Genomic DNA, 48406 nt, shown 5'->3' on the forward strand with positions numbered 1-48406 from the left:
CACACCCGTTCCCATACCGAACACGGAAGTTAAGCTCTCTAGCGCCGATGGTAGTTGGGACCTTGTCCCTGTGAGAGTAGGACGTCGCCAAGCAAGCGAAAACACGAGTCATTTGACTCGTGTTTTTTTGTATTGTTAAAAAGAATGGAAAAGAAGTAATGGTAATACAAACACGTTGCCCAAGAGTTAATCATATTATATAAGAGATGGGTGTATATTTTTCTGTGAATTGTTAAGGATTAGAAGTATAAAATAAGTTCACTTAAATAGGGAGGGAAGGTTATGAAATTACAAAGTGAAGTTTGTATTGTTTGTGAGACAAAAAGAAAAGAAGGCATATATGTTTATAATAATTTAATATGTTATGAATGTGAAAAGGATATGGTGAATACAGAGACAGATGATCCGAAATATATACATTATTTAAAGCAACTTCGAAAATTAGAAGTATCATATTTTTAAATAGGCATATGCCTATTATTTTTTTTGTTCTGTATAATAGATAGAGAATGAATAATAAGGAAGAGATGTAGATGAATCAAAATCATATGCCTTTATATGAGGCGTTAATAGAGTTTAAAGAAAGAGGGCCGTTATCCTTTCATGTTCCAGGTCATAAGAATGGTTTAAACTTCCCTCAGGAGGCAATAAGAGAGTTTAAAGATATTCTATCTATTGATGTAACTGAGTTAGCAGGACTAGATGATTTGCATAGTCCGTTTGAATGTATAGATCAGGCACAACAATTATTGGCTGAAGTGTATGATACAAAGAGAAGTTATTTTTTAATTAATGGTTCAACAGTTGGGAACTTAGCAATGATTTTGTCTTGTTGCGGGGAACATGATATTGTTCTTGTACAAAGAAATTGTCATAAATCAATTATTAATGGTTTAAAGCTAGCGGGAGCAAATCCCATTTTTTTAGATCCATGGATTGATGAAACTTATAGCGTACCAGTGGGAGTTCGTAATGAAATTATTAAGAAAGCAATTGGAAAATATCCAAATGCGAAAGCACTCATTTTAACGCATCCTAATTATTATGGTATGGGGATGGATTTAGAGGCAAGCATCGCTTTCGCACATGCACATAAAATCCCTGTTTTGGTAGATGAGGCACATGGGGCGCATCTTTGTTTGGGAGAACCATTCCCGAAATCAGCGTTAACATATGGTGCAGATATTGTAGTTCATTCTGCACATAAAACATTACCCGCAATGACAATGGGTTCCTATTTACATATAAATAGTCACTTAGTAGACGAAGAGAAGGTTACTACTTATTTAAGTATGCTACAATCTAGTAGTCCATCGTATCCAATTATGGCTTCCTTGGATATAGCACGCTTTACAATGGCGCGTATAAAAGAAGAAGGTCATGGTGAAATTGTTGAGTTTTTACGGAGATTTAAGGAACGGTTACGTTCTATTCCCCAAATCGCCATTTTAGAATATCCGTTGCAAGACGAGTTAAAGGTTACCGTGCAAACTCGTTGTCAGTTATCAGGCTACGAATTACAGTCCGTATTTGAAAAGGTCGGTATATATACAGAGATGGCTGATCCGTACAATGTTCTATTTATTTTACCCCTGCAAGCAAATGAGGGGTATATGAAGGTTATAGAGATGATTCGAGTAGCATTGCAACATCATGACGTGAAAGACAAGAGGGAATCTATTCGTTATACTTATAAAGATGAATTCTCTCCTTTGCCGTATACGTATAAACAACTAGAAGGATATGGAACAAAGATCGTATCTATAGAAGAAGCTGTTGGAATGATAGCGGCGGAAATGGTAATTCCGTATCCACCTGGAATTCCATTGGTTATATATGGAGAGAGAATTACTTCAGAGCATAAAGAGCAAATTATGTATTTAGAGAGAGCAGGAGCTCGTTTTCAAGGTAATACGAAATATATGAAAGTGTATGATATAGAAAGTAGGTTTTAGGATGAAGGGATTATTTGTAACAATTGAGGGCCCAGAAGGTTCAGGTAAAACAACGTTAATTAAAAGCTTATTGCCATATTTTGAACAAAAAGCACAAAAGGTAATGGCGACAAGGGAACCAGGTGGTATTGCAATTTCTGAGGACATTAGGACGATTTTACATAAACAAGAATATACGATGATGGAAGCACGTACAGAAGCGCTTCTTTATGCTGCTGCGCGCAGACAACATTTAGTAGAAAAAGTTATGCCAGCACTTAATGAGAACTATCTCGTGTTATGTGATCGTTTTATAGATAGTTCTTTAGCATATCAAGGCTATGCAAGAGGATTGGGTATGGATAAGGTATTTGAAATAAATCGTTTCGCAACAGAGGACTGTATGCCTAGTTTAACAATTTATCTAGACATTGAGCCTGAGGTTGGTTTGGCTCGGATTGAAAAAGATGCAGGACGCGAAGTAAATCGATTAGATATGGAAGATATCTCTTTCCATAAACGTGTGCGCGAAGGGTATTTAAAAGTTGTAGAACGTTTCTCGGATCGTATTGTATTGGTAAATGCTGATCAGCCGATGGAAAAACTTATAGAAGAAGTTGTTCAGATTATAGAAGATAAATTGTTATAATAGAAGGGAAGAATGAAATAAGTGAGGTATGCATTATGATGAAGACGTGGGAGCAGCTTTCTGCTATACAACCCATCGGTGTAAAAATGTTGATGAATAGCATTGCAAAAGAGCGTATATCCCACGCTTACTTGTTAGAGGGAGGGAAAGGTACGGGAAAGTTTGCGACAGCAATTCAAATGGCAAAGAGTTTCCTCTGTTCTCAGCGGAATGGAGTAGAGCCCTGTCATGCATGCACAAATTGTAAGCGAATTGATTCAGGTAACCACCCTAACTTACATATTGTAAAACCAGACGGATTATCTATTAAGAAGCAGCAAATTCATGATTTACAAGAAGAGTTTTCAAAAACAGGATTAGAGGCAAATAAAAAATTATATATTATTGAGCACGCAGATCGTATGACAGCAAATGCGGCAAATACACTTTTGAAATTTTTAGAAGAACCAAGTAGTGATACAACCGCTATTTTACTTACTGAACAAAGTCATCAAATTTTAAATACGATTTTATCTCGCTGCCAAGTTGTTACGTTTAGACCGTTACCTACGGAATCTTTAATTAGAAGATTACAGGATGAAGGTATTACAGCATCTTTATCGACACTTGCTGCCCAACTCACAAATAGTTTTGATGAAGCTTTAGCTTTATGTAGTGATGAATGGTTTGCACAAGCACGAGCTTTAGTGATAAAATTATGTGAAGCGCTCGAAAAAGATAAAACCTCTATTTTTTTTGTACAAGAAAAATGGGGAAAACACTTTGGAGAGAAAGAACAATTACAGCAAGGGTTAGATATGTTACTCCTTATTTATAAGGATTTATTATATGTTCAACTTGGAGAAGAAGATCGTCTTGTTTTTCATGAGCAGAAAGAGATGTTTGAATCGTTTTCCTATGCTCAGAAGCGCATTGTATCAGCTCTCTTTAATATATTAGAGGCAAAAAATAGAATCAACGCTAATGTAAATGCGCAGCTTGTGTTCGAACAGTTAGTGTTGCGGTTGCAGGAGGGATGACCGTTTTGTATGATGTAGTAGGTGTTCGCTTTAAGAAGGCCGGAAAGGTATATTACTTTGATCCAAATCAGTTCGATATCTCTGAAAATGAGTTTGTCATTGTAGAAACGGTAAGAGGTATTGAATACGGAAAAGTAGTTATTACCAAAAAGCAAGTTGATGAAAACGACGTTGTATTACCGCTAAAAAAGGTTATTCGTATTGCAAATGAAAATGATCGTACCATTGTTGAAGAGAACAAACATGCTGCAAAAGAAGCATATCAAGTCTGTCAACAAAAGGTAGTAGAGCATAATCTCGATATGAAACTTGTAGATGTAGAGTATACATTCGATCGTAATAAGATTATTTTCTATTTTACTGCGGATGGTCGGATCGATTTCCGCGAATTAGTGAAGGACTTAGCGGCAATTTTTAGAACAAGAATTGAACTAAGACAAATTGGTGTTCGTGATGAAGCGAAGATGCTAGGTGGTATTGGTCCATGTGGTCGTATGCTTTGTTGTTCTACTTTTTTAGGAGATTTTGAACCTGTATCCATTAAAATGGCAAAGGATCAAAATTTATCATTAAATCCTGCAAAAATCTCTGGTTTATGTGGTCGCTTAATGTGTTGCTTAAAATATGAGAATGATGAATATGAGGCAGCAAAGGAACAACTTCCTGATTTAGATCAACGTATACAAACCCCGCATGGTACTGGCCGTGTTATCGGATTAAATATTTTAGAAAGATTAATTCAAGTGGAACTAGTAGACAAGGAACGGATAGTAGAATATACGTTAGATGAGTTAGTGAATAAAGGGGTCGTTTCGAGTCAAACCACAGATTAATGAGGTGGGTGCTTGTGGAGAAAAAAGATATTTTTGAATCGGTTTCTAGTATGGAAGAGCAAATTGGACATTTATACAAACAGTTGGGAGAGTTAAAACAGCATCTTGCAGAGTTGTTGGAAGAAAACCAGCATATAAAAATGGAAAATAACAATTTGCGACACCGTTTTGAAGAAGTGCAGAATAAGGAAAAACAAAAAACTCAAAAACGTAAAGAAGTGAAGCCGAAAACAGATATTGGTGAAGGCTATGACAATTTAGCGAGACTGTATCAAGAAGGTTTTCATATTTGCAATCTACATTATGGAAGTGTACGTAAAGAGGGAGATTGTTTGTTCTGTCTGTCATTCTTAAATAAAAAGTGAAATTACCTTTCCGATTATAATTGGAAAGGTAATTTTTTATACATGAAATAGGGTAGGTTAAGGGTAAGAAAAGGAGCAGTATATGAATTTATATGAAGATGAACGTTTAGATTACTTATTAGCGCAAGACATGAAGATTATACAAAGCCCATCAGTATTTAATTTTTCTTTAGATGCTGTTTTACTGGCAGATTTTGCATGGGTACCAATTCAAAAGGGGAATTTACTTGATTTGTGTACAGGTAACGCAGTTGTCCCCCTTCTATTAAGTACAAGAACAAAAGGAAAGATTACTGGTGTGGAAATTCAAGAACGCTTATATGATATGGGAGTAAGAAGTGTTCAATACAATGGGTTGGAAGAAAGAATTCACCTCATACATGGAGACTTGAAAGATATGCCAGAGAAACTCGGGCGTCATCAATATGATGTTGTTACATGTAATCCGCCATATTTTCAAACACCTCAAACTTCAGAGAAAAATATGAATGAACATTTAGCGATAGCTCGTCATGAAATTATGTGTACATTAGAAGATGTTGTATCTGCAAGTAGTCAGTTAGTAAAACAAGGCGGGAAAGTAGCGTTTGTACATCGTCCAGGACGATTACTCGACATTATCACATTAATGCGTAAATATAAAATTGAACCAAAGCGTGTGCGATTTGTTTATCCTAAGATTGGAAAAGAAGCAAATACATTGTTAATTGAAGGAATTAAGGATGGAAATGCAGATTTGAAAATTTTACCACCACTCGTTGTATATGAGAACAATAACGAATATACAAAGGAGATACGTTCAATTTTATATGGAGAAGAATAAGCATTTTTTTTATGTAGTAGAGTGCTCTGATGGAAGTTATTATGCTGGATATACAAACCATATCGAAAAACGAATTCAGACTCATAATAGCGGCAAAGGAGCTAGGTATACACGTGCGAGGCTTCCTGTCGTTTTAAAATATGTAGAGACCCACGAAGATAAGCGTACAGCTATGCAAGCGGAGTATTATTTTAAGCAATTAACGAGAAAACAAAAAGAGGCATATATGCAAAAAGGAGAACGCTATGTGGCAACAAAAAAGCTTTCAACAAAATGAAAAGGGAGTTTTATATTTAGTACCAACTCCTATTGGAAATTTAGAAGATATGACATTTCGTGCAATCCGAATTTTAAAAGAAGTTGATTTAATTGCTGCTGAAGATACGAGACAAACGAAAAAACTTTGTAATTATTTTGAAATTGAAACACCTGTCACGAGTTATCATGAGCATAATAAAGAAGTAAGTGGAAAGAGAATATTAGAGAAGTTAGAGGATGGAAAGAATGTAGCACTTGTTAGTGACGCTGGTATGCCGTGTATTTCCGATCCAGGTTACGATATTGTTGTTGAGGCAGTAGCTGAGCAATATCATGTAATTCCGCTTCCTGGAGCAAATGCAGCCCTTACAGCATTAATTGCATCCGGTCTTGAAACAAAGCAGTTTTATTTCTATGGTTTCTTGCAGAGAAACAAAAAGGAACGGAAGATGGAGTTAGAAAAGCTTCGTTATGTACAAACTACAATGATGTTTTATGAAGCGCCTCATCGTTTAGATGATACTTTAATTTCGATGCAGGAAGTGTTGGGAAATAGAGAGATTGTATTATGTCGAGAGTTAACGAAAAAATTTGAGGAATTTATTCGAGGGACAATCGAAGAAGCAATTGAGTGGACGAAGCAAAATGAAGTACGTGGTGAGTTTTGTATTTTAGTAGCTGGTTCAACAGAAGAACCTGCTCCAGAAGAACAATGGTGGGAATCTCTTTCAGTATATGATCATATTGAACACTATATAAATGAAAAAGGTATGAATTCAAAAGAAGCGATTAAAACAGTCGCTAAAGATCGAGATTTGTCGAAAAGAGATGTATATCAAATCTATCATGTCGATAAAAAATAAGCTTCTCATAATTGAGAAGCTTATTTTGCTGTTTCGATATAATCTTGAAGTTCGTTTAAGATTTGCTCAGCGCCTTCTTTGCTTAAGATGATTTTACCTTCAGCTAAAGAAAGGTTACCGTCAGATACTTCACCAGTTACTTGGCAAGTCATGTTTGGTTTATATTTCTTTAAGATGATTTTTTCGTCATCAACATAGATTTCAAGAGCGTCCTTTTCTGCAATACCTAAAGTACGGCGTAATTCGATTGGAATTACTACACGACCTAATTCATCAACTTTACGAACAATACCAGTAGATTTCATAATTTTTTTCCTCCTAAATAAATAGTTTATAAGTTTCGAGTCTATTTTTAGATTCGTCATTTTTCGACAAAATACCCTATGGACATATGATACCAATCATTTACATTTCCGTCAATTCTTAAATTCTATATTTTTTAAAAAGATTTATAGATTTCTTATTTCTTATATATAATAGATTGAGAGGAAATTCCACAATTATTTACATTTTTTTCTGAAAAATTAACAAATTTAAGTGGAGATTGTATATTTTTTGAAATATGAGCAATAGATGATAAAGATATCGAGCATTAAGACCCAAAATTCAAAATTAGGTTGCCGTAAAGAAGATAAGTTAGATTCGGGCTGCTCGTAAAAGCCTGATTGATGTGGGCTAATAATCAGTGGGGATGAAGAAAAAACCCACTGATTAAAGTTTCACTTTATATATGAGTTTTTGATATACTGTTTATAAATACATATGAGGTTATTCGGGAGGTCCAAAACAATGACAGAGGAAAATAAGTCCTTTTATATTACTACCCCAATTTATTATCCAAGTGGAAAATTACACATTGGACATGCTTATACGACAGTAGCAGGAGATGCGATGGCACGATATAAGCGTATGCAAGGATATAATGTGCATTATTTAACAGGAACTGATGAGCATGGACAGAAGATCCAAAAGAAAGCAGAAGAGTTAAATATTACGCCACAGGCATATGTTGATAATATTGTTGCAGGAATTAAAGAGCTTTGGGAGAAGATGGATATCTCTTATGATGATTTTATTCGTACAACTGAAGATCGTCATAAAGATGTTGTCGAAAAAATCTTTAAGCAATTAGTAGATCAAGGTGATATTTATCTTGATGAATATGAAGGTTGGTATTCTGTACAAGATGAGACGTTCTATACAGAGCACCAATTAGTAGATCCAATTATGGAAGGCGACAAAGTAGTTGGAGGAAAAAGCCCAGATAGTGGTCATGATGTAGAACTTGTTCGTGAAGAATCTTATTTCTTTAGAATGGGTAAATATGTCGACAGACTATTAAAGTTCTATGAAGATAATCCACATTTCATTCAGCCGGAGTCTCGTAAAAATGAAATGATTAATAATTTTATTAAACCAGGATTAGAAGATTTAGCAGTTTCTCGTACTTCATTTGACTGGGGAGTTCGTGTTCCTGGTAACCCAAAACACGTTATTTACGTATGGGTTGACGCATTATCTAACTATATTACGGCATTAGGTTATGGTACAGCAAATGAAGAGAAATATAAAAAATTCTGGCCTGCAGATGTGCATTTAGTCGGGAAAGAAATTGTTCGTTTCCATACAATTTATTGGCCGATAATTTTAATGGCATTAGATTTACCTCTTCCGAAGAAAGTCTTTGCTCATGGCTGGATTTTAATGAAGGATGGAAAGATGAGTAAGTCAAAAGGAAACGTAGTAGATCCAGTTACATTAATCGATCGTTACGGATTAGATGCATTACGTTATTACTTACTTCGTGAAGTTCCATTTGGATCTGATGGCGTATTCACACCAGAAGGATTTGTGGAGCGTATTAATTTCGACTTAGCAAATGACTTAGGTAATTTATTAAATCGTACAGTAGCTATGATTGATAAGTACTTTAAAGGAGAAATCCCTGCATTTAAAGCAAATGTAACGGAATTTGATGAAACGTTAGTAATGTTTGCACAAGATACTTTGAAAAAAGTAGAAGAAGCAATGGAGAATATGGAGTTCTCTGTAGCGTTAGGATCTATTTGGCAATTGGTTAGTCGTACGAATAAATATATTGATGAAACGCAACCATGGGTATTAGCGAAAGATGAGAATGATCGTGAAAAGTTAGCTTCTGTAATGGCTCATTTAGCAGAAGTACTTCGTCAAACAGGTATTATGCTTATGCCGTTCTTAACAGTAGCACCAAGCAAGATGTTTGCTCAGCTTGGCCTTACTGAAGAAGCTTATAAATCTTGGGAAAGTCTATCTACAATTGGCTGCATTCCAGCTGGAACAAAAGTAGAAAAAGGAAACCCAATTTTCCCTCGTTTAGAAATAGAAGTGGAAGTAGAGTACATTAAAGAACAAATGAAAAGCTCTGCTCCTAAAGTAGAAGAGAAAAAAGAAGAAGAACCGAAGGCAGAAGAAATTACAATTGATGATTTCTTTAAAGTAGAATTACGCGTAGCTGAAGTACTATCTGCTGAACCGGTGAAAAAAGCAGACAAGTTGTTAAAAATTCAACTAGACTTAGGCACAGAAAAGCGTCAAGTTGTTTCTGGAATTGCAAAATTCTATTCGCCGGAAGACTTAAAAGGTAAAAAGGTTATTTGTGTAACAAACTTAAAACCTGTAAAATTACGCGGTGAATTATCGCAAGGCATGATTTTAGCGGGTGAAGAGAATGGCGTATTGTCATTAGCATCAATTGACCAAAATCTACCAAATGGTACAAAAATCAAGTAATTAAGACAAGAAAAGAGATGTTTCACGTGTAACATGTGTGAAGCGTCTTTTTTCTTTTTACACTCTCTATTTTTGCATTAAGATTGTAGTATTGTTATCGTTAAGTTATTAAAGAACTTATTTTTGTAGAATAAACTTGATTTCAATATAAAAGGAGTTATGTATTATGTTGTTTGATACACATTCACATTTGAATGCAGAGCAATTTGAAGAAGATTTGCAAGAAGTTATTGTCCGAATGAAAGAAGCGGGAGTTACTTATACAGTTGTTGTTGGTTTTGATGAAGTAACGATAAAAAAGGCGATGGAATTAGCTGAATCCTATGATTTTATTTACGCTGCGGTTGGATGGCATCCAGTTGATGCAATTGACATGACAGAAGAACATTTAGCTTGGTTAGAAGAACTTGCTTCTCATCCTAAAGTCGTTGCACTTGGAGAAATGGGCTTAGATTATCACTGGGATAAGTCTCCAAAAGAAATACAGAAAGAAGTATTTCGTAAACAAATTGCATTAGCTAAAAAAGTGAAATTGCCGATTATTATACATAACCGCGATGCAACTCAAGATATTGTTGATATTCTAGAAGAAGAGAATGCAGCTGAAGTAGGAGGCATTATGCATTGCTTTAGCGGCAGCGTAGAAGTAGCAAAGCGATGTGTTGATATGAACTTTTTAATTTCATTAGGCGGACCAGTTACATTTAAAAATGCTAAGAAGCCGAAAGAGGTTGCTACGGAGATTTCATTAGAGAAATTGTTAATAGAGACGGATTGTCCGTATTTAACGCCGCATCCATTTCGAGGGAAACGAAATGAACCGAGTTATGTAAAACTCGTAGCAGAAGAAATTGCGAATTTAAAAGGAATTTCTTATGAGGAAGTAGCAGAAGTGACAACCAAAAATGCAAAAGTTTTATTTGGTATTGAATAAAAAAGAATGGGGAAACCTGTTCTTTTTTGTTTTGAGAAAACACTAGTAGAAGTGATGAAGAAAATAAATGTGAATGATGAAGTGTTACAATAAGGAGAGAGAACAAAGATTTTTCTATTCTATTTTTTAAAATATAAGAATGGGGAAAATAATAATGGAAAAGTCGTCATTTTTTTGTTTTACTAAGTAGAGACGAAACGAGTGTGGAGGCAAGCATGAAAATAAAAGAGATTATCGTTGTAGAAGGTAAAGATGATACAGTTGCGATTAAGCGTGCTGTTGATGCGGATACAATTGAAACGAACGGTTCAGCAATCGGTGATCATGTTATTGAGCAAGTTAAATTAGCGCAGCAAAAAAGGGGCGTTATTATTTTCACAGATCCGGATTATCCTGGAGAGCGTATTCGAAAAATTATTTCTGACAAGGTTCCCGGCTGTAAGCATGCCTTTTTACCGAAGGAAGAAGCGCTTGCTAAAAGGAAAAAGGGTGTTGGGATCGAACATGCTTCTAATGAGTCGATTCGCCGTGCTCTAGAGAATATACATGAAGAAATGGAAGCTTACACAAGTGAAATTAGCTGGAGTGATTTAGTCGATGCAGGCTTAGTGGGCGGAGAAATGGCAAAGAGCCGCAGAGAAAGAATGGGTAAGCTATTAAAGATTGGTTATACAAATGCAAAACAGTTACATAAACGATTACAGATGTTTCAAGTTTCAAAGGAATCATTTGGAGAAGCTTATAAGCAAGTAATACAGGAGGAAAAAAAATGAAGGATATCGCAACGCCAAATCGTACTAAAGACATTGTTGAAAAGTATGGATTTTCATTCAAAAAAAGTTTAGGGCAAAACTTTTTAATTGATACAAATGTATTAAATCGTATTGTCGATCATGCAGAAATTGATTCAGAAAGTGGTGCAATTGAAATTGGACCAGGTATTGGTGCATTAACAGAGCAATTAGCGAAGCGTGCTAAAAAAGTAGTGGCTTTTGAGATTGATCAAAGACTATTACCAATTTTAGATGAGACGTTAGCGCCATATGGTAACGTTACAGTTATTAATAAAGACGTACTAAAAGCGGATGTACATGAAGTATTTAATGAGCAATTTGAAGAAGGGCAAGATGTAATGGTAGTAGCTAACTTACCATACTATATAACAACGCCAATTTTATTTAAATTGCTTGAAGAAAAGTTACCAGTTCGTGGGTTTGTTGTTATGATGCAAAAAGAAGTTGGAGATCGTTTAGCTGCTAAACCTGGAACGAAAGAGTATGGTTCTTTATCGATTGCCATTCAGTATTATACAGAAGTTGAAACAGTTATGACTGTACCGCGTACAGTGTTTGTACCACAGCCAAATGTTGATTCTGCAATTATTCGCCTTCTAAAGCGCCCTAAACCGGTTGTAGAGGTGAAGGATGAAACGTTCTTCTTTGAAGTAGTACGAGCAAGTTTCGCACAGCGCCGTAAAACTTTAATGAATAATTTATCAAATAATTTAAATGGTTTCCCGAAAGATAAGGAGTTATTGGATCAAATTTTAACAGAAGTAGGAATTGATCCAAAGCGAAGAGGCGAAACGCTATCTATTGAAGAGTTTGCAACATTAAGTAATGCATTAGTTATTCATAAATTATCATAAGAATATGCAAGGGACAGTTCAACTTGAACTGTCCCTTTTGTCACCTTTCGCCCTCTAAATTCATATTTTAAAAACAGGTAAGATTGCCTAATGAGTTTGGAGGTAGGAGAATGGCTTTACATGTTGGAGAATTAGTGGAACGATATTCTCATAAGAGGGATATTCTTTTTCGTATTATAGAAATAAAAGGCGAGATAGCTATATTGTTTGGAGAGGAAATTAGACTGGTGGCGGATGCGCCACTTGAAGATTTAATTAGTATAGATCAACGAGAACATAAAAAAAGGGTGAAGCGTGAGAAAGAAACAATGGAGCGCACGTATCGTTTGTTTCAACAAGATTATGTATTAATGAAACAAAGGCATGAACATACTTCAACTGGTGGATACACAAGTGAGGTGAATTATTTTCAAATGCCGGGACGTGTATTGCATATAGATGGAGACCCTTTATATTTGCGCAAGTGTTTAGACTTATATAATAAAATTGGCGTTCCTGTACAAGGTATTCATTGTAAAGAAACGGAGATGCATGAAAAAGTAGTAGATTTAATAGATCACTTTCGCCCAGACATTCTCGTTATTACAGGGCATGATGCATATACAAAATCAAAAGGAGTGAAGGGAGATTTAGCAGCATATAGGCATTCAAGGCATTTTGTACAGGCTGTTCGAGAAGTGCGAAAAAAATATCCATCATTGGATCAACTTGTTATTTTTGCTGGGGCATGTCAATCTCACTTTGAGGCACTAATTCGTGCAGGGGCCAATTTCGCTAGTTCACCATCTAGAATTAATATTCATGCACTAGATCCTGTATATGTAGTTGGTAAAATTAGTTTTACTTCATTTATGGAGAGAGTCAATGTATGGGATGTCGTACGTAATACAATTACTGGTGAAAAGGGACTAGGCGGCATTGAAACGAGAGGGATTTTACGAACGGGATTACCTTTTCAACATTACGAAGAGTAAGCAGGATACATATGTATCTTGCTTTTTTGTATGGAAGGATTTAAATGAATTTGGATAAAAAGAGGCAAGAACGTACAGACTACGTAATGATACTTTTACAATATAGTATTTCTTCTATCTATTCAAACGCAGGATGATATTAGCTGTGAATCGCGGTTAATAATTAGGATAGATATATCGTGTTTTAAGTGTTCAATCTAAATTACAGCGAGGTGTAGCGAAGTATATGTCAAAACGTTTAGATGAAATTAAAAGCGAATTAGATCACCATCTTGGACAGCGACTTATGTTAAAAGCAAATAGTGGAAGAAGAAAAACTGTAGAGCAATCAGGTGTACTAGCAGAAACATACCGTTCTGTTTTTGTTGTACAATTGGATCAACAAGAAGATGCGTTGCAACGTGTATCTTATAGTTACGCAGATGTTTTAACAGAGACAGTAGAGTTAACATTTTATGGAGACCCTCATAGTGAGGTCATTTTATAATTCGCATATCATTACATATATTCCCATAAATGAAAAGCTATATTATTTTGCATACTAACTATACCGTAGCAAAATAAGGAGGGACTCTGCATTGAGTAGACGAAGAGGTGTCATGTCAAACCAATTTAAAGAAGAGCTAGCAAAAGAGCTTGGCTTTTATGATGTTGTTCAGAAAGAAGGATGGGGCGGAATTCGTGCGAAAGATGCTGGTAACATGGTGAAACGTGCTATAGAAATTGCAGAACAGCAATTAATGAAACGAAACCAGTAGTTGTAAGATACTTTCTATGCTACGGTGGCCGAGGAGACATTCCTCGGCTTTTTGTACTCTAAAAGGTGCCATCATTTTACATAAGTAGTTTCATTCTGAATGCTTTTCGTTATAATTAGGGAAGTGTCATCGTCTTACTATAAATTTATGGTAAAATAAACGATAAAAGATTGAGTACATAGAGTGGGTGAATAGATTGAAGCTACTAGTGAAAGCACCAGCAAAGATTAATCTGTCGTTAGATGTACTGGGAAAAAGACAAGACGGATATCATGAAGTGAAAATGATTATGACAACCATTGATTTAGCAGATCGTCTAGAACTAACGGAATTAGCAGAAGACCGTATTGAAATTTTATCCCATAATCGGTATGTCCCAGACGACCAACGGAATTTAGCTTATCAGGCAGCGAGATTATTAAAAGAGAAGTTTAATGTAAAAAAAGGTGTATCTATTACTATTGAAAAAACGATTCCAGTAGCAGCTGGATTAGCAGGTGGAAGTAGTGATGCAGCAGCGACATTACGTGGTCTTAATAAATTATGGAATTTAGGGCTTACAATTGATGAGTTAGCAGAGCTTGGCGCAGAAATTGGATCAGATGTGTCGTTCTGTGTATACGGCGGCACAGCAATTGCTACTGGAAGAGGAGAGAAAATTGAGCATATAAAGACTCCGCCTTCTTGTTGGGTTATTTTAGCGAAACCACATATAGGTGTATCTACTGCTGATGTGTATGGAAATTTAAAGTTAAATCGAGTTACACATCCAAATGTAGATAAAATGGTTGATGTCATAAATTCTGGGGATTATAAAGGGATTTGTGATACTGTTGGTAATGTTTTAGAAGATGTAACATTTGGAATGCATCCTGAAGTTGCCCGTATTAAATCACAGATGAAGCGATTCGGAGCGGATGCTGTATTGATGAGTGGAAGTGGTCCAACTGTATTTGGACTTGTACACCATGATTCGCGAATGCATCGCATTTATAACGGATTAAAAGGATTTTGTGAACAAGTCTATGCGGTACGTTTATTAGGAGAGCGAGAAACGCTTGAATAAAGACGTATAATACGTTATGATTTGTTTAGAATATTCGTGATTTGAGGTGAGAGTATGAAAATTAGAAGAAGTACAAGATTAGTCGATATGACTTATTACTTGCTACAAAACCCTCGTCGGCTAGTATCTCTCACTTTTTTTGCTGAAAGGTATCAATCGGCTAAGTCTTCCATTAGTGAAGATTTAGTTATTATTAAGCAAACGTTTGAACAACAAGGGGTCGGCACATTGCAAACGATACCAGGAGCAGCAGGAGGAGTGAAATATATACCGTATATAAGTGAAGAAGAGGCAGATCTAATTATTGATGAGCTTTGTGGCTTATTTGAAAACCCAGATCGTATTTTGCCTGGCGGTTACTTATACATGACAGATTTATTGAGTAATCCTCGCCATATTAATGGCGCGGGTCGTTTGTTTGCTTCTGTTTTTGCTAGACAACCAATTGATGCAGTTATGACTGTAGCAACGAAGGGGATTCCACTTGCTTATGCAGTGGCAAATTACTTAGATGTACCAGTTGTAATTGCAAGGAAAGATAATAAGGTAACAGAAGGTCCGACTGTTAGTATTAACTATGTGTCGGGTTCCTCTAAACGAATTCAAACAATGACATTAGCAAAACGCAGCCTTCCAGAAGGATCGAATGTTTTAATTATTGATGACTTCATGAAAGCTGGCGGAACGATTCAAGGTATGATGAGTATGTTAGAAGAGTTCAAGGCTAATGTTGTTGGTATTGGTGTATTAGTAGAATCCACAGATATTGAAGAACGACTAATTAATAATTTTGTATCATTAATTCGTCTATCGGAAGTTGATGTGAAAGAAAAAACGATTCAAGTGGAAAAGGGGAATTATTCTCTTGCACCATTTGATGAAGGGCTTGTAGAGGCTGAATAAAGGATAGAGCAGATAGCTCTATCTTTTTTTATTTTATTTATAGATTATAAAATAGATGGACAAACTGCCTTTCGTACACTATTTTTAAAGAGTAAAATAAATAATAAAAGGGTGAAAAGTATGAAAGTTGTTCAAACAAGCAAGGCACCACAAGCAATTGGACCTTATTCGCAGGGGATTATTGTAAATAATATGTTCTATAGCTCAGGACAAATTCCATTAACGGCAAATGGGGAGCTTGTAACAGGAGATGTAACAGTACAAACAGAACAAGTATTTCAAAATTTACAAGCGGTATTAGAGGAAGCAGGTGCTTCATTTGATACAGTCGTAAAAACAACAGTATTTTTAAAGGACATGGATGATTTTAGTGCTGTGAATGAAGTATATAGCTCTTATTTCTCTACTCATAAACCAGCTCGATCTTGTGTACAAGTAGCAAAATTACCGAAAGATGTTTCCGTTGAAATTGAAGTAATCGCCCTAGTTAAGTAACCTTTTGTAAGCGATAACCTCTACTAATCTCTATATTCAACTACATTAAAAATTTTTATCTTAAAAATTTTTAAAAAATTAAAGGGAAAATAGAAAATTTGTGGAATTTATACAAATATATCGCTTATTTAGAAAAGGGTGGTGAACACAAGATGGAAGTGACTGACGTAAGATTACGCCGCGTAAACACAGAAGGCCGCATGAGAGCAATTGCCTCTATTACTTTGGACCATGAATTTGTTGTTCATGATATTCGTGTAATTGATGGTAATAATGGATTGTTTGTAGCAATGCCAAGTAAACGTACTCCAGATGGAGAGTTCCGTGACATTGCACATCCGATTAATTCTGGTACACGCTCTAAAATTCAAGATGCGGTTTTAACAGAGTATCATCGTTTAGGCGAGTTAGAAGAGGTTGAGTTTGAAGAAGCAGGTGCTTCGTAAAATTCGAATGAAAAGGGCTTTGATAAAAAGTCTTATAATTTTGTAGCAAACTCCTGTAAGCATTTACAGGAGTTTGTTTTTTTTTTTGCTTTATATTCGGAAATTTCATAATCCATTAACATAAAAAGAAGAAACTACTAATTTTTTCAAAATCATTTTAAATAGTATAGCTTATTTCTTAAAAAAGATACTAAAGAGTAAAACATCTTATAAGAATTATGGTAAAATTTAATAGTTAAAATGTGTTTCTTGAAATATATGATGATTTAGGATAATATCTTTAATGGATAAATAGGTTGCGATGGAGGGTCTATATGTCAAACAGATTTGCAGTGATTCTAGCTGCAGGTAAAGGCACACGTATGAAGTCTAAGCTATACAAAGTGCTGCATCCTGTATGTGGAAAACCTATGGTACAACACGTAGTCGATCAAGTATCTCAATTAGGATTGCAGAAACTTGTAACGGTTGTTGGACATGGTGCTGAAATGGTACAAGAACAGCTAGGGAACGTAAGTGAGTTTGCATTACAAGCAGAACAACTTGGTACAGCACATGCTGTAGATCAAGCTGCAAGTGTACTTGCAAATGAAGAAGGAACAACTTTAGTTATTTGTGGTGATACGCCGCTAATAACTGCTGAAACGATGGAAGCATTACTTCAGCAACATAAAGAAGCAGGAGCAATGGCTACGGTGCTAACAGCGTACATAGAAGAACCTGCTGGATATGGCCGTATTGTTCGTAATGAGAATGGTCATGTTGAAAAGATTGTTGAGCATAAAGATGCAAATGAGAAAGAATTAGCTATTAAAGAAATCAATACAGGTACGTATTGTTTTGATAATAAGGCTTTATTTGCTTCACTTTCTAAAGTTTCAAATGATAACGTGCAAGGTGAATATTACCTTCCAGATGTTATTGAGATTTTAAAAAATGAAGGTCATATCGTATCAGCTTATCAAACAGAGCAGTTCGATGAAACGTTAGGTGTTAACGACAGAGTCGCTCTATCGCAAGCGGAAATTATTATGAAAAACCGTATCAACCGAAAGAACATGGTAAATGGTGTTACAATTATTGATCCAAGTAACACTTATATTTCTGCTGATGCAATTATCGGTAGTGATACAGTTCTTCATCCAGGAACAATTATTGAGGGGAACACTGTAATTGGTTCTGATTGTGAAATTGGACCGCATACAGTAATTCGTGATAGTGAAATTGGAGATCGTACGACAATTCGTCAATCTACTGTACATGATAGTAAACTTGGTACAGAAGTATCGGTTGGTCCATTTGCACATATTCGCCCAGATTCAGTTATTGGAGATGAAGTACGCGTTGGAAACTTCGTGGAAATCAAAAAGACTGTCTTTGGTAATAGAAGTAAAGCTTCACACTTGAGTTATATCGGGGATGCACAAGTTGGAGAAGACGTGAATCTTGGTTGTGGTTCAATTACGGTGAACTATGACGGTAAGAATAAATTCAAAACTGTGATTGGTAATGGGGTATTTATTGGATGTAATTCAAACCTTGTTGCTCCAGTAACAGTTGAAGATGGTGCTTATGTGGCAGCAGGCTCTACAATTACAGAGAATGTTCCATCAAAAGCATTATCGGTAGCACGTGCACGTCAAGTTAACAAAGAAGACTATGTTGATCAATTGCTGAATAAGAAAAAATCATAATGTGGAGGGTTAATCTAGATGTCGACTCAATATCTAAATTCTAATTTGAAAGTATTCTCTTTAAACTCTAATAAGGAACTTGCTGAGCAGATTGCAAAGCATATTGGAGTAGGGCTAGGAAAATGTTCTGTTGATCGTTTTAGTGATGGAGAAGTTCAAATTAACATTGAAGAAAGTATCCGTGGTTGCGATGTATTCATTATTCAATCTACAAGCTTCCCAGTAAACGAACATATCATGGAATTACTTATTATGATCGATGCATTAAAACGTGCATCTGCGAAAACAATTAATATTGTTATTCCTTACTATGGTTATGCGCGTCAAGACCGTAAAGCGCGTTCTCGTGAACCAATTACATCGAAACTTGTAGCAAACTTGCTTGAAACAGCAGGTGCAACTCGTGTAATCACTCTAGATTTACATGCTCCACAAATTCAAGGGTTCTTTGATATCCCAATCGACCACTTAATGGGTGTACCGATTCTGTCTGATTACTTTGAAACAAAAGGTCTTAAAGATATCGTAATCGTGTCTCCTGATCATGGTGGTGTAACTCGTGCAAGAAAAATGGCGGATCGTCTAAAAGCGCCAATCGCTATTATTGATAAGCGTCGTCCTCGCCCGAACGTATCAGAGGTAATGAACATTATCGGTAATATTGAAGGCAAAACAGCAATTTTAATTGATGACATCATTGATACAGCTGGTACAATTACATTAGCAGCAAACGCTCTTGTTGAGAACGGCGCTTCTGAAGTATATGCTTGCTGTACACACCCAGTATTATCTGGCCCAGCAATTGAGCGTATTCAAAATTCAAATATTAAAGAGTTAGTTGTAACGAACTCTATCGTATTACCGGAAGAGAAGAAAATCGACAAAGTACATGAACTTTCAGTTGCTCCATTAATCGGAGAAGCAATCATTCGTGTATACGAAGAAGAATCTGTGAGTGTATTATTCAATTAATTGGATAGAATGAGACGTAACCAAAATTGGTTACGTCTTTTCGTATCGAAAAAAGAAAGTAGTGGTACAAGAATGAAATTGATAGTAGGACTTGGGAACCCAGGTAGAGAATATGAATTAACAAGGCATAATATTGGATTTATGGCCATTGATGAACTTGCGAAGCGTTGGAACATTTCTTTGAATGAACAAAAATTTAAAGGTGTATTTGGTGCAGGGTTTGTTAATGGAGAAAAGGTAATCTTATTAAAGCCGCTAACATACATGAATTTATCTGGGGAAAGTATTCGTCCACTCATGGATTATTATAAAATTGATGTTGAGGACTTCGTTGTTATGTACGACGATTTAGATATTCCTGTAGGTAAATTACGTCTTCGCATGAAAGGTAGTGCTGGTGGACATAATGGTGTAAAGTCAACGATTTCGCACCTAGGAACACAAGAATTTCAACGTATCCGTATGGGAATTGATCGCCCCAAAAATGGAATGAAGGTAGTCGATTATGTATTGGGACGCTTTACATCTGAAGAGACTCCGGATGTTAACTATTCTATTGAAAAAGCAGCGGATGCATGTGAAGAGTGGCTAAATAAGCCTTTTCTCCAAATCATGAATACTTTCAATAGTTAAAAATGAGATTGGGAATATTTATCTTTTGTTTTACCCATACTAGTAGTAATTGAATTTTTAGGAGGCTAGTATGGAAGGGTATTATTATTGCAGACATTGCGGAGGTAATGTAGGCTCCATTAACGCAGAAAAAGTATATAGCGACGTTTTATTTCAACTAACAGAGCAAGAAGTAGTAGAGATGATTCATTTTCATGAAAATGGAAATATATATATAAAAACGATTTGTGAATCGTGTCAAGAAACGCTCGCATCTTATCCTGAGTATTATGAATATGAAAAATTTCTGCAATAAAATGTTGTCGCTTTGGCGTGTCCAAAGCATTTTTCTGTTTTCCTTTTCCAAAATATTTGCATAAAATAGAATGACTTGCTCTTTATGTTGAGAGGAGTTTTAAAAATGATAGGTTTATTAGAGCAATTTTATAAAAATGAAGAGATACAATCGGTTATTAATGGATTAGAAGATGGGTTAAAGGAACAACTTATATCAGGGATGGCAACATCTTCTCGTTCATTATTAATGGCGGCTTTATATAAAAAAACAAAAAAATCACAATTAATCGTGACACATAACTTATACCAAGCACAAAAAGTACATGAAGATTTAGTGGCGTTACTTGGTGAAAAAGATGTGTGGCTATATCCAGTGAATGAACTGATAGCATCGGAAATTGGGGTTGCAAGTCCGGAATTGAAGGCGCAACGTATAGAAGTGTTAAATCGCTTGGCTGCGGGAGAGAATGGAATCATTGTAGCGCCAGTGGCAGGATTGCGTAGATTTTTACCAATAAAGGAATTGTGGAAGCAAAAGCAAATTGAAATCAATCTAGGGCAAGAGATTGATTTAGATGCGCTCTTGTACACTTTACATCATATTGGCTATGAGCGTAAGTCGATGGTAGAAGCCCCAGGGGAGTTCAGTTTGCGCGGGGGAATATTAGACATTTATCCTTTAACTGAAGAACTACCATTTCGTATTGAATTTTTCGATACAGAAGTCGATTCTATTCGATTATTTGATGTCGATGAACAGCGCTCTCAAGGTAAAAAAGAAAGCGTTAGGTTTGGTCCGGCAACAGAATTTTTATTTTCACAGGAAGAATTAAAATCAGGAATTCAGCATCTTGAAGAAGGTCTGACTAAGACGATGCAAAAACTTTCTGATGATAAATTAAAGACTACAGTGCTTGAGACGGTAAGCCATGAAATTGAGATGTTGAAAAACGGGCAAAGTATAGAACAGATGTTTAAATACTTATCTATTTTCTATAAAGAACCTGCTAGTCTGATAGATTATTTACCAGAAGACGGTGTTGTAATTTTAGATGAGATTTCCCGTATTCAAGAAACAGCATCACATCTTGAAACAGAAGAGGCGGAATGGTATATATCACTTCTCGGTGAAGGAACGATTATTCAAGATTTATCTTTCTCTCACGCATTCGAGGGATTTCTTCATCATAAAAAAAGAAGTTTTGTATATTTAACGTTATTCTTACGTCATATCACACACACACATCCACAAAATATTGTGAATGTAACATGTAAAACAATGCAAGATTTCCATGGGCAGATGAATTTGTTAAAAACAGAAATTGATAGATGGAATGAAGGGCATTTTACGACTGTTGTACTTGGAACAGATGATGAACGTGTGAAAAAATTACAACATATTTTAAGTGATTATGATATTGAGGCAGATATTGTAGAAGGCACAGATATCTTATTACCTGGAAGGTTACAAATTGCTGTAGGTGATTTACATGCAGGGTTTGAAATGCCGATGCAAAAGTTTGTTGTCATTACTGAAAAGGAACTTTTCCATAAGAAAGTTAAAAAATCACAACGTAAACAAAAGTTATCGAATGCTGAACGTATTAAAAGTTATTCGGAATTAAAAGTTGGGGATTATGTAGTTCACGTAAATCATGGTATAGGTAAATTTTTAGGTATTGAGACATTAGAGATTAATGGTGTTCATAAAGATTATTTAAATATTAAATATCAAGGTAATGATAAGCTATACGTTCCAATTGAACAAATTGATCAAGTCCAAAAATATGTAGGGTCTGAAGGTAAGGATCCGAAAGTTTATAAATTAGGCGGAAATGATTGGAAAAAGGTTAAAACGAAAGTTGAAAAATCTGTACAAGACATTGCGGATGACCTAATTAAACTATATGCTGAGCGCGAAGCTTCAAAAGGCTATGCATATACGCCAGATACGGCAGAACAACAAGAGTTCGAATCATCTTTCCCATATCAAGAGACAGAGGATCAGTTACGTTCTATTGACGAAATTAAAAAAGATATGGAACGGGGACGCCCGATGGATAGGCTCCTTTGTGGTGATGTAGGGTATGGAAAGACTGAAGTGGCTATTCGTGCGGCATTTAAAGCAATTATGGATGAAAAACAAGTTGCAATTTTAGTACCGACAACGATTCTTGCGCAGCAACACTATGAAACAATTCGAGAGCGTTTTCAAGATTATCCAATCAATATAGGATTATTAAGTAGATTCCGTACGAGAAAACAACAAAATGAAACGATTAAGGGCTTAAAGGATGGCACAATAGATATTGTAATCGGAACACATCGTATTTTATCTAAAGATGTTACTTATAAAGATTTAGGGCTTCTTATTATTGATGAAGAACAAAGATTTGGCGTGACGCATAAAGAAAAAATTAAACAATTGAAGGCGAATGTTGACGTATTAACATTAACGGCAACTCCGATTCCACGGACGCTTCATATGTCTATGCTTGGTGTGCGCGACTTATCTGTTATTGAGACACCACCAGAAAATCGTTTCCCAGTCCAAACGTATGTAGTAGAGTATAATCCAGCATTAATGCGAGAGGCGATAGAGCGAGAGCTTGCAAGAGGCGGTCAAATTTACTTCCTATATAACCGTGTAGAGGATATTGAAAGAAAAGCAGATGAAATTTCGATGTTAGTTCCAGATGCTCGCGTAACGTACGCACATGGGAAAATGAACGAAAGTGAATTAGAGTCTGTTATGCTATCATTTTTAGAAGGGCAGCATGATGTTCTTGTAAGTACAACAATTATAGAGACGGGTGTAGATATTCCGAATGTAAATACGTTAATTGTATTCGATGCAGATCGTATGGGATTATCACAGTTGTATCAGCTTCGTGGGCGTGTTGGACGTTCTAATCGTGTTGCGTATGCATACTTTGCTTATAAACGTGACAAAGTGCTCTCAGAGGTTGCAGAGAAGCGTCTGCAAGCAATTAAAGAGTTCACGGAACTTGGATCTGGTTTCAAAATTGCGATGAGAGATTTATCTATTCGTGGAGCAGGTAATTTGTTAGGGGCAGAACAGCATGGATTTATTGATTCTGTCGGATTTGATCTATATTCTCAAATGTTAAAAGATGCAATTGAACAGCGTAGAGGAACAGATGGGGCTGAAAATACAGTTAATGTTGAAATTGACTTAGAGGTAGATGCATACTTACCAGATGCTTATATTTCAGATAGTAAGCAAAAAATTATGATGTATAAACAATTTAGAGGTGTTTCTACAATTGAGGATATTGAAGAACTGCAGGAAGAAATGATCGATAGATTCGGTGATTATCCACAAGAAGTTGGTTATTTATTACAAATTGCAAATATTAAAGTGTTGGCAATGAAAGAACAAATTGAGTTAATCAAGCAAAATAAATTTGAAGTAACATTCCTGTTTTCGGAACAAGCAAGCCAAAATATTGATGGTGGAAAATTATTCATGCTCGGAAATAGTTTTGGGCGTATGATCGGTCTAGGAATGGAAGGATCACAATTGAAAATTGTTATGAAAACAAATGGCTTAGAGACATCGAAGTGGTTAACAATTGCTGAAAATTTATTAAAAGGCTTACCAGATGTGAAAAAAGAAGTAATAAATGCCTAAAATAAGATAAAAAAATACAATTCGGCGTGCATAGAAGAACTAATGTGTAAAATACTATGTCTAACAGTTGGTGATTTTTACATGAACAGGTAAATTCACCACTTTGATCATCAGTAGAAAGTGAGGCAGCATTAGAATGAAAGCAACTGGAATCGTACGTCGAATTGATGATTTAGGCAGGGTAGTAATCCCGAAGGAAATTCGTAGAACTTTACGTATTCGAGAAGGAGACCCACTAGAAATATTTGTTGATCGCGATGGAGAAGTAATTTTAAAGAAGTATTCTCCAATTAGTGAACTAGGTGATTTTGCAAAAGAATATGCTGAGGCTTTATATGACAGCTTAGGACATAATGTGCTTGTGTGTGATCGAGATTCTATCATCGCAGTATCAGGCGTATCGAAAAAAGAATACTTAAATAAAAGTGTTGGCGATCTAATCGAAAAAACGATGGAAGAACGAAAGTCTGTTATTATGACGGACGAAAGTGATATTTCTATTATCGATGGTGTAACAGAAAAGGTTCATTCTTATACAGTTGGACCGATTGTTGCAAATGGAGACCCAATTGGAGCCGTCATTATTTTTTCAAAAGAAGCTATTATAAGCGAAATCGAGCATAAAGCGGTTAATACTGCTGCCAGTTTCTTAGCGAAACAAATGGAACAGTAAGGGTATATAGATTTTAGAAGTAGTAATCTTTCCTAATTATGATCTTTCTTTTTGAGAAATCAATTATTTGGAGATACATGTATATTGAATGAAGGTAGCACTTTGCTACCTTTTTTCGTTGAATATTTTTAACGCGTAGGGACCTATTATTACCCGTGGTGGTAAGAGAGTTTGTGCTTTTCTTTATGATATAATACGAGAGGTGAGAATAGAAAAAGGAGTTTTCTTGTATGGAAGCGAAGAAGTATCAAGCCTTTTGGCGTGGGGCTATTATATTAACGATTGCAAGTTTTGTTACAAAGGTATTAAGCGCCTTTTACCGTATTCCATATCAAAATATAGCGGGGGATATTGGTTTTTATATTTACCAACAAATTTACCCGTTTTATGGATTTTGTTTAATTTTAGCTACTTATGGGTTTCCTGTTATCATTTCAAAAATGGTTGCAGAACGACTAGAGCGGGGAAAACAAAAAGAAGCAGAAGAAATTATTTGTGTATCTTTTTGGTTTTTATTAGGAATTGGTTTTATAGGCTTCTTTACATTGTTTTTTGGGGCCGAAACAATTGCGATAGCTATGGGTGATATGCACTTAGATAAGTTACTACGTGTTATTTCATTTTCATTCTTATTGATGCCATTTTTGTCTGTAGCAAGAGGTTATTTTCAAGGGTTCAATAATATGATGCCAACGGCTGTTTCGCAAGTAATAGAACAAACAATTCGGGTTTCCATTATTGTATTTTTATCGCTATTCCTAATTGCTCACGGATTTGATTTATATACAGTTGGTGCAGGGGCTATGTTAGGCTCAATTGCGGGTGGACTTATTGGGATTATTGTACTTATGTTGTATATGCGTCGAGATTTTCGTTCCATATTTTTTAAAAGTGTAGCGAGAATTAAGGGTAAAAGGAGGATAATTAAAATCCTTTTTTGGCAGGGATTAGCGATTTGTGTTAGTAATTTAGTGCTTATTTTTATACAGATGGCTGATTCAATGTCCTTGTACACCTTACTTATTGGTGCGGGAGAACAGGCTGAAAGTGCAAAAGTATTAAAGGGTGTTTATGATAGAAGTATTCCGCTAATGCAATTAGGTACTGTTGTGACGACTTCTTTCTCGTTATCACTTATTCCAATTATTACAGCGGCGAAGGAAAGAGGAGATCTTCCCTTTATTCAAGAAAAGGTAAAGTTAGCGATGAAAATAACATTTGTTATTGGATTTGCAGCAGCTATTGGGCTAACTTGTATTATTCAACCTACGAATATTATGTTGTTTGAAAATAGTGATGGATCAGATGTTTTATCTATTTTATCTTTATCTATTTTATTTAGTTCATTGTCGATTACGACGGCTTCTATTTTACAAGGGCTGGGACAAACATTTAAGCCAGCATTATTTGTTGTATTTGGAGGTTGCTTAAAGTTAGCGTTAAACTATATATTCATGCCTTATTTTGGTGTGAAAGGGGCAGCTTTTGCGACTTTATGTGCGTTAATTATAATTTCTGGACTAAATAGTTTGTTGCTTATGAGAGCTGTATCAGGGTCACTTATTAATAAGCGAAATATGTTAGGGATAGTAATTAGTGGTATCTGTATGGGGTTTGTATTAATGATGTTCACGCGTGTGTTGCAGATGTCTGGATTAGTAATTGATACGGAACATAGAGCGAGTGCGACGATTGAATCTTTGTTAGGTGTAGCCATCGGCGGATTGACATATATGTTTTTTATTTTAAAATTACGTGTATTTACAAAAAAAGAATTAGGAACCGTTATGAAACAAGAGAAAAAAGAAGGTTCATTGAAGAAGAGTGGATAGAGGTGACAGGTTGTGAGTGGAATCATTACTATTTTAGGTTTAGGTGCTGGCGAATTAGATCAGCTAACGATGGGTGTATATCGAAAAATAAAAGAAGCAGACCATCTGTTTGTTAGAACGAAGGAACATCCAGTTATAGAAGAATTGGAGAAAGAAGGCATACAATATACGGCTTTTGATGCTGTATATGAAGCACATGATACGTTTGAAATTGTATATGAAACAATTGCGAATAAATTGCTAGAGCAAGCTGAGGATACAGACGTTATCTATGCTGTTCCGGGGCATCCACTTGTAGCAGAAAGAACAGTTCAGCTACTGTTGGAAAAAGGTAAAGTTTCAAATATTGAAGTGCGAATTGAGGGTGGGCAAAGTTTCCTTGATCCTATGTTTGCAAGCCTAAAAATTGATCCGATTGAAGGATTCCAATTACTTGACGCTACATCATTTGAAAGAGGGCAATTAGAATTACGTCAACATTTAATCTTTTGCCAAGTATATGATGCATTCGTTGCATCTGATGTGAAATTAACATTAATGGAGATGTTGCCAGATGATTATGAAGTGTATATCGTAACAGCTGCAGGAACTTCATTTGAACAAGTAAAGAAGGTACCGTTGTACATGCTGGATCATGAAACGGAATTGAATAATTTAACGAGTGTGTATGTGCCGCCAGTTCAGGAGCGTGCGTCCTTGTATCAACAGTTTGATGTCCTTAGAGAAATTATTGCAGACCTTCGTGGTCCAAATGGTTGTCCGTGGGATAAAAAGCAAACACATCAATCATTAAAGAAATATTTAATTGAGGAAGCTTATGAAGTGTTGGAAGCAATTGATGAAGAGGATGATGATCACTTAGTAGAAGAATTAGGTGATATATTATTACAAGTTATGCTTCATGCTCAAATCGGAGAAGATGAAGGTTGGTTCTCTATAGATGATATCATTCGAACTCTATCTGAGAAAATGGTTCGTCGCCATCCGCATGTATTTGGAAATACGGATGTAAGCAATGCTGATGAAGTGATCGCAAATTGGGAAGAAATTAAAAAACAAGAAAAAGGATTTGTGAAAGAATCTGTTTTAAATGGCGTTCCAAAAAGTTTGCCGCAGTTACTACGCGCCTATGAAATTCAGAAGAAAGCTGGTAAGGTTGGATTTGATTGGGTTGATGTGCAACCGATGATAGAAAAAGCTTTGGAAGAATGGCAAGAGTTCCAACAAGAAGTTACAAACATGGATGAGGAAAAGATGCTAGGTGAATTTGGTGATTTACTATTTGCATTTGTTAATATAGCCCGTCATTACAAAATAGATCCAGAAGAGGCGTTGCGTTCAACTAATGAGAAATTTACTGATCGTTTTTTATACATGGAGGCAAAAGTAGCTGAAATGAATAAAGAGATGAAAGATTTATCATTAGAACAGTTAGATGTTTTATGGGAAGAAGCGAAACAAACAGAGCGTTAATAGGGGGATTTAATATGCGTCTAGATAAGTTTTTAAAAGTGTCACGCTTAATAAAAAGAAGAACATTAGCGAAAGAAGTAGCTGATCAAGGAAGAATATCTATTAATGGTCAAGTGGCAAAAGCGAGTTCTGATGTGAAAGTAGCTGATGAATTAACAATTCGTTTTGGTCAAAAAATAGTGACTGTAAAAATAAATGAATTGAAAGAAACAACTAAAAAAGAAGATGCTGCAAATATGTATAGCTTAGTTCGCGAAGAAAAAGTAAAAGCGGAAGAAGGCTTGTTCTAAAATCGTGTATCCCCTCATACATTACTATTAGCTAGTAAAAACCTATGGGGGGATTTACGTGAATAATGGTTACTCACCTACGTCTTCTAATCAACAAAATGTTTCTGTAGAGCATGATATTATTATGCGTGGCAGGCGTGTAATTGATATTACTGGTGTGAAGCAAGTGGAGAGTTTTGATAGCGAGGAGTTTTTACTCGAAACCGTAATGGGTTTTTTAACGATTCGTGGTCAAAATTTACAAATGAAAAATTTAGATGTGGAAAAAGGCATTGTGTCGATTAAAGGGAAAGTTCATGAGATGCTGTATATTGATGAAAATCAAGGAGAAAAAACTAAAGGTTTCTTTAGTAAGTTGTTTAAATGAGCTTAACAATTCAGTTGTATACAATGCTTTCAATGATTGGAATGGGTGCTTGGATTGGAGCATCTTTAGATACATATCAACGGTTTTTAAAGCGTCAAGAGCGTAAACGTTGGCTTGTATTTATACATGATATATTATTTTGGATTGTCCAAGCATTATTCGTCTTTTATGTATTGCTTCTCGTAAATGAAGCTGAACTACGTATATATGTGTTTTTGGCATTATTATGTGGTTTTGCGGCATATCAAAGCTTACTGAAAGCACTATACATGAAGCTGTTAAATTTTCTCATCTATATTTTTATGCAAACAACATATTTTTTTGTTCGAATTATACAGCTACTCATGATAAAACCTGTTATTATTATAGCGCAGCTATTTATTGCATTTATATTATTCTTATTTCGTATACTGCTTTCAATTGGACATGTGTTATGGAAAATGGTGATTTGGATATTACTTTTCATATGGAAAGTTTTTTTCTGGCCTGTTCGATTTATTGCTTCGCTCATATGGAAACTTCTCCCTAATCGTGTTAAACTTTTTATAGTGAAACATATAGGGTTCCTGCAATATATAGCAAAATTGAAGGGGCATATCTTCCAACTATGGGAGCGTATAAAAAAGAAGTTAGGGGGACCTCGGAAATGAGGGAACTGAGACAAAGAACAATCGAAAAGCAGAGTCCAAATCCTGTTAAAGAGCATATAATACAAACGGATGAGAACAGGAAGCGACTTTATCGCCGTTTAGCGGTTTTTCTTGTCTTTACTTTTACAATTATTGCGAGCATTAGTGTAACGTTTTATCAACAAAACAGTTCCATTAAAGCAAAAGAAGCAAAAGTTAAGGACATGAAAAAAGAACTGGATTCATTAACGAATAAAGAAAAAAGTCTAAAAGACGAAGTTCAAAAGTTAAATGATGAAGAGTATGTATTAAAGATTGCTAGAAGGGATTATTTCTTCTCTGGTAAAGGGGAGATAATTTTTCCTGTTTCTAAGTAGAGTATGTCTTATTGACACTATATTTTAGGATTATATATAATAAAGTAAAATTTGACTTTTTAACCACTAAGGAGGAGCATTTTTTTTATGTCAATCGAGGTAGGCAGCAAGTTACAGGGTAAAGTAACAGGTATTACAAATTTTGGGGCTTTTGTGGAGCTGCCAGAAGGCTTAACTGGTCTTGTTCATATTAGTGAAGTTGCTGATAACTATGTAAAAGATATTAACGATCACTTAAAAGTGGGCGACCAAGTAGAAGTAAAAGTTATTAATGTTGAAAAAGATGGAAAGATTGGTTTATCTATCAAAAAAGCGAAAGAACGTGAAAAAACAGAAGGAGATCGTCCACGCGGTGAATACCAACGCGGTGGTGATCAACAACGTTCTGGACGTCCACAACGTAATAATCGCTCTTTCAACAGAGATAATCGCGGTGGCGGTAACGACCGAGCTCCAAAAGAAACATTTGAGCAAAAGATGGCACGCTTTTTAAAGGATAGCGAAGATCGCTTAACTTCTTTAAAGCGTAACACAGAGTCTAAACGTGGTGGCCGTGGCGCACGTCGCGGATAATAAGGCCGTTTAGTTTTTAACATATAGAGAGGTACCCAGAGTGATGGCTCAGGGTGCTTTTTTATATGTTAAAATATATTTTTAAATTTTTTTTGAGATGTGTTGACTTTAAATAGTATCTGATGTAAGATACTAATTGTCCGTTAAATAAGACGACATGGCGGTGTAGCTCAGCTGGCTAGAGCGTACGGTTCATACCCGTGAGGTCGGGGGTTCGATCCCCTCCGCCGCTATATTTAATTTAACGGCCCGTTGGTCAAGTGGTTAAGACACCGCCCTTTCACGGCGGTAACACGGGTTCGAATCCCGTACGGGTCATCTAAAAAGATCATGCAAATTTGCATGATCTTTTTTTGTTGAATAAATTAAGATATACAACACTTCTACAAAATCACCCTATATTTTCTGAATATTTAATTAAAAAACCAAAAATAACTTACATACTGTGTATATCTGTAGAGTTATTTCGAATAAAAAGTCGAACGATTATAAAAGTGAAAACTGTTGTTTTGACAAAAATCCCAACAATCATCTTTTATAATGACAGTAATTAAACTATGCAGGTGGTGTTAAAAATATGCCTAAAGCAGGAAGGAATACTATGAATACAAGTGCATTGGCAATGAATGAGAGTCAGCTTGGAGGAATAAAGTGGACGAGTAAGTTGCGAATGAAATTTGAGCAAGTTTTCTTTAGATGGGGATTTATTATTGTTGTTATTGGTTTTCTTTTGGGACGAGCATATATATTAACAAATATTTTACCTTTTGCACTTCCGTTTTTTGCTGCTGTTTATGTTATGAAGCGGGATAAGATGCCGTTAGCATTTTTAGCTCTAATGGGAGGAGCTCTTTCAGTCTCGATAGATAATTTGTTTTTTACTTTTGCATCTATCTTTACTTTCTTCATTTATAATATCTTCTTTAGTAGATTTACACGTAAAACCGTTGGACTTGTTCCATTTCAAGTATTTATCTCCGCATTAACCGCACACTTAGTTGTTGTATACTTTGCACAACAAACTGTCACCATGTACGATTTACTCGTTAGTACCATTGAGGCTGGGCTTAGTTTCGTATTAACTATGATATTTTTACAAAGTGTCCCGCTTTTAGTGGAAAGGAAAGGAAAACAACAGGCATTAGAGACGGAAGAAATTGTTTGTTTGATTATATTACTAGCATCTGTTTTAACGGGTACAACAGATTGGTTTGTATATGATGCTTCTATTCAACATATTTTTACAAGGTATTTAGTACTAGTATTTGCATTTATTGCGGGTGCTGCTACAGGATCTACAGTGGGGGTCGTAACAGGATTGATATTAAGTTTAGCAAATGTGTCTAGTTTGTCTCAGCTTAGCCTTCTCGCTTTTTCTGGATTGCTTGGTGGGTTGTTAAAAGAAGGGAAGCGTTTAGGTGTTAGTTTAGGGTTATTAATAGGGACAAGCTTAATTACATTATATGTAGACAAGCAGACGAATATTGTAACAACTTTAATTGAGTCAGGTGTAGCGATTGCGATCTTCTTATTAACACCAAAGCTTGTTTTGGATCGTATTGCTAAATTTATGCCAGGTACACAAGAGCATTCGCAAGATCAACAACAATATTTAAGAAGGATGCGTGATGTTACAGCAAACAAAATCAATCAATTTGCAAATGTATTTGCTGCTTTATCTAATAGCTTTTCTGTATATGGGTATGTAGAGGAAGAAGATAAAGAGACAGAAGCAGATTTGTTTTTGAGTACAATTACTGCGAAAACATGTCAAACATGCTTTAAAAAGGATCAATGCTGGGTAGTGAATTTCGATAAAACGTACGATTATATGAAACAAATAATGAGTGAAACGGAAGAAGGAACCCTGCAACATAATCGTAAATTAGTTCGTGAGTGGGACAAGCATTGTGTGAGAGGGAAAAAAGTGACAGATTTAGTAGCGGGTGAATTAGATCATTTCTATGAGGGACAAAAATTACGAAAACAAATGAAGGAGAATCGTAGAATAGTTGCGGAGCAACTATTAGGTGTATCAAAGGTTATGGAGGATTTTGCTAAGGAGATACAACGAGAGCGTGAAAATCATCAAGTGCAGGAAGAGCAGATTATGCAAGCGTTCCGTGATTTTGGTGTCGAAGTAGAGCATGTTGATATTTATTGTTTAGATAGAGGAAGTATTGATATTGAAATGTTGATTCCAGTTGCATCTAATGAACATGGTGAATGTGAAAAGTTAGTTGCACCGATGCTTTCGGATATCCTTAAAGAAAATATTGTCGTTAAACATGAAGAAAAGTCTTCTTATCCGAATGGCCACAGTTTAATATCATTTGGTTCGGCGAAGACGTACTCTCTTGATACAGGATTGGCTACAGCTGCAAAAGGTGGTGGATTTGTTTCGGGTGACTCTTATGCGATGATGGATTTAAGTGTTGGTAAATATGCACTTGCGATTAGTGATGGTATGGGAAATGGGCAAAGAGCTCATATGGAAAGTAAGGAAACGGTGAAATTATTACAAAAAATACTCCAATCGGGTATTGATGAAGAAATAGCAATTAAGTCTATCAATTCAATTCTTTCTTTGAGAACGACGGAAGAGATGTTTACGACATTAGATTTAGCTATGGTAGATTTGCGAGATGCGAGTGCAAGGTTTTTAAAGATTGGATCAACACCGAGTTTTGTCAAACGCGCGAATAATATTTTGAAAATTGAAGCAAGTAACTTGCCGATGGGAATCATCGAGGATGTTGAAGTTGATGTGGTGGGTGAACAATTAAAAACGGGCGATATCCTTATTATGATGAGCGATGGGATTTTTGAGGGAGCACAGCATGTAGAGAATCATGAATTGTGGATGAAACGGAAAATTAAAGAATTGCAAACCGAAGACCCGCAAGAAATTGCTGATATCATTATGGAAGAAGTGATTCGCTCTTGTGATGGTTATATAAATGATGATATGACTATTGTAGTGGCAAAAGTGAAGAAAAATATGCCGAAGTGGGCTACGATTCCGATTGTAGGAATGCAGGCGCAGTAAAATGTAAGTGGAATGTTTATCTATAATTTGATTTTAAAAACCTAGGTGAATACCTAGGTTTTTTTGTGGGAAAAGGTAATGTTATTAATTTTGTGAATACACACGGAGGATGTAAAATAAAAATGTAATTTTTGTATATCTTTTTTTTGCACAATGTTTGTAAAAGTTGTACCATTATAAACAAGGTGACTAACGTTGCTGTTCTTGTTTAATGAAAGGTGATTGCGAAGTTGAAAGATACATTTGTTGAAAAAGTAGATGACTTTGTAAAGCAGCATGATGTATTAAAGAATGATTCAACGATTGTTGTGGGAGTTTCTGGTGGTCCTGACTCGTTAGCCCTTTTATATTATTTATTAGAAAAAAGAGCGGAAAAACAGTTGAAAATTGTAGTGGCTCATGTGGATCATATGTTTAGAGGTGAGGAATCTCATGAGGATTTACAGTTTGTGCAGGGCCTTTGTGAAGAACTAGGAATTATTTGTGAAACGATAAGGATTAATGTATCACAATATCAACAGCAATACGGGATGAATGCGCAGGTTGCTGCTAGAGAATGCAGATATGCATTTTTGGAAAGAATAATGAAGAAATATGATGCAAGATATGTTGCACTTGGACATCATGGAGATGATCAAGTAGAGACAATTTTAATGCGTCTTGTAAGAGGGAGTACTCCGAAAGGATATGCAGGAATTGCAGTGAAGCGTCCTTTTCATAATGGGTATTTAATTAGGCCGTTACTTGGGGTAACGAAGGAAGAAATTGTTGATTACTGTAATAAGCTAAATTTAATTCCGCGTATAGATCCGAGTAATAAAAAGGAATTATATACAAGGAATCGATTACGTAAATATGTCCTTCCTCACTTAAAAGAAGAAAATCCACAAATGCATGAGAAATTCCAAAAATTTAGCGTGCAAATGCAAGAGGATGAGGCTTATTTGCAGGAATTAGCTTTTGAGAAAATGAATAAAGTAATTACAAAAAAAAGTGATAAACAAATTAGCTTATCAATTCCTGCCTTTGAATCCATGTCTATGCCTTTACAAAGAAGAGGGATTCAACTAATATTAAACTATCTTTATGAATATAAGATTCCATCTTCTCTTTCTTCTATACATATTGACAAGGTGATTGAGTTTTTTAAGCGGACACAACCTTCAGGTTCACTTGATTTTCCAGGTGATTTGAAAATTGTTCGCACATACGAGGAGTGTAGCTTTAGATTTAAACAAGAAATTGCCTCTCCTTTTTTACAAGATTTATCAGTACCCGGGATCATTACAATATTGAACGGGGACGAATTTGTAACAGAGGTGAGCGAAGATATACCAAGTAACATGAATGAAACAGTATTTGTTGCTAAGTATAATGATATATCATATCCACTTCGTATTCGTTCTAGAGAAAATGGAGATCGCATGTCAATACAAGGTATGGATGGCACGAAAAAGATAAAAACTATTTTTATCGAAGCGAAAGTACCGAAAGAAAAAAGGGAAGAATGGCCGGTCGTTTGTGACGCAAGTGGGAACATTATTTGGGTACCCTTGTTGAAGCGATCTGCATTTGCAATTTCGAAAGAGATGGCAAAGAAGGATAAATATATGATTATTCACTACAAAAGCAAGGAGTCTTCCGGGAGGATAATGAAATGATGAATCAAGATATCGAAAAAGTATTAATTTCTGAAGAACAAATACAAGAAAAGGTGCGCGAACTAGGTGCAGTTATTGCAGAGGATTATAAAAACACAGTGCCTCTTGCAATTGGTGTATTAAAAGGCGCAATGCCATTCATGGCAGATTTATTAAAGAGAACAGATACATATCTTGAAATGGATTTTATGGCTGTATCTAGTTATGGTCACTCTACAGTTTCAACAGGCGAAGTGAAAATTTTAAAAGATCTTGATACTTCTGTAGAAGGTCGCGATATTTTAATCGTCGAAGATATTATTGATAGTGGTCTTACACTAAGCTACTTAGTAGACTTATTCAAATATCGTAAAGCGAAGTCTGTAAAAATTGTTACATTATTAGATAAGCCAACAGGCCGTAAGGTTGATCTGAAAGCGGATTATGTTGGATTTACTGTTCCACATGAATTTGTAGTAGGATATGGATTAGATTATAAAGAGCAGTACCGTAATCTTCCTTATGTAGGCGTATTAAAACCAAGCGTTTACTCAAATTAATTAAATACAGGCTTTACAATTGTATAGGAAAGTTTTTCTATGTTACGATTTACTATAGTGTTTATGCCGTGAGAGGAGGTTAGGAATGAATCGTATCTTCCGTAATACCATCTTTTATTTACTGATATTCTTAGTAGTAATTGGAATCGTGAGCTATTTTAATGGTTCGACACAAAAAACGACATCAGTTAGCTACGACAAATTCATTACTAAACTAGAAAGCGGTGAAGTGCGTAATGTGCAACTTCAACCGAAAAATGGTGTATTTGAGGTAAAAGGACAATTCAATAACTCTAGCCAAGGAGAACAATTTGTTACTTATGCACCAAATACTGAGGAATTACAAAAGAAAATCAATGATAAAGCGAAAGGTGCCGAAGTTAAGTATCAACCAGCAGAAGAAACAAGTGCTTGGGTAACATTCTTTACTTCAATCATTCCGTTTGTCATCATCTTCATTTTATTCTTCTTCTTATTAAACCAAGCTCAAGGCGGCGGTAGCCGTGTTATGAACTTCGGGAAAAGTAAGGCGAAGTTATATAATGATGAAAAGAAAAAAGTTCGTTTCAGAGATGTTGCTGGGGCGGATGAAGAGAAACAAGAACTTGTTGAGGTAGTTGAATTCTTAAAAGACCCTCGTAAGTTTTCTGAAGTTGGTGCCCGTATTCCGAAGGGTGTCCTATTAGTTGGACCTCCAGGTACAGGTAAAACTTTATTAGCACGTGCTGTTGCAGGTGAGGCTGGCGTTCCATTCTTCTCTATCAGTGGTTCTGACTTTGTAGAGATGTTTGTCGGTGTCGGTGCGTCACGCGTACGTGATTTATTTGAAAATGCAAAGAAAAATGCTCCTTGTATCATTTTCATTGATGAAATTGATGCAGTAGGTCGTCAACGTGGCGCAGGTCTTGGTGGTGGTCATGATGAGCGTGAGCAAACATTGAACCAGTTACTTGTTGAAATGGATGGATTCGGTGCAAACGAAGGTATTATTATCATTGCTGCGACAAACCGTCCAGATATTCTTGACCCAGCGTTATTACGTCCAGGTCGTTTTGACCGTCAAATTACAGTAGATCGTCCAGATGTAAATGGTCGTGAAGCTGTACTGAAAGTACATGCGCGTAATAAACCGCTTGATGAGCATATTAATTTAAGAGCAATTGCGACTCGTACACCAGGATTCTCTGGTGCGGATCTTGAAAACTTATTAAACGAAGCTGCTTTAGTAGCTGCACGTCGAGATAAGAAGAAAATTGATATGAGTGATATCGATGAAGCAACGGATCGTGTTATCGCAGGTCCAGCTAAGAAAAGTCGTGTTATCTCTGAAAAAGAACGTAATATCGTTGCTTTCCATGAAGCGGGCCATACTGTAATTGGTGTTGTTCTTGATGAAGCTGATGTCGTTCATAAAGTAACAATTGTCCCTCGTGGTCAAGCTGGTGGATATGCGGTAATGCTTCCGAAGGAAGATCGTTACTTCATGACAAAGCCAGAGTTACTTGATAAAATCACTGGTTTACTTGGTGGTCGAGTAGCTGAGGAGATTGTATTTGGTGAAGCAAGTACAGGTGCTCACAACGACTTCCAACGTGCGACTGGTATTGCAAGACGTATGGTTACGGAATTCGGTATGAGTGATAAGCTTGGACCGATGCAATTTGGTAGCTCACAAGGTGGTCAAGTATTCTTAGGAAGAGACTTCCATTCAGAACAAAACTACAGTGATGCAATCGCACATGAAATTGATGTGGAAATGCAAACAATTATTAAAGACTGTTATGCTCGTGCAAAACAAATTCTTACTGAAAAACGAGATAAGCTTGATATTATCGCGAAAACGTTACTTGAAGTAGAAACATTAGATGCAGAGCAAATTAATCATTTATATGATTATGGCAGATTACCTGAGCGTCCAACATCTTCAGATGATGTGAAAGTAAACATCAATATGAAGAAAGACGATGAAGATAAAGAAGATAAAGAAGATAAGTAAGAAATGAAGGAGTGACTATTGTCACTCCTTTTTTGTTTGTTAAGATTTTTATTAATTATTATTGAGAGTTTAGTGGATAAAGTAATTTAAGTAAAACTGGTATTAAAAATTGAAATAGAGAGCAATCTTTTTGTAAAATGATGAGGATAGGAAAGCTGATTATATAGGTATGTGTGATATGATGTTTTTATAAGTTTTATACATACTACACAAATATAGATTAAATAAGATAAGTGGTGAGAATATGATTTTTGTATTGGATGTAGGGAACACAAATGCTGTACTAGGCGTGTTTGAAGAGGGGGAACTTCGTCAGCATTGGCGCATGGAAACAGATCGTCATAAGACAGAAGATGAATATGGAATGCTTGTAAAACAGTTACTTGATCATGAGGGTCTTTCGTTTGAAGATGTGAAAGGTATTATTGTGTCTTCGGTCGTACCACCAATTATGTTCGCTTTAGAACGTATGTGTGAAAAATATTTTAAAATTAAACCGCTTGTAGTAGGGCCTGGAATAAAAACGGGGCTAAATATTAAATATGAAAATCCGCGTGAAGTAGGCGCAGACCGAATTGTAAATGCAGTAGCAGGAATCCACTTGTATGGAAGTCCGCTTATTATTGTTGATTTTGGTACGGCTACTACATATTGTTATATTAACGAAGAAAAGCATTATATGGGTGGAGTTATTACGCCAGGAATTATGATTTCAGCAGAGGCTTTATATAGTAGGGCGGCAAAACTTCCTCGTATTGAAATTACAAAACCGAGCAGTGTTGTTGGGAAGAATACAGTAAGTGCGATGCAATCAGGTATTCTTTATGGTTATGTAGGACAAGTGGAAGGTATTGTTAAGCGTATGAAAGAGGAAGCTAAACAAGAACCGAGAGTTATTGCAACAGGTGGATTGGCGAAATTAATTTCAGAAGAATCGAATGTAATTGATATTGTAGATCCATTTTTAACGTTAAAAGGCTTATATATGTTATATGAGCGTAATGCAAATTTACAGCATGAGAAAGGTGAATAAATACGTATGAAAGATTATTTAGTAAAAGCGTTAGCGTTTGATGGAGAAGTACGTGCGTATAGTGTACGTACAACAAATACAGTAAGTGAGGCACAAAGACGTCATGATACATGGAGGACAGCTTCGGCGGCACTTGGTCGTTCTTTAACTGCAGGTACAATGATGGGTGCGATGTTAAAAGGTGATCAAAAGTTAACGATCAAGGTAGAAGGTAATGGACCGATTGGCCCTATCTTAGTGGATGCTCATGCAAATGGAGATGTACGTGGCTATGTAACGAATCCACATGTTGATTTTGAAGGAACGGAACAAGGGAAATTACGTGTATATCAAGCGGTAGGTACAGAAGGGTTTGTAACAGTAATTAAAGATATTGGTATGCGTGAGCCGTTTATCGGTCAATCTCCAATCGTTTCGGGAGAACTAGGGGAAGATTTCACGTATTATTTCGCAGTTTCTGAGCAGACGCCTTCTTCTGTTGGTGTGGGTGTCCTTGTAAATGGAGATGACAGCGTATTAGCGGCGGGTGGATTTATCCTTCAAATTATGCCGGGCGCACAGGAAGAAACAATTTCATTTATTGAAGATCGTTTGCAAAAAATCCCGCCTGTATCAACATTGATCGAACAAGGTCTTTCTCCAGAAGAGCTACTATACGCAGTTCTTGGAGAAGATAAAGTAAAAGTATTGGAAACAATGGATGTTCAATTTAATTGTACTTGCTCACGTGAACGTATCGAGAGTGTGTTAATTAGTTTAGGTAAAACAGAGTTAGAGCAAATTCGTGAAGAAGAAGAAGAGACAGAAGTTCATTGTCATTTCTGTAATGAACGATACAAGTTCTCTAAAGAAGATATTACAAATTTAATTGAGAATTTGTAATACGGGGATTAACCCTCCAAAGAGATTGACAAACAGGGAATTTTCTGACAAAATCTAAATATAGATAAAACCAATAAAAATACTCGGTGTTAGGAGTGACAGGAATGCGAGTGGCACAATCAGTTTCAGAATTAATCGGGAAAACGCCGATCGTTAAGTTGAACCGCATCGTAGAATCAGATAGCGCAGATATATACTTAAAACTAGAGTTTATGAATCCGGGGAGCAGCGTTAAAGATCGTATTGCACTAGCTATGATTGAAGATGCTGAAAAAAAGGGATTGTTAAAAGAGGGCGATACAATCATTGAGCCAACAAGTGGTAACACAGGAATTGGTTTAGCGATGGTAGCGGCTGCTAAAGGATATAATGCAATTTTAGTAATGCCAGAAACAATGAGTATTGAGCGTCGTAATTTATTGCGTGCTTACGGTGCTGAATTAGTATTGACTCCAGGTCCTGAAGGAATGGGTGGAGCAATTCGTAAAGCAACTGAATTAGCAAAAGAGCATGGTTACTTTATACCGCAACAGTTCCAAAATCAATCAAATCCACAAATTCATCGTTTAACAACAGGTCCAGAAATTGTTGAACAAATGGGTGATCAATTAGATGCGTTTATTGCAGGTATTGGTACAGGTGGAACGATTACTGGTGCTGGTGAAGTGCTGAAGGAAGCATATGAAGGTATTAAAATTTATGCAGTAGAACCTGCAGATTCGCCAGTATTATCTGGTGGGAAACCGGGTCCGCATAAAATCCAAGGAATTGGGGCGGGATTTGTTCCAGAGACATTGGATGTAGAAGTATATGATGAAATTATTCAAGTGAAAACAGAGCAAGCATTTGAATATGCGAGAAGAGTGGCTAAAGAGGAAGGTATTTTAGTTGGTATCTCTTCAGGCGCAGTTATTTATGCAGCAACAGAAATTGCGAAAAAGTTAGGTAAAGGGAAAAAGGTACTTGTTATTATCCCAAGTAACGGCGAACGTTATTTAAGTACACCACTTTATCAATTTGAATCATAATTAAACGCGATTGAAAAAGCATCCTTGAAAAAGGATGCTTTTTCTTTTTGGATTGGAAATAGGAAAAGAGTGAATGACTAGAAAACTTCATGTAAAATAAGAGGTAGTATAATTAATTTATTTTCACTAGCCTTCGAGTATAATCAATCTCTATATAAATAACTTATGTAGTTTGAGCTGGTTCATCTAAGAGGGTGGGATAAAAGAAGACGGGGTGTTGATATGCAACGAAGAAAATCTTTAGCGCTTTCTATTCCATATCAGTTAGATTTCTTTAAGCAATATAAATTTCTTTCTCAGGGTAAATCACAACATATTTTGTTAGAAAGCGGCCGTGGCGGTCGTTATAACATTGTAGGGCTGAACCCGGTAGCGGTAATCCGAGGGAAGGATGAAACGTTACATATAAGTGAAAGTGGTAAGGAAACAATAAAACGAGGGAATCCATTAGATTTAATGCAAGAATATATGGAGCAATGGAAAACAGACTATAATCCAGAGTATCCGCCTTTTCAAGGTGGTGCAATTGGCTATTTCAGTTATGACTGTATCCGTTATATTGAAAAGCTGCCTTCTCTTGCGGAAGATGATATTAATATACCTGACATCTTCTTTTTATTATTTGACGACGTATTTGTCTATGATCAAAAAGAACAAGTGTTATGGATTATTACGCATTATGTAGATAAATATGAAGAGGCGAAAGAACGGTTAAATGAGTGGAAGAGTCTTTGGGCGACAGAAGCGCCTGAAGTGACCGTGCCTTTTGAAAGTCCTGAAAAGAAAAGTGAAGCAGTTGCTTTTACTGAAGCAAGCTTTATGAAGGCAGTTGAATGTATTCAAGAATATATTGGTGCTGGTGATGTGTTCCAAGTAAACTTGTCGACGAGACAAGAAAGAACGTTACAAACACACCCACTAGAAATTTATACAAGTCTTCGTGAAATTAATCCATCGCCATATATGGGTTACTTGGAGCTTGGAGATTTTCAAATTGTTAGTGGATCGCCAGAGTTGTTAATTAAGAAACAGGGAACCGAAGTAAGTACAAGACCAATTGCTGGAACAAGATCTAGAGGCGCGGATGAGCAAGAGGATGAAGAATTAGCAAGAGAATTAATTGAGAACGAAAAAGAAAGAGCAGAGCATGTAATGCTTGTAGATTTAGAACGAAATGATTTAGGGCGCGTTTGTAAATATGGCACTGTAGAAGTCGATGAATTTATGGTAATTGAAAAGTATTCACATGTTATGCATATCGTTTCCAATGTGCGTGGTGAGGTGGAAGAAGATAAGGATGCTTTCGATTTAGTGAAAGCTGTATTCCCTGGTGGAACAATTACTGGTGCCCCGAAAATCCGTACGATGGAAATAATTGAGGAATTAGAACCTGTCCGTAGAGGGATTTATACAGGTTCAATCGGTTGGATTGGTTATTCTGGGGATACAGAATTGAATATTGTAATTAGAACACTTCTTGCTAAAGATGGAAAAGCTCATGTACAAGCGGGAGCGGGAATTGTAATTGATTCAAATCCGGAAAATGAATATAAAGAGTCGTTAAAAAAGGCGATTGCTTTATGGCGTGCAAAAGAACGTAGCGAAGAAACGGTTAGGTGAGAGAAATGATATTAATGATTGATAATTATGATTCCTTTACATTTAATTTAGTGCAGTTTCTTGGAGAACTTGGACAAGAGCTTGTTGTTAAGCGTAATGATGAAGTGAGTATTGCAGATATTGAGAATATGAAACCAGATTTTCTAATGATTTCGCCAGGTCCATGTAGTCCTAATGAAGCGGGGATTAGTATGGAAGTTATTAAATACTTTGCTGGGGAGATTCCGATTTTTGGAGTTTGTCTTGGGCATCAATCGATTGCGCAAGTATTTGGTGGAGAAGTTGTTCGTGCAGAGCGATTAATGCATGGAAAAACGTCGCTTATGCATCATGATGGGAAAACGATTTTCTTAGATGTTCCTAATCCATTTACTGCAACGCGTTATCATTCCCTGATTGTTAAGAAAGAGTCATTGCCAGATTGTTTAGAGGTAACATCTTGGACAGAGGAAGGGGAAATTATGGCGATTCGTCATAAGACACTGCCGATAGAGGGTGTACAATTCCATCCGGAATCTATTATGACTTCTCATGGGAAAGAGTTGTTGCAGAATTTCATTTGTAAATACAGTCCAAGTGCGACATTATGTTAATTTACGTAAATGGCCAGTATGTAGAAGCAAGTGAAGCGAGAATTTCTCCTTATGACCATGGCTATTTATATGGGCTGGGGGTTTTTGAGACATTTCGTATTTATAATGGTCATCCTTTTTTGTTAGATGATCATTATAACCGTTTAATAGGTGCGCTAGATACATTGCAAATTAAATGGACAATGACAAAAGATGACGTGATGCTTATTTTGAAGAATCTACTCGCTAAGAATGAATTGGAACATGCGTATGTACGTTTTAATGTATCGGCGGGTGTAGATGAAATAGGATTGCAAACGGAAATGTATGAAGAGCCTTCGGTTATTGTTTTTATAAAACCTTTAACAGCTCCAGAAGATGTAGTAGAAAAAGAAGGGGTTATTTTAAAACAAGTGCGAAATACACCAGAAGGAGCATTTCGTCTGAAGTCTCATCATTATTTAAATAATATTTTAGGGAAGCGTGAAATTGGAAATGTTGTGAGCAGGGAAGGTATTTTCCTTACTGAAGCAGGTTATGTTGCAGAGGGTATTGTTTCGAATCTCTTTTTTGTGAAAGGTGATGTTTTATATACACCTTCTTTAGAAACAGGAATTTTAAATGGTATCACTCGTGCGTTTATTATAAAAAGTGCTGAAGAATTGAATATAGAAGTAAATGAAGGTTTCTTTACAAAAGATGAATTACTTTCAGCAGATGAAGTCTTTGTAACAAACTCAATTCAAGAAATTGTTCCGCTTTATCGTATAGAAGCGCAGGATTTCCCGGGGAAAGTGGGAGTGGTTACAAAAAGTTTAATGTATCTTTATGGAATGCAGAGAGAGAAATTGTGGAGCAGAAATGAATTACGAAGAGGAGATGTGTAGTTTGAAGTGGGATTATGATTTACGCTGCGGCGAATATACATTGAATTTAAATGAAAAGACATTAATTATGGGGATTTTAAATGTAACACCAGATTCGTTTTCTGATGGTGGGAGTTACAACGAGGTAGATGCTGCGGTACGTCACGCAAAAGAAATGCAAGGTGAAGGTGCTCATATTATTGATATTGGTGGCGAATCTACTCGCCCGGGTTTTGCTAAAGTATCAGTAGAAGAAGAAATAAAGCGAGTTGTCCCGATGATTCAAGCAGTTTCAAAAGAGGTGAAATTGCCTATATCTATCGATACATATAAAGCTGAAGTTGCAAAGCAAGCAATTGAGGCTGGTGCTCATATTATTAATGATATTTGGGGAGCGAAGGCGGAGCCGAAAATTGTTGAAGTCGCAGCCCATTATGATGTACCTATCATTTTAATGCATAACCGCGATAATATGAATTATCGTAATTTAATGGCGGATATGATTGCTGATTTGTATGACAGTATTAAAATTGCTAAAAATGCTGGTGTGCGAGATGAGAATATTATTTTAGATCCAGGTATCGGTTTTGCTAAAACACCGGAGCAAAACTTAGAGGCGATGCGTAATTTAGAACAGTTAAATGTGCTAGGTTACCCGGTTCTCTTAGGTACTTCGAGAAAGTCCTTTATTGGGCACGTATTAGATTTGCCAGTAGAGGAACGTCTTGAGGGAACGGGAGCTACTGTTTGTCTTGGTATTGAAAAGGGCTGTGAGTTTGTTCGTGTCCATGATGTGAAAGAAATGGCGCGTATGTCTAAGATGATGGATGCAATGATTGGTAAGGGGGTAAAGTAATTGGATAAAATTTATATCCATGATATGGAGTTTTACGGTTATCATGGTGTATTCCCAGAGGAAAATAAATTAGGGCAGAGATTTAAAGTTGATTTAACGGTGGAAATAGATTTAAAACGCGCGGGAGAAAGTGATGACTTAGAGCATTCGGTCAATTATGGAGAGCTTTTTGAATTATGTAGAATAGTTGTCGAGGATAGAAGGTATAAGCTTGTAGAGAGTATCGCTGAAAATATTGCCTCAGACATATTAAAGCAATATGGAAGTATTTCACGGTGTACAATTAAGGTAATTAAACCGGATCCGCCGATACCGGGCCATTATCGCGCTGTAGCAGTAGAAATTACGAGAGAACGTCCATGAATAATATAGCGTACATTGCATTAGGGTCAAATATTGGAGAGCGTTATACGTATTTAACTGAAGCAATTCAGTTTTTAAATAAAAGTCCGTATATTCAAGTTGATGATGTTTCGTCAGTGTATGAAACTGATCCAGTTGGCTATACTGACCAAAGTTGTTTTTTAAATTTAGTTATAAAAATTTCTACCAATTTATCACCGCAAGAATTATTGAAAGTAACACAAAAAGTAGAAAATGACCTAGGAAGAAAAAGGGAAATTAGGTGGGGGCCAAGGACTATCGACCTTGACATTTTACTTTATAATCAAGAAAATATTGAAGCAGAGAATCTTATTGTTCCGCATCCGCGGATGTTTGAAAGAGCTTTTGTTATCGTTCCGTTGTTAGAGATTAACCAAAATATAAAACAAAACATTTCACGTTCACAAGTAGAAGAAATGAAAAGGCGAGAGGGAGTAACGGTATGGAAGCAGAAAAATGGGGAAGACGCATTCGTGCTTTTCGAAAGCTAAAAGGCTACACGCAAGAAGGTTTTGCTAAAGAATTAGGGGTATCTGTATCTGTTTTAGGTGAAGTTGAGAGAGGGAATCGATCGCCTTCTCAAGATTTTGTAGTAGAAGTTGCTAAGGCGTTAAATGTTTCGATAGATGAATTAATGCCAAAGTGACTGTGCAGGAAGGAGTAGGTTGATTGTTAAAGATTGCAAATATTGAGATGAAAAATCCGGTTGTATTAGCACCGATGGCGGGAGTGTGTAACTCTGCATTCCGTTTAACAGTGAAAGAATTTGGTGCAGGTTTAGTTTGTGCTGAAATGGTAAGTGATAAGGCAATATTGCTTAATAACAAAAGAACATTAGATATGTTATATATCGATGAGAGAGAAAAACCATTAAGTTTACAAATTTTCGGTGGAGAGAAAGAAACTCTTGTAGATGCTGCGAAATACGTAGATAAATATACGACAGCAGACATTATTGATATTAATATGGGTTGCCCAGTACCGAAAATTGTTAAATGTGATGCGGGGGCAAGGTGGCTTTTAGACCCAAATAAAATATATGAAATGGTAGCTGCGGTTGTAGATGCTGTTGAAAAGCCGGTTACGGTTAAAATGCGTATCGGTTGGGATGAAGAACATATTTTCGCAATAGAAAATGCTAGAGCTGTTGAGCGTGCTGGTGGACAAGCTGTGGCGGTTCACGGACGTACGCGAGTGCAAATGTATGAAGGAAAAGCGGATTGGGATATCATTAAACAAGTAAAGCAAGCTGTAAATATCCCAGTTATCGGAAATGGTGATGTCGAAACACCGCAAGATGCGAAGCGTATGATTGATGAGATTGGTGTAGATGGTGTTATGATTGGCCGTGCGGCTCTTGGGGATCCATGGATGATTTATCGAACGGTAAAGTATTTAGAGACAGGTGAATTAATGCCGGAACCAACAGTGCGTGAGAAAATTGATGTATGTATGTTACATCTAGATCGCCTTATCGATTTAAAGAACGAAAATGTTGCTGTAAGAGAGATGAGAAAGCATGCAGCTTGGTATTTAAAAGGTGTTCGTGGTAATGCAAGTGTGCGTAATGGCATCAATACTTGCAACACACGTGAAGACCTTGCGAATGTATTAGGTGCATTTGTAGAAGAAGTAGAGGTGAAACAACAAACAATTTACGTTGGTTAATAGGGGGACGGAGAAGATTGACATTCTTCTACACACTTCCTATAATTACGTGAAAGAAAGAAGAACTGCCAGTTAGTTGCTGGCAGTTTTTCTAGTTGAGTAGAAAATGCTATACTGTATATATTGTAAAAATTAATAGAGCTGGAGTGATATCAATATCATGGATAACATGAACCACGAAGAATTAAACGACCAATTGCTTGTTCGTCGTGAAAAGCTACATAATTTACGTGAGCAAGGAATCGATCCGTTCGGTAAAAGATTTGAACGCACAAATTCAACAACCGACTTAGTAAGTCTATATGGAGAATTCTCTAAAGAAGAATTAGAAGAGAAAGGAATCACTGTTTCTATCGCTGGTCGTATTATGACAAAACGCGGTAAAGGAAAAGCTGGATTCGCGCACATTCAAGATTTACATGGACAAGTTCAAATTTACGTTCGCAAAGATACTGTTGGAGATGAAGAGTACGAGTTATTTACGACAGCAGATTTAGGTGACTTAGTAGGTATTGAAGGTAAAGTGTTCAAAACAAACGTTGGAGAACTTTCAGTAAAAGCAACAGGATTTACGCTTTTAACGAAATCTCTTCGTCCATTACCGGATAAATATCATGGATTAAAAGATGTTGAACAACGATACCGTCAACGTTACTTAGACTTAATTACAAGTATGGAAAGTCGTGAAACATTTGTTACTCGTAGTAAAATCATTCGTGAAATGAGAAGATATTTAGATGACAACGGTTATCTTGAAGTAGAAACGCCTATGATGCACGCGATTGCAGGTGGAGCGTCTGCTCGTCCTTTCACTACGCATCATAATGCGTTAGATATGGAATTATATATGCGTATCGCAATTGAACTTCATTTAAAACGTCTTATTGTGGGCGGATTAGAAAAAGTTTATGAGATCGGCCGTGTATTCCGTAATGAGGGTGTATCAACTCGTCATAACCCTGAGTTTACGATGATTGAATTATATGAAGCGTACGCTGATTATAATGATATTATGAAACTAACAGAAAATATGGTTGCTCATATTGCCAAAAAAGTATTGGGTACAACAACAATCCAATATGGTGATTATGAAATTAATCTAGAACCAGAATGGACACGTCTTCATATGGTAGATGCGATTAAGCAACACTCTGGAGCGGATTTCTGGAATCCAATGAGTGTAGAAGAAGCGCGTGAGCTTGCAAAAGAACATAATGTAGAAATTAAAGATACAATGGAAGTTGGTCATATTATAAATGAATTCTTCGAACAAAAAGTAGAAGATAAATTAATCCAACCAACATTTATTTACGGTCATCCGGTAGAAATTTCGCCACTTGCGAAAAAGAATGACGAAGATCCACGATTCACAGATCGTTTCGAATTATTTATCGTTGCACGTGAACATGCAAATGCATTCACTGAGTTAAATGATCCAATCGATCAAAAAGAACGTTTTGAAGCGCAATTAAAAGAGCGCGAACAAGGTAATGACGAAGCTCATATGATGGATGACGATTATATTGAAGCTCTTGAGTACGGTATGCCTCCTACGGGTGGATTAGGAATTGGTATTGATCGTCTAGTTATGTTATTAACAAATGCACCATCTATTCGTGATGTATTATTATTCCCTGCTATGCGCCATAAACAAGACTAAGCTTTGGAGATTTCTCCAAAGCTTTTTTTATTTGAGTATGAGTTGCGTGGGTATAATAGATCTTGATGGTGCGAGAAATTATATTTATATAGAAGAAATGTGCTGTTTTTATACTTTTTTACTAAGTTAAAAATTTTATTAGAAAAACTATTGCATTTTAATAATTAAACTGGTATATTTATATCCGTTGCCACGAAAGGTAACAAGCAAAACAAACGAAAAACAACTTATTGAAAAAAGTTGTTGACGAAAATATAACAAAATGTTATATTGATAAAGTCGCTTATGGGCGACAACGTAGTTCTTTGAAAACTGAACGAAACAAACAACGTGAAACGTCAATTTTTATTTTTAGATGCTAGACAAACTAACTTTATTGGAGAGTTTGATCCTGGCTCAGGATGAACG

50 protein-coding genes, 2 tRNA genes and 1 rRNA gene are annotated in these 48406 nt (G+C 36.1%); 52 read left to right on the forward strand and 1 reads right to left on the reverse strand.

From position 1 onward, the window contains the following. The 10 genes from rrf to rsmI all read left to right on the forward strand — a co-directional run. A 5S ribosomal RNA gene (gene rrf / locus MR170_RS15865) occupies positions 1 to 93 on the forward strand; the annotation flags it as partial. Positions 94 to 282: 189 nt separating this feature from the next. Continuing rightward, a complete protein-coding gene (locus MR170_RS15870) occupies positions 283 to 462 on the forward strand; it encodes a sigma factor G inhibitor Gin (RefSeq protein WP_000776279.1) in 180 nt (59 codons plus the stop codon). A gap of 71 nt (positions 463 to 533) precedes the next feature. Further along, positions 534 to 1955: an aminotransferase class I/II-fold pyridoxal phosphate-dependent enzyme gene (locus MR170_RS15875; RefSeq protein WP_088115361.1), complete on the forward strand. Its 1422-nt coding sequence runs from the start codon at positions 534 to 536 to the stop codon at positions 1953 to 1955. A 1-nt stretch (position 1956) separates the two neighbouring features. Beyond that, positions 1957 to 2583 (forward strand): dTMP kinase, encoded by a 627-nt coding sequence (gene tmk / locus MR170_RS15880; protein WP_016079527.1) that lies wholly within the window; start codon positions 1957 to 1959, stop codon positions 2581 to 2583. Between the two features lie 35 nt (positions 2584 to 2618). Continuing rightward, the gene (gene holB, locus MR170_RS15885; protein WP_242308621.1) at positions 2619 to 3602 is read left to right on the forward strand and encodes a DNA polymerase III subunit delta'; all 984 of its coding nucleotides are present in this window, start codon (positions 2619 to 2621) and stop codon (positions 3600 to 3602) included. A 5-nt stretch (positions 3603 to 3607) separates the two neighbouring features. Further along, positions 3608 to 4435, forward strand: coding sequence for a PSP1 domain-containing protein (locus tag MR170_RS15890; RefSeq protein WP_000272429.1), 828 nt, complete (start codon positions 3608 to 3610; stop codon positions 4433 to 4435). A 14-nt stretch (positions 4436 to 4449) separates the two neighbouring features. Continuing rightward, positions 4450 to 4800 carry a DNA replication initiation control protein YabA gene (gene yabA, locus MR170_RS15895; protein ID WP_000412063.1) on the forward strand — a complete coding sequence of 117 codons (351 nt, stop codon included), beginning with the start codon at positions 4450 to 4452 and terminating at the stop codon, positions 4798 to 4800. An 82-nt stretch (positions 4801 to 4882) separates the two neighbouring features. After that, the gene (locus MR170_RS15900) at positions 4883 to 5623 is read left to right on the forward strand and encodes a tRNA1(Val) (adenine(37)-N6)-methyltransferase (RefSeq protein WP_043935441.1); all 741 of its coding nucleotides are present in this window, start codon (positions 4883 to 4885) and stop codon (positions 5621 to 5623) included. After that, the gene (locus tag MR170_RS15905) at positions 5610 to 5900 is read left to right on the forward strand and encodes a GIY-YIG nuclease family protein (protein ID WP_043935440.1); all 291 of its coding nucleotides are present in this window, start codon (positions 5610 to 5612) and stop codon (positions 5898 to 5900) included. Before MR170_RS15900 ends, MR170_RS15905 begins: the two co-directional genes overlap by 14 nt. Next, complete coding sequence (gene rsmI / locus MR170_RS15910) at positions 5869 to 6744, forward strand: 16S rRNA (cytidine(1402)-2'-O)-methyltransferase (protein ID WP_043935439.1); 876 nt, start codon at positions 5869 to 5871, stop codon at positions 6742 to 6744. Before MR170_RS15905 ends, rsmI begins: the two co-directional genes overlap by 32 nt. Positions 6745 to 6764: 20 nt before the next feature. On the opposite strand, the gene MR170_RS15915 is transcribed toward rsmI, so the two are convergent. Beyond that, positions 6765 to 7049 (reverse strand): AbrB/MazE/SpoVT family DNA-binding domain-containing protein, encoded by a 285-nt coding sequence (locus MR170_RS15915; protein ID WP_000843036.1) that lies wholly within the window; start codon positions 7047 to 7049, stop codon positions 6765 to 6767. 484 nt (positions 7050 to 7533) lie between these two features. On the opposite strand from MR170_RS15915, the gene metG reads away from it, so the two are divergent. The 42 genes from metG to lysS all read left to right on the forward strand — a co-directional run bounded on the left by metG (position 7534) and on the right by lysS (position 47998). Beyond that, on the forward strand, positions 7534 to 9516 hold the full coding sequence (gene metG / locus MR170_RS15920) for a methionine--tRNA ligase (protein ID WP_242308623.1): 1983 nt from the start codon (positions 7534 to 7536) through the stop codon (positions 9514 to 9516). A gap of 166 nt (positions 9517 to 9682) precedes the next feature. After that, positions 9683 to 10450 (forward strand): TatD family hydrolase, encoded by a 768-nt coding sequence (locus MR170_RS15925; RefSeq protein ID WP_242308624.1) that lies wholly within the window; start codon positions 9683 to 9685, stop codon positions 10448 to 10450. A gap of 215 nt (positions 10451 to 10665) precedes the next feature. Beyond that, positions 10666 to 11223, forward strand: a complete 558-nt coding sequence (gene rnmV, locus MR170_RS15930) for a ribonuclease M5 (protein WP_000692837.1) — start codon at positions 10666 to 10668, stop codon at positions 11221 to 11223. After that, positions 11220 to 12098 (forward strand): 16S rRNA (adenine(1518)-N(6)/adenine(1519)-N(6))-dimethyltransferase RsmA, encoded by an 879-nt coding sequence (gene rsmA / locus MR170_RS15935; protein ID WP_016079522.1) that lies wholly within the window; start codon positions 11220 to 11222, stop codon positions 12096 to 12098. The genes rnmV and rsmA overlap by 4 nt, the downstream gene beginning before the upstream one ends. A gap of 110 nt (positions 12099 to 12208) precedes the next feature. Continuing rightward, on the forward strand, positions 12209 to 13072 hold the full coding sequence (gene yabG / locus MR170_RS15940; protein ID WP_001173734.1) for a sporulation peptidase YabG: 864 nt from the start codon (positions 12209 to 12211) through the stop codon (positions 13070 to 13072). A gap of 226 nt (positions 13073 to 13298) precedes the next feature. Then, the gene (gene veg / locus MR170_RS15945; protein ID WP_016079521.1) at positions 13299 to 13559 is read left to right on the forward strand and encodes a biofilm formation stimulator Veg; all 261 of its coding nucleotides are present in this window, start codon (positions 13299 to 13301) and stop codon (positions 13557 to 13559) included. Between the two features lie 91 nt (positions 13560 to 13650). Next, positions 13651 to 13830, forward strand: coding sequence for an acid-soluble spore protein SspF (sspF, locus tag MR170_RS15950; RefSeq protein ID WP_002094215.1), 180 nt, complete (start codon positions 13651 to 13653; stop codon positions 13828 to 13830). A 196-nt stretch (positions 13831 to 14026) separates the two neighbouring features. Further along, on the forward strand, positions 14027 to 14896 hold the full coding sequence (gene ispE / locus MR170_RS15955) for a 4-(cytidine 5'-diphospho)-2-C-methyl-D-erythritol kinase (protein ID WP_140163885.1): 870 nt from the start codon (positions 14027 to 14029) through the stop codon (positions 14894 to 14896). A gap of 54 nt (positions 14897 to 14950) precedes the next feature. Then, complete coding sequence (gene purR, locus MR170_RS15960) at positions 14951 to 15799, forward strand: pur operon repressor (RefSeq protein ID WP_016079519.1); 849 nt, start codon at positions 14951 to 14953, stop codon at positions 15797 to 15799. 120 nt (positions 15800 to 15919) lie between these two features. Then, positions 15920 to 16294, forward strand: a complete 375-nt coding sequence (locus tag MR170_RS15965) for a RidA family protein (protein ID WP_016079518.1) — start codon at positions 15920 to 15922, stop codon at positions 16292 to 16294. A 152-nt stretch (positions 16295 to 16446) separates the two neighbouring features. Further along, positions 16447 to 16740, forward strand: coding sequence for a septation regulator SpoVG (gene spoVG / locus MR170_RS15970; protein WP_000454041.1), 294 nt, complete (start codon positions 16447 to 16449; stop codon positions 16738 to 16740). Positions 16741 to 17054: 314 nt separating this feature from the next. Then, entirely contained in the window at positions 17055 to 18434 is a 1380-nt protein-coding gene (gene glmU, locus MR170_RS15975) for a bifunctional UDP-N-acetylglucosamine diphosphorylase/glucosamine-1-phosphate N-acetyltransferase GlmU (RefSeq protein WP_000071039.1), read from the forward strand. A gap of 18 nt (positions 18435 to 18452) precedes the next feature. After that, a complete protein-coding gene (locus tag MR170_RS15980) occupies positions 18453 to 19406 on the forward strand; it encodes a ribose-phosphate diphosphokinase (RefSeq protein ID WP_000107420.1) in 954 nt (317 codons plus the stop codon). Positions 19407 to 19478: 72 nt separating this feature from the next. Next, positions 19479 to 20039 carry an aminoacyl-tRNA hydrolase gene (gene pth / locus MR170_RS15985; protein ID WP_080117268.1) on the forward strand — a complete coding sequence of 187 codons (561 nt, stop codon included), beginning with the start codon at positions 19479 to 19481 and terminating at the stop codon, positions 20037 to 20039. A 70-nt stretch (positions 20040 to 20109) separates the two neighbouring features. Next, entirely contained in the window at positions 20110 to 20334 is a 225-nt protein-coding gene (locus MR170_RS15990; RefSeq protein ID WP_000399438.1) for an anti-sigma-F factor Fin family protein, read from the forward strand. A gap of 105 nt (positions 20335 to 20439) precedes the next feature. Then, the gene (mfd, locus tag MR170_RS15995) at positions 20440 to 23970 is read left to right on the forward strand and encodes a transcription-repair coupling factor (RefSeq protein ID WP_043935435.1); all 3531 of its coding nucleotides are present in this window, start codon (positions 20440 to 20442) and stop codon (positions 23968 to 23970) included. Between the two features lie 136 nt (positions 23971 to 24106). Beyond that, a complete protein-coding gene (spoVT, locus tag MR170_RS16000; RefSeq protein ID WP_000648306.1) occupies positions 24107 to 24643 on the forward strand; it encodes a stage V sporulation protein T in 537 nt (178 codons plus the stop codon). A gap of 230 nt (positions 24644 to 24873) precedes the next feature. After that, positions 24874 to 26475, forward strand: a complete 1602-nt coding sequence (locus MR170_RS16005; protein ID WP_242308625.1) for a putative polysaccharide biosynthesis protein — start codon at positions 24874 to 24876, stop codon at positions 26473 to 26475. A gap of 12 nt (positions 26476 to 26487) precedes the next feature. Further along, positions 26488 to 27948, forward strand: coding sequence for a bifunctional methyltransferase/pyrophosphohydrolase YabN (gene yabN, locus MR170_RS16010; RefSeq protein ID WP_242308626.1), 1461 nt, complete (start codon positions 26488 to 26490; stop codon positions 27946 to 27948). 14 nt (positions 27949 to 27962) lie between these two features. After that, entirely contained in the window at positions 27963 to 28238 is a 276-nt protein-coding gene (locus MR170_RS16015) for an RNA-binding S4 domain-containing protein (RefSeq protein ID WP_001234876.1), read from the forward strand. Positions 28239 to 28296: 58 nt separating this feature from the next. Then, positions 28297 to 28605: a sporulation protein YabP gene (gene yabP / locus MR170_RS16020; protein WP_001059105.1), complete on the forward strand. Its 309-nt coding sequence runs from the start codon at positions 28297 to 28299 to the stop codon at positions 28603 to 28605. Further along, the gene (gene yabQ / locus MR170_RS16025; protein WP_000059773.1) at positions 28602 to 29255 is read left to right on the forward strand and encodes a spore cortex biosynthesis protein YabQ; all 654 of its coding nucleotides are present in this window, start codon (positions 28602 to 28604) and stop codon (positions 29253 to 29255) included. Before yabP ends, yabQ begins: the two co-directional genes overlap by 4 nt. Continuing rightward, positions 29252 to 29611, forward strand: coding sequence for a cell division protein DivIC (divIC, locus tag MR170_RS16030; protein WP_001208739.1), 360 nt, complete (start codon positions 29252 to 29254; stop codon positions 29609 to 29611). Before yabQ ends, divIC begins: the two co-directional genes overlap by 4 nt. An 87-nt stretch (positions 29612 to 29698) precedes the next feature. Next, positions 29699 to 30184 carry a S1 domain-containing RNA-binding protein gene (locus MR170_RS16035; RefSeq protein ID WP_000021451.1) on the forward strand — a complete coding sequence of 162 codons (486 nt, stop codon included), beginning with the start codon at positions 29699 to 29701 and terminating at the stop codon, positions 30182 to 30184. Positions 30185 to 30343: 159 nt separating this feature from the next. After that, positions 30344 to 30417 (forward strand) — tRNA-Met (locus tag MR170_RS16040). Between the two features lie 13 nt (positions 30418 to 30430). Further along, positions 30431 to 30502: transfer RNA gene (locus MR170_RS16045), tRNA-Glu, on the forward strand. A gap of 259 nt (positions 30503 to 30761) precedes the next feature. Then, positions 30762 to 33233: a stage II sporulation protein E gene (gene spoIIE, locus MR170_RS16050; protein ID WP_001123551.1), complete on the forward strand. Its 2472-nt coding sequence runs from the start codon at positions 30762 to 30764 to the stop codon at positions 33231 to 33233. 230 nt (positions 33234 to 33463) lie between these two features. Next, positions 33464 to 34894 carry a tRNA lysidine(34) synthetase TilS gene (gene tilS / locus MR170_RS16055; RefSeq protein ID WP_242308627.1) on the forward strand — a complete coding sequence of 477 codons (1431 nt, stop codon included), beginning with the start codon at positions 33464 to 33466 and terminating at the stop codon, positions 34892 to 34894. Beyond that, entirely contained in the window at positions 34891 to 35433 is a 543-nt protein-coding gene (gene hpt, locus MR170_RS16060) for a hypoxanthine phosphoribosyltransferase (protein WP_000981846.1), read from the forward strand. Before tilS ends, hpt begins: the two co-directional genes overlap by 4 nt. A gap of 85 nt (positions 35434 to 35518) precedes the next feature. Continuing rightward, positions 35519 to 37429, forward strand: a complete 1911-nt coding sequence (ftsH, locus tag MR170_RS16065; protein ID WP_016079510.1) for an ATP-dependent zinc metalloprotease FtsH — start codon at positions 35519 to 35521, stop codon at positions 37427 to 37429. A 244-nt stretch (positions 37430 to 37673) separates the two neighbouring features. Then, positions 37674 to 38462, forward strand: coding sequence for a type III pantothenate kinase (locus tag MR170_RS16070; RefSeq protein WP_016079509.1), 789 nt, complete (start codon positions 37674 to 37676; stop codon positions 38460 to 38462). 6 nt (positions 38463 to 38468) lie between these two features. Next, complete coding sequence (gene hslO / locus MR170_RS16075; RefSeq protein ID WP_000656367.1) at positions 38469 to 39344, forward strand: redox-regulated molecular chaperone HslO; 876 nt, start codon at positions 38469 to 38471, stop codon at positions 39342 to 39344. A gap of 104 nt (positions 39345 to 39448) precedes the next feature. Next, positions 39449 to 40372: a cysteine synthase A gene (gene cysK, locus MR170_RS16080; protein ID WP_016079507.1), complete on the forward strand. Its 924-nt coding sequence runs from the start codon at positions 39449 to 39451 to the stop codon at positions 40370 to 40372. A gap of 222 nt (positions 40373 to 40594) precedes the next feature. Beyond that, positions 40595 to 41992, forward strand: coding sequence for an aminodeoxychorismate synthase component I (gene pabB, locus MR170_RS16085; protein ID WP_016079506.1), 1398 nt, complete (start codon positions 40595 to 40597; stop codon positions 41990 to 41992). A gap of 5 nt (positions 41993 to 41997) precedes the next feature. Further along, entirely contained in the window at positions 41998 to 42585 is a 588-nt protein-coding gene (pabA, locus tag MR170_RS16090; RefSeq protein ID WP_242308628.1) for an aminodeoxychorismate/anthranilate synthase component II, read from the forward strand. Then, positions 42579 to 43451, forward strand: a complete 873-nt coding sequence (gene pabC / locus MR170_RS16095; protein WP_043935433.1) for an aminodeoxychorismate lyase — start codon at positions 42579 to 42581, stop codon at positions 43449 to 43451. Before pabA ends, pabC begins: the two co-directional genes overlap by 7 nt. Further along, the gene (gene folP, locus MR170_RS16100; RefSeq protein ID WP_242308629.1) at positions 43426 to 44286 is read left to right on the forward strand and encodes a dihydropteroate synthase; all 861 of its coding nucleotides are present in this window, start codon (positions 43426 to 43428) and stop codon (positions 44284 to 44286) included. The genes pabC and folP overlap by 26 nt, the downstream gene beginning before the upstream one ends. Continuing rightward, positions 44287 to 44649 carry a dihydroneopterin aldolase gene (gene folB / locus MR170_RS16105; RefSeq protein ID WP_016079502.1) on the forward strand — a complete coding sequence of 121 codons (363 nt, stop codon included), beginning with the start codon at positions 44287 to 44289 and terminating at the stop codon, positions 44647 to 44649. Next, a complete protein-coding gene (folK, locus tag MR170_RS16110) occupies positions 44646 to 45161 on the forward strand; it encodes a 2-amino-4-hydroxy-6-hydroxymethyldihydropteridine diphosphokinase (protein WP_016079501.1) in 516 nt (171 codons plus the stop codon). The genes folB and folK overlap by 4 nt, the downstream gene beginning before the upstream one ends. Then, positions 45113 to 45316 (forward strand): helix-turn-helix domain-containing protein, encoded by a 204-nt coding sequence (locus tag MR170_RS16115; protein WP_000387030.1) that lies wholly within the window; start codon positions 45113 to 45115, stop codon positions 45314 to 45316. The genes folK and MR170_RS16115 overlap by 49 nt, the downstream gene beginning before the upstream one ends. A 23-nt stretch (positions 45317 to 45339) precedes the next feature. Then, positions 45340 to 46338: a tRNA dihydrouridine synthase DusB gene (gene dusB / locus MR170_RS16120; protein WP_242308630.1), complete on the forward strand. Its 999-nt coding sequence runs from the start codon at positions 45340 to 45342 to the stop codon at positions 46336 to 46338. Positions 46339 to 46498: 160 nt separating this feature from the next. Next, a complete protein-coding gene (lysS, locus tag MR170_RS16125; protein WP_016079499.1) occupies positions 46499 to 47998 on the forward strand; it encodes a lysine--tRNA ligase in 1500 nt (499 codons plus the stop codon). The last annotated feature ends 408 nt before the right edge of the window (positions 47999 to 48406 follow it).

Origin of the sequence: Bacillus cereus group sp. BfR-BA-01524 (genome assembly GCF_022662595.1) — a bacterium.
Classification (GTDB): domain Bacteria; phylum Bacillota; class Bacilli; order Bacillales; family Bacillaceae_G; genus Bacillus_A; species Bacillus_A thuringiensis_S.

Bases quoted from the DNA above. Each gene is read 5' to 3' on its own strand.
- veg (WP_016079521.1), top strand. From the start codon at position 13,299: ATGTCAAAACGTTTAGATGAAATTAAAAGCGAATTAGATCACCATCTT.
- pabB (WP_016079506.1), top strand. From the start codon at position 40,595: ATGCAACGAAGAAAATCTTTAGCGCTTTCTATTCCATATCAGTTAGAT.
- MR170_RS16005 (WP_242308625.1), top strand. From the start codon at position 24,874: ATGGAAGCGAAGAAGTATCAAGCCTTTTGGCGTGGGGCTATTATATTA.
- yabQ (WP_000059773.1), top strand. From the start codon at position 28,602: ATGAGCTTAACAATTCAGTTGTATACAATGCTTTCAATGATTGGAATG.
- spoIIE (WP_001123551.1), top strand. From the start codon at position 30,762: ATGCCTAAAGCAGGAAGGAATACTATGAATACAAGTGCATTGGCAATG.
- MR170_RS15905 (WP_043935440.1), top strand. From the start codon at position 5,610: ATGGAGAAGAATAAGCATTTTTTTTATGTAGTAGAGTGCTCTGATGGA.
- lysS (WP_016079499.1), top strand. From the start codon at position 46,499: ATGGATAACATGAACCACGAAGAATTAAACGACCAATTGCTTGTTCGT.
- rnmV (WP_000692837.1), top strand. From the start codon at position 10,666: ATGAAAATAAAAGAGATTATCGTTGTAGAAGGTAAAGATGATACAGTT.
- holB (WP_242308621.1), top strand. From the start codon at position 2,619: ATGATGAAGACGTGGGAGCAGCTTTCTGCTATACAACCCATCGGTGTA.
- MR170_RS15875 (WP_088115361.1), top strand. From the start codon at position 534: ATGAATCAAAATCATATGCCTTTATATGAGGCGTTAATAGAGTTTAAA.
- ftsH (WP_016079510.1), top strand. From the start codon at position 35,519: ATGAATCGTATCTTCCGTAATACCATCTTTTATTTACTGATATTCTTA.
- folK (WP_016079501.1), top strand. From the start codon at position 44,646: ATGAATAATATAGCGTACATTGCATTAGGGTCAAATATTGGAGAGCGT.
- hslO (WP_000656367.1), top strand. From the start codon at position 38,469: ATGAAAGATTATTTAGTAAAAGCGTTAGCGTTTGATGGAGAAGTACGT.
- folP (WP_242308629.1), top strand. From the start codon at position 43,426: ATGAATTACGAAGAGGAGATGTGTAGTTTGAAGTGGGATTATGATTTA.
- MR170_RS16035 (WP_000021451.1), top strand. From the start codon at position 29,699: ATGTCAATCGAGGTAGGCAGCAAGTTACAGGGTAAAGTAACAGGTATT.
- MR170_RS15925 (WP_242308624.1), top strand. From the start codon at position 9,683: ATGTTGTTTGATACACATTCACATTTGAATGCAGAGCAATTTGAAGAA.
- spoVT (WP_000648306.1), top strand. From the start codon at position 24,107: ATGAAAGCAACTGGAATCGTACGTCGAATTGATGATTTAGGCAGGGTA.
- cysK (WP_016079507.1), top strand. From the start codon at position 39,449: ATGCGAGTGGCACAATCAGTTTCAGAATTAATCGGGAAAACGCCGATC.
- tmk (WP_016079527.1), top strand. From the start codon at position 1,957: ATGAAGGGATTATTTGTAACAATTGAGGGCCCAGAAGGTTCAGGTAAA.
- pabA (WP_242308628.1), top strand. From the start codon at position 41,998: ATGATATTAATGATTGATAATTATGATTCCTTTACATTTAATTTAGTG.
- MR170_RS15980 (WP_000107420.1), top strand. From the start codon at position 18,453: ATGTCGACTCAATATCTAAATTCTAATTTGAAAGTATTCTCTTTAAAC.
- glmU (WP_000071039.1), top strand. From the start codon at position 17,055: ATGTCAAACAGATTTGCAGTGATTCTAGCTGCAGGTAAAGGCACACGT.
- MR170_RS15990 (WP_000399438.1), top strand. From the start codon at position 20,110: ATGGAAGGGTATTATTATTGCAGACATTGCGGAGGTAATGTAGGCTCC.
- pabC (WP_043935433.1), top strand. From the start codon at position 42,579: ATGTTAATTTACGTAAATGGCCAGTATGTAGAAGCAAGTGAAGCGAGA.
- mfd (WP_043935435.1), top strand. From the start codon at position 20,440: ATGATAGGTTTATTAGAGCAATTTTATAAAAATGAAGAGATACAATCG.
- pth (WP_080117268.1), top strand. From the start codon at position 19,479: ATGAAATTGATAGTAGGACTTGGGAACCCAGGTAGAGAATATGAATTA.
- MR170_RS16115 (WP_000387030.1), top strand. From the start codon at position 45,113: ATGGAAGCAGAAAAATGGGGAAGACGCATTCGTGCTTTTCGAAAGCTA.
- spoVG (WP_000454041.1), top strand. From the start codon at position 16,447: ATGGAAGTGACTGACGTAAGATTACGCCGCGTAAACACAGAAGGCCGC.
- purR (WP_016079519.1), top strand. From the start codon at position 14,951: ATGAAAATTAGAAGAAGTACAAGATTAGTCGATATGACTTATTACTTG.
- MR170_RS16015 (WP_001234876.1), top strand. From the start codon at position 27,963: ATGCGTCTAGATAAGTTTTTAAAAGTGTCACGCTTAATAAAAAGAAGA.
- MR170_RS16070 (WP_016079509.1), top strand. From the start codon at position 37,674: ATGATTTTTGTATTGGATGTAGGGAACACAAATGCTGTACTAGGCGTG.
- MR170_RS15870 (WP_000776279.1), top strand. From the start codon at position 283: ATGAAATTACAAAGTGAAGTTTGTATTGTTTGTGAGACAAAAAGAAAA.
- MR170_RS15965 (WP_016079518.1), top strand. From the start codon at position 15,920: ATGAAAGTTGTTCAAACAAGCAAGGCACCACAAGCAATTGGACCTTAT.
- rsmA (WP_016079522.1), top strand. From the start codon at position 11,220: ATGAAGGATATCGCAACGCCAAATCGTACTAAAGACATTGTTGAAAAG.
- hpt (WP_000981846.1), top strand. From the start codon at position 34,891: ATGATGAATCAAGATATCGAAAAAGTATTAATTTCTGAAGAACAAATA.
- yabG (WP_001173734.1), top strand. From the start codon at position 12,209: ATGGCTTTACATGTTGGAGAATTAGTGGAACGATATTCTCATAAGAGG.
- divIC (WP_001208739.1), top strand. From the start codon at position 29,252: ATGAGGGAACTGAGACAAAGAACAATCGAAAAGCAGAGTCCAAATCCT.
- MR170_RS15915 (WP_000843036.1), bottom strand. From the start codon at position 7,049: ATGAAATCTACTGGTATTGTTCGTAAAGTTGATGAATTAGGTCGTGTA.
- metG (WP_242308623.1), top strand. From the start codon at position 7,534: ATGACAGAGGAAAATAAGTCCTTTTATATTACTACCCCAATTTATTAT.
- rsmI (WP_043935439.1), top strand. From the start codon at position 5,869: ATGTGGCAACAAAAAAGCTTTCAACAAAATGAAAAGGGAGTTTTATAT.
- MR170_RS15900 (WP_043935441.1), top strand. From the start codon at position 4,883: ATGAATTTATATGAAGATGAACGTTTAGATTACTTATTAGCGCAAGAC.